The 55,961-nt window shown below is 59.0% G+C and carries 59 protein-coding genes, 2 tRNA genes and 3 pseudogenes (2 of these 64 cut by a window edge); 46 read left to right on the top strand and 18 right to left on the bottom strand.

Features of this window, described 5'->3' with window-relative positions:
• On the bottom strand, positions 1-952 hold the start of the coding sequence (locus QC815_RS11390) for an ATP-binding protein (RefSeq protein WP_310539820.1). The gene continues 2,732 nt to the left of window position 1, outside the view; 952 of the gene's 3,684 nt are visible here — the first part of the coding sequence; the start codon lies at positions 950-952; the stop codon falls past the left edge of the window.
• Positions 953-1,023: 71 nt separating this feature from the next.
• Between QC815_RS11390 and QC815_RS11385 the strand changes: the two genes are divergently transcribed.
• Complete coding sequence (locus QC815_RS11385) at positions 1,024-2,133, top strand: pyridoxal phosphate-dependent aminotransferase (RefSeq protein WP_230447085.1); 1,110 nt, start codon at positions 1,024-1,026, stop codon at positions 2,131-2,133.
• 65 nt (positions 2,134-2,198) lie between these two features.
• Here the strand turns inward: QC815_RS11385 and lhpI are convergent, their stop codons facing one another.
• The 4 genes from lhpI to QC815_RS11365 all read right to left on the bottom strand — a co-directional run bounded on the left by lhpI (position 2,199) and on the right by QC815_RS11365 (position 4,609).
• Positions 2,199-3,134, bottom strand: coding sequence for a bifunctional Delta(1)-pyrroline-2-carboxylate/Delta(1)-piperideine-2-carboxylate reductase (gene lhpI, locus QC815_RS11380; RefSeq protein WP_230447086.1), 936 nt, complete (start codon positions 3,132-3,134; stop codon positions 2,199-2,201).
• Position 3,135: 1 nt separating this feature from the next.
• Entirely contained in the window at positions 3,136-3,492 is a 357-nt protein-coding gene (locus tag QC815_RS11375) for a RidA family protein (protein ID WP_230447087.1), read from the bottom strand.
• A gap of 129 nt (positions 3,493-3,621) precedes the next feature.
• Positions 3,622-4,389 carry a helix-turn-helix transcriptional regulator gene (locus QC815_RS11370; protein WP_066321858.1) on the bottom strand — a complete coding sequence of 256 codons (768 nt, stop codon included), beginning with the start codon at positions 4,387-4,389 and terminating at the stop codon, positions 3,622-3,624.
• A gap of 149 nt (positions 4,390-4,538) precedes the next feature.
• Positions 4,539-4,609: transfer RNA gene (locus QC815_RS11365), tRNA-OTHER, on the bottom strand.
• Positions 4,610-4,753: 144 nt separating this feature from the next.
• Here QC815_RS11365 and QC815_RS11360 point away from each other — a divergent pair.
• Together QC815_RS11360 and QC815_RS11355 are read left to right on the top strand one after the other, a co-directional pair.
• Entirely contained in the window at positions 4,754-5,119 is a 366-nt protein-coding gene (locus tag QC815_RS11360) for a type II toxin-antitoxin system RelE/ParE family toxin (RefSeq protein WP_310539818.1), read from the top strand.
• Positions 5,116-5,433 (top strand): helix-turn-helix domain-containing protein, encoded by a 318-nt coding sequence (locus tag QC815_RS11355; RefSeq protein WP_310539817.1) that lies wholly within the window; start codon positions 5,116-5,118, stop codon positions 5,431-5,433. The genes QC815_RS11360 and QC815_RS11355 overlap by 4 nt, the downstream gene beginning before the upstream one ends.
• Positions 5,434-5,452: 19 nt before the next feature.
• Here QC815_RS11355 and QC815_RS11350 read toward each other — a convergent pair whose 3' ends face one another.
• Positions 5,453-6,103 (bottom strand): DUF2726 domain-containing protein, encoded by a 651-nt coding sequence (locus tag QC815_RS11350; protein WP_310539814.1) that lies wholly within the window; start codon positions 6,101-6,103, stop codon positions 5,453-5,455.
• A 64-nt stretch (positions 6,104-6,167) separates the two neighbouring features.
• Complete coding sequence (locus QC815_RS11345) at positions 6,168-6,452, bottom strand: hypothetical protein (RefSeq protein ID WP_310539812.1); 285 nt, start codon at positions 6,450-6,452, stop codon at positions 6,168-6,170.
• Between the two features lie 117 nt (positions 6,453-6,569).
• Here QC815_RS11345 and QC815_RS11340 point away from each other — a divergent pair, with 117 nt between their 5' ends.
• The 11 genes from QC815_RS11340 (at position 6,570) to QC815_RS11295 (ending at position 15,654) form a co-directional block, all read left to right on the top strand.
• Positions 6,570-6,779 (top strand): MerR family transcriptional regulator, encoded by a 210-nt coding sequence (locus QC815_RS11340; RefSeq protein WP_233337329.1) that lies wholly within the window; start codon positions 6,570-6,572, stop codon positions 6,777-6,779.
• The gene (locus QC815_RS11335) at positions 6,779-7,447 is read left to right on the top strand and encodes a hypothetical protein (RefSeq protein WP_310539809.1); all 669 of its coding nucleotides are present in this window, start codon (positions 6,779-6,781) and stop codon (positions 7,445-7,447) included. The genes QC815_RS11340 and QC815_RS11335 overlap by 1 nt, the downstream gene beginning before the upstream one ends.
• 376 nt (positions 7,448-7,823) lie before the next feature.
• Positions 7,824-8,147: a hypothetical protein gene (locus QC815_RS11330; RefSeq protein WP_310539807.1), complete on the top strand. Its 324-nt coding sequence runs from the start codon at positions 7,824-7,826 to the stop codon at positions 8,145-8,147.
• 11 nt (positions 8,148-8,158) lie between these two features.
• The gene (locus tag QC815_RS17385; RefSeq protein WP_422828716.1) at positions 8,159-8,257 is read left to right on the top strand and encodes a tail virion protein G7P-2; all 99 of its coding nucleotides are present in this window, start codon (positions 8,159-8,161) and stop codon (positions 8,255-8,257) included.
• 109 nt (positions 8,258-8,366) lie between these two features.
• On the top strand, positions 8,367-8,627 hold the full coding sequence (locus QC815_RS11325; protein ID WP_310539805.1) for a major coat protein: 261 nt from the start codon (positions 8,367-8,369) through the stop codon (positions 8,625-8,627).
• Positions 8,628-8,688: 61 nt separating this feature from the next.
• Complete coding sequence (locus QC815_RS11320; RefSeq protein ID WP_310539803.1) at positions 8,689-10,452, top strand: hypothetical protein; 1,764 nt, start codon at positions 8,689-8,691, stop codon at positions 10,450-10,452.
• Entirely contained in the window at positions 10,453-10,803 is a 351-nt protein-coding gene (locus QC815_RS11315) for a DUF5455 family protein (RefSeq protein ID WP_310539801.1), read from the top strand.
• Positions 10,803-11,858, top strand: a complete 1,056-nt coding sequence (locus QC815_RS11310) for a zonular occludens toxin domain-containing protein (RefSeq protein ID WP_310539799.1) — start codon at positions 10,803-10,805, stop codon at positions 11,856-11,858. Before QC815_RS11315 ends, QC815_RS11310 begins: the two co-directional genes overlap by 1 nt.
• On the top strand, positions 11,839-13,233 hold the full coding sequence (locus QC815_RS11305; RefSeq protein WP_310539797.1) for a secretin N-terminal domain-containing protein: 1,395 nt from the start codon (positions 11,839-11,841) through the stop codon (positions 13,231-13,233). Before QC815_RS11310 ends, QC815_RS11305 begins: the two co-directional genes overlap by 20 nt.
• A gap of 67 nt (positions 13,234-13,300) precedes the next feature.
• A complete protein-coding gene (locus tag QC815_RS11300; RefSeq protein ID WP_310539796.1) occupies positions 13,301-14,593 on the top strand; it encodes a hypothetical protein in 1,293 nt (430 codons plus the stop codon).
• The gene (locus QC815_RS11295) at positions 14,593-15,654 is read left to right on the top strand and encodes a phage integrase (protein ID WP_310539795.1); all 1,062 of its coding nucleotides are present in this window, start codon (positions 14,593-14,595) and stop codon (positions 15,652-15,654) included. The genes QC815_RS11300 and QC815_RS11295 overlap by 1 nt, the downstream gene beginning before the upstream one ends.
• 17 nt (positions 15,655-15,671) lie before the next feature.
• Here the strand turns inward: QC815_RS11295 and QC815_RS11290 are convergent.
• Positions 15,672-15,758: transfer RNA gene (locus QC815_RS11290), tRNA-Leu, on the bottom strand.
• A 113-nt stretch (positions 15,759-15,871) separates the two neighbouring features.
• On the opposite strand from QC815_RS11290, the gene queA reads away from it, so the two are divergent.
• From queA to secF, 5 genes are all read left to right on the top strand, one after another.
• Positions 15,872-16,903, top strand: coding sequence for a tRNA preQ1(34) S-adenosylmethionine ribosyltransferase-isomerase QueA (gene queA / locus QC815_RS11285; protein ID WP_310539793.1), 1,032 nt, complete (start codon positions 15,872-15,874; stop codon positions 16,901-16,903).
• A gap of 61 nt (positions 16,904-16,964) precedes the next feature.
• Positions 16,965-18,083 (top strand): tRNA guanosine(34) transglycosylase Tgt, encoded by a 1,119-nt coding sequence (gene tgt / locus QC815_RS11280; RefSeq protein WP_479694313.1) that lies wholly within the window; start codon positions 16,965-16,967, stop codon positions 18,081-18,083.
• A gap of 68 nt (positions 18,084-18,151) precedes the next feature.
• On the top strand, positions 18,152-18,478 hold the full coding sequence (yajC, locus tag QC815_RS11275; RefSeq protein ID WP_230447090.1) for a preprotein translocase subunit YajC: 327 nt from the start codon (positions 18,152-18,154) through the stop codon (positions 18,476-18,478).
• 130 nt (positions 18,479-18,608) lie between these two features.
• Positions 18,609-20,459, top strand: coding sequence for a protein translocase subunit SecD (gene secD / locus QC815_RS11270; protein WP_230447091.1), 1,851 nt, complete (start codon positions 18,609-18,611; stop codon positions 20,457-20,459).
• A gap of 34 nt (positions 20,460-20,493) precedes the next feature.
• Positions 20,494-21,417 (top strand): protein translocase subunit SecF, encoded by a 924-nt coding sequence (gene secF, locus QC815_RS11265; RefSeq protein ID WP_310539788.1) that lies wholly within the window; start codon positions 20,494-20,496, stop codon positions 21,415-21,417.
• A 77-nt stretch (positions 21,418-21,494) separates the two neighbouring features.
• Here the strand turns inward: secF and QC815_RS11260 are convergent, their stop codons facing one another.
• Complete coding sequence (locus QC815_RS11260) at positions 21,495-22,289, bottom strand: inositol monophosphatase family protein (protein WP_310539786.1); 795 nt, start codon at positions 22,287-22,289, stop codon at positions 21,495-21,497.
• Between the two features lie 142 nt (positions 22,290-22,431).
• Between QC815_RS11260 and QC815_RS11255 the strand changes: the two genes are divergently transcribed.
• From QC815_RS11255 to QC815_RS11175, 17 genes and pseudogenes are all read left to right on the top strand, one after another.
• Positions 22,432-23,220 (top strand): RNA methyltransferase, encoded by a 789-nt coding sequence (locus QC815_RS11255; protein ID WP_230447094.1) that lies wholly within the window; start codon positions 22,432-22,434, stop codon positions 23,218-23,220.
• Between the two features lie 125 nt (positions 23,221-23,345).
• Entirely contained in the window at positions 23,346-24,206 is an 861-nt protein-coding gene (gene cysE, locus QC815_RS11250) for a serine O-acetyltransferase (protein WP_230447095.1), read from the top strand.
• Between the two features lie 76 nt (positions 24,207-24,282).
• The gene (gene iscR, locus QC815_RS11245; protein WP_230447096.1) at positions 24,283-24,750 is read left to right on the top strand and encodes a Fe-S cluster assembly transcriptional regulator IscR; all 468 of its coding nucleotides are present in this window, start codon (positions 24,283-24,285) and stop codon (positions 24,748-24,750) included.
• A gap of 45 nt (positions 24,751-24,795) precedes the next feature.
• Positions 24,796-25,953: an aminotransferase class V-fold PLP-dependent enzyme gene (locus tag QC815_RS11240; RefSeq protein WP_310539783.1), complete on the top strand. Its 1,158-nt coding sequence runs from the start codon at positions 24,796-24,798 to the stop codon at positions 25,951-25,953.
• A 40-nt stretch (positions 25,954-25,993) separates the two neighbouring features.
• On the top strand, positions 25,994-26,320 hold the full coding sequence (locus tag QC815_RS11235) for a HesB/IscA family protein (RefSeq protein WP_230447098.1): 327 nt from the start codon (positions 25,994-25,996) through the stop codon (positions 26,318-26,320).
• A 155-nt stretch (positions 26,321-26,475) separates the two neighbouring features.
• Positions 26,476-26,901 carry a nucleoside-diphosphate kinase gene (gene ndk / locus QC815_RS11230; protein WP_230447099.1) on the top strand — a complete coding sequence of 142 codons (426 nt, stop codon included), beginning with the start codon at positions 26,476-26,478 and terminating at the stop codon, positions 26,899-26,901.
• 96 nt (positions 26,902-26,997) lie between these two features.
• Positions 26,998-28,176, top strand: a complete 1,179-nt coding sequence (gene rlmN, locus QC815_RS11225) for a dual-specificity RNA methyltransferase RlmN (RefSeq protein ID WP_230447100.1) — start codon at positions 26,998-27,000, stop codon at positions 28,174-28,176.
• Between the two features lie 94 nt (positions 28,177-28,270).
• The gene (gene pilW / locus QC815_RS11220; RefSeq protein WP_230447101.1) at positions 28,271-29,008 is read left to right on the top strand and encodes a type IV pilus biogenesis/stability protein PilW; all 738 of its coding nucleotides are present in this window, start codon (positions 28,271-28,273) and stop codon (positions 29,006-29,008) included.
• 47 nt (positions 29,009-29,055) lie between these two features.
• Entirely contained in the window at positions 29,056-30,099 is a 1,044-nt protein-coding gene (locus QC815_RS11215) for a RodZ domain-containing protein (RefSeq protein WP_230447102.1), read from the top strand.
• 7 nt (positions 30,100-30,106) lie between these two features.
• Positions 30,107-31,222 carry a flavodoxin-dependent (E)-4-hydroxy-3-methylbut-2-enyl-diphosphate synthase gene (gene ispG / locus QC815_RS11210; protein WP_230447103.1) on the top strand — a complete coding sequence of 372 codons (1,116 nt, stop codon included), beginning with the start codon at positions 30,107-30,109 and terminating at the stop codon, positions 31,220-31,222.
• A 35-nt stretch (positions 31,223-31,257) separates the two neighbouring features.
• Positions 31,258-32,559, top strand: a complete 1,302-nt coding sequence (gene hisS / locus QC815_RS11205) for a histidine--tRNA ligase (RefSeq protein WP_230447104.1) — start codon at positions 31,258-31,260, stop codon at positions 32,557-32,559.
• Between the two features lie 82 nt (positions 32,560-32,641).
• On the top strand, positions 32,642-33,298 hold the full coding sequence (locus tag QC815_RS11200; RefSeq protein WP_310539777.1) for a YfgM family protein: 657 nt from the start codon (positions 32,642-32,644) through the stop codon (positions 33,296-33,298).
• The gene (bamB, locus tag QC815_RS11195; protein ID WP_230447106.1) at positions 33,295-34,461 is read left to right on the top strand and encodes an outer membrane protein assembly factor BamB; all 1,167 of its coding nucleotides are present in this window, start codon (positions 33,295-33,297) and stop codon (positions 34,459-34,461) included. The genes QC815_RS11200 and bamB overlap by 4 nt, the downstream gene beginning before the upstream one ends.
• Entirely contained in the window at positions 34,458-35,861 is a 1,404-nt protein-coding gene (der, locus tag QC815_RS11190) for a ribosome biogenesis GTPase Der (protein ID WP_310539775.1), read from the top strand. The genes bamB and der overlap by 4 nt, the downstream gene beginning before the upstream one ends.
• Before the next feature lie 596 nt (positions 35,862-36,457).
• Positions 36,458-37,228, top strand: a complete 771-nt coding sequence (locus tag QC815_RS11185; protein WP_310539774.1) for a hypothetical protein — start codon at positions 36,458-36,460, stop codon at positions 37,226-37,228.
• Between the two features lie 284 nt (positions 37,229-37,512).
• A pseudogene (locus QC815_RS11180) lies at positions 37,513-38,365 on the top strand (IS5 family transposase).
• A 169-nt stretch (positions 38,366-38,534) separates the two neighbouring features.
• On the top strand, positions 38,535-39,455 hold the full coding sequence (locus tag QC815_RS11175; RefSeq protein ID WP_310539772.1) for a LysR family transcriptional regulator: 921 nt from the start codon (positions 38,535-38,537) through the stop codon (positions 39,453-39,455).
• Here the strand turns inward: QC815_RS11175 and QC815_RS11170 are convergent.
• Positions 39,434-40,582, bottom strand: a complete 1,149-nt coding sequence (locus QC815_RS11170) for a citrate/2-methylcitrate synthase (RefSeq protein ID WP_310539770.1) — start codon at positions 40,580-40,582, stop codon at positions 39,434-39,436. The two genes, QC815_RS11175 and QC815_RS11170, sit on opposite strands and share 22 nt — an antisense overlap.
• A gap of 33 nt (positions 40,583-40,615) precedes the next feature.
• Positions 40,616-41,536: a phosphoenolpyruvate mutase gene (gene aepX / locus QC815_RS11165; protein WP_310539768.1), complete on the bottom strand. Its 921-nt coding sequence runs from the start codon at positions 41,534-41,536 to the stop codon at positions 40,616-40,618.
• 263 nt (positions 41,537-41,799) lie between these two features.
• Between aepX and QC815_RS11160 the strand changes: the two genes are divergently transcribed.
• Positions 41,800-42,585, top strand: coding sequence for a sulfite exporter TauE/SafE family protein (locus QC815_RS11160; RefSeq protein WP_310539767.1), 786 nt, complete (start codon positions 41,800-41,802; stop codon positions 42,583-42,585).
• On the opposite strand, the pseudogene QC815_RS17380 reads toward QC815_RS11160, so the two are convergent.
• Positions 42,557-42,754 (bottom strand): annotated as a pseudogene (locus QC815_RS17380) (DUF4113 domain-containing protein); the annotation flags it as partial. The gene QC815_RS11160 and the pseudogene QC815_RS17380 overlap by 29 nt on opposite strands.
• Positions 42,755-42,792: 38 nt before the next feature.
• Here QC815_RS17380 and QC815_RS11155 point away from each other — a divergent pair.
• Positions 42,793-42,978 (top strand): annotated as a pseudogene (locus QC815_RS11155) (IS1380 family transposase); the annotation flags it as partial.
• Positions 42,979-43,325: 347 nt separating this feature from the next.
• Positions 43,326-43,940, top strand: coding sequence for a hypothetical protein (locus QC815_RS11150; protein WP_310539765.1), 615 nt, complete (start codon positions 43,326-43,328; stop codon positions 43,938-43,940).
• On the opposite strand, the gene QC815_RS11145 is transcribed toward QC815_RS11150, so the two are convergent.
• Positions 43,937-44,809: an ATP-binding protein gene (locus tag QC815_RS11145; RefSeq protein WP_310539763.1), complete on the bottom strand. Its 873-nt coding sequence runs from the start codon at positions 44,807-44,809 to the stop codon at positions 43,937-43,939. The two genes, QC815_RS11150 and QC815_RS11145, sit on opposite strands and share 4 nt — an antisense overlap.
• A 99-nt stretch (positions 44,810-44,908) precedes the next feature.
• On the opposite strand from QC815_RS11145, the gene QC815_RS11140 reads away from it, so the two are divergent.
• Entirely contained in the window at positions 44,909-45,703 is a 795-nt protein-coding gene (locus tag QC815_RS11140; protein WP_310539761.1) for a M48 family metallopeptidase, read from the top strand.
• Between the two features lie 84 nt (positions 45,704-45,787).
• On the opposite strand, the gene aroE is transcribed toward QC815_RS11140, so the two are convergent.
• The 5 genes from aroE to QC815_RS11115 are packed head-to-tail and all read right to left on the bottom strand — an operon-like array spanning position 45,788 to position 50,374.
• Entirely contained in the window at positions 45,788-46,609 is an 822-nt protein-coding gene (gene aroE / locus QC815_RS11135) for a shikimate dehydrogenase (protein ID WP_230447110.1), read from the bottom strand.
• Positions 46,602-47,546, bottom strand: a complete 945-nt coding sequence (gene hemF, locus QC815_RS11130) for an oxygen-dependent coproporphyrinogen oxidase (RefSeq protein ID WP_230447111.1) — start codon at positions 47,544-47,546, stop codon at positions 46,602-46,604. Before hemF ends, aroE begins: the two co-directional genes overlap by 8 nt.
• A gap of 19 nt (positions 47,547-47,565) precedes the next feature.
• Positions 47,566-48,123: an L-threonylcarbamoyladenylate synthase type 1 TsaC gene (gene tsaC, locus QC815_RS11125; protein ID WP_230447112.1), complete on the bottom strand. Its 558-nt coding sequence runs from the start codon at positions 48,121-48,123 to the stop codon at positions 47,566-47,568.
• A gap of 40 nt (positions 48,124-48,163) precedes the next feature.
• Positions 48,164-49,279: a DNA-processing protein DprA gene (gene dprA / locus QC815_RS11120; protein WP_310539758.1), complete on the bottom strand. Its 1,116-nt coding sequence runs from the start codon at positions 49,277-49,279 to the stop codon at positions 48,164-48,166.
• 42 nt (positions 49,280-49,321) lie between these two features.
• Positions 49,322-50,374 carry a LysM peptidoglycan-binding domain-containing protein gene (locus QC815_RS11115; protein ID WP_310539756.1) on the bottom strand — a complete coding sequence of 351 codons (1,053 nt, stop codon included), beginning with the start codon at positions 50,372-50,374 and terminating at the stop codon, positions 49,322-49,324.
• Positions 50,375-50,605: 231 nt separating this feature from the next.
• Between QC815_RS11115 and def the strand changes: the two genes are divergently transcribed.
• The 6 genes from def to QC815_RS11085 all read left to right on the top strand — a co-directional run.
• The gene (def, locus tag QC815_RS11110; protein ID WP_230447115.1) at positions 50,606-51,118 is read left to right on the top strand and encodes a peptide deformylase; all 513 of its coding nucleotides are present in this window, start codon (positions 50,606-50,608) and stop codon (positions 51,116-51,118) included.
• A 61-nt stretch (positions 51,119-51,179) separates the two neighbouring features.
• Entirely contained in the window at positions 51,180-52,163 is a 984-nt protein-coding gene (gene fmt, locus QC815_RS11105) for a methionyl-tRNA formyltransferase (protein ID WP_230447116.1), read from the top strand.
• Entirely contained in the window at positions 52,160-53,494 is a 1,335-nt protein-coding gene (gene rsmB / locus QC815_RS11100; RefSeq protein WP_310539753.1) for a 16S rRNA (cytosine(967)-C(5))-methyltransferase RsmB, read from the top strand. The genes fmt and rsmB overlap by 4 nt, the downstream gene beginning before the upstream one ends.
• Before the next feature lie 52 nt (positions 53,495-53,546).
• Positions 53,547-53,753, top strand: a complete 207-nt coding sequence (locus QC815_RS11095) for a dodecin (protein ID WP_230447118.1) — start codon at positions 53,547-53,549, stop codon at positions 53,751-53,753.
• A 123-nt stretch (positions 53,754-53,876) separates the two neighbouring features.
• A complete protein-coding gene (trkA, locus tag QC815_RS11090; RefSeq protein WP_230447119.1) occupies positions 53,877-55,250 on the top strand; it encodes a Trk system potassium transporter TrkA in 1,374 nt (457 codons plus the stop codon).
• Positions 55,251-55,299: 49 nt separating this feature from the next.
• Positions 55,300-55,961, top strand: partial view of a TrkH family potassium uptake protein gene (locus QC815_RS11085; RefSeq protein WP_230447120.1) — the beginning only. 787 nt of this gene lie beyond the right edge of the window; only the first 662 of its 1,449 coding nucleotides appear in the window; the start codon lies at positions 55,300-55,302; its stop codon lies off the right edge, out of view.

Genomic DNA, 55,961 nt, shown 5'->3' with positions numbered 1-55,961 from the left:
CATCCCGGGCCGCTTCGTAGGCGTTTTTCTCGGCGTCGAATGCTTCTTGGCGCGTATTCATATCGGCTTCGGCATCGGCCAGGGTGCGCTCGACGTGGTGACGGTCGGCTTCCAACTGCGGTTTCAGCTGCCACAGTGAGGCCTCCACATCCGCCAACTCGCGGTCAACGTCGTGCAGCTTGGCAAGCGAACGTTGCAGCGGCTCCAGGCGCATGGACTGGCGCATCTGGTCAATCCACTCCCGCGCCTTGGCGCTGCGGATGCGGGTCACGGGCAGCTCGACACCGTCCTCTTCAAAGATCGCCGCCAGCATGGTCTTTAGGGTATCCATCTTGCCCTCTTTGGCGTGCACCGCCGAGACCAGCTTTTCGATATGGCGGATACGATGCTCGGGCTTGACCAGGCTGAACTGCGCGGCCATCTGGCGCAGCTTGAGGGCATCCTTACGATTGCCGTGGGGCATGATGCCGGGCGTGGGGGTAAAGTCGTTCTGGATCACCGCGCGGTATTCAGAGGTGGCCGTGAGCTTGGACGAAAAAGAGATATTTTCGCGGCGTAAAACACCCAACCACTGGGCGTACTCCAGCGCCACGGCGCCGTCTTCCCCCTCCATCAGATAATCTTCTGGCCGGTAAGGCGCGGCGACGAAGCGATATTCCACCCCGCCTTCCGATTTGCGGGTCAGCACCACCTGGCAGATATTGCCCGCTTCGCGGCGGTATTCGTAGACCAGGTAACTGTTGCGATGGGGCAGGTAAAACGCGTCGAACTTCATGCGCGTCTTGGGGACGACTTTATTGGGTAGCTCGCCGTAAAACACCGGCACCAAGCGCTGAAGCGTGGTTTTACCCGAGGCGTTGGTGCCGCAAATATTAGTGTGGCCGTCCACACTCAGTTCGACCACGCCTTCCAGGTGGCCGTGAATCATCACGATGCGTAGCAGGTGGGCCATGCCGTATCCTTGGACAGGTTTTTTCGTTGCAATGTTAGGCTACATTCTACGTTATCTCATTTGGAGACGTTATGCCCCGCTACCCCGAACACTTAACCGGCGAAGGCCCGCATAACCCCTTCCCGGGCATCAAGGTGCTGGAGCGCAAGCTTGGCCATGCGATTCCCTACCAGATGGGCTCCAACGAGGGCCTGGACATGCCCCACCGCGCCCTGCGTAAGCACTTTGGCGATGCCCTGGCCGCGCACGTTTACAGCTACGGCGATGCCGAGGCGTTGGGTATACGCAAGCGCCTGAGCGCCCAGCAGGGCATGCCCTTGGAGACGCTGCTGGTGGATGCCGGCGCCGACAGCCTGATGGCGCTGGCCCTGCGTACCACCTGCGAACCCGGCGAGACGGTCGTAAGCACCGCCGGCACCTACCCCACTTTTGGCTATTTCGCCAAGGGCCAGGGCTGCCAGCTGATCGAGCCCAGCTATTTTGAGGCCCCGGGCGTGCTGGCCCCGGACCTCGACGCCCTGGCGAAGGCGGCGCAGGATGCCGATGCGCGGCTGGTCTACCTGGCCAACCCGGACAACCCCAGCGGCCACCTGCACAGCGACAGCGCCATTCTCAAGCTGCGCGATGCCCTGCCCGACACCTGCTGGCTATTGCTGGACGAGGCCTATGGGGACTTCCGCGATGACGCGGGGAGCGAGTTCACCACCCGAGCAATTCCGGGGGTGATTCGCCTGCGCACGCTGTCCAAGGCCCACGGCCTGGCGGGGCTGCGCATTGGCTACGCGATTGCCGAGCCCGACGTGCTGGCGATGATGATGAAGGTACGTATTCACTATGCGGTCTCCACCTTCACCCAGGCCGCTGCCGAAGTGGTGCTTGACCATCCTGACGAGGTGAACCAGCACGTTACCGACGTGAAAGCCCGCCGTGAGCAGCTGGCAGAGCACTTCCGCGCGCTGGGGGCGGACGTTCTGCCCAGCGCCACCAACTTTATCGGTATTCGCCTGCCCAGCGCCGAACTCGCCGCTGAGGTGCACCAGCAGCTGCTCGCCGACGGCGTGCTGGTCGCTCGCCTGGCGCATCCGGCGCTTGCCAACGTGATACGCATTACCGCCGTGCAGACCGCGTTGGAAACGGGCAGATTGGCGGCGCTCGAAAACGCCATCCAAGCGCAGGCCTGATTGAGGAGCCTACGCATGGATGACGAGGCGAGCGAACAGATTGACACATGGATAAGCCCGCTAACCTAGTGCGGCAGCGACTCCCATACCTCAATGGCGGCGGCGAGATCCTCGAGCGAGGCGCCGACGGATTTGAACAGGGTAATCGCCTGCGGCGACGAGCGGCCGGGCTTGGCGGCTGTCAGTACTTCGGCAAGCTCGGCCTGAATCTGGTCAAACTGAAACTCACCTTCGTCAATCGCCTGAAGAATATCGCCCGCTTCGCCTTTGGCGCCGGCGTAGGTATCCACAAACACCTCAGCGCGACGCAGGCACAGGGCGTCGGTTTCGCGCATTTGCGGGCGAAACGCACCGATCAGGTCCAGATGCGTGCCAGGGGTAAGCCACTCGCCCTTGATCAGCGGCTCGATGGAGAGCGTCACGCAGCTGATGATATCTGCCTCGGCCACGGCATCCACCAGGCTTTCCACCACCTGGGTCTCGAAGCGCTCGGCGTACTCGTCGGCAATGGCTTCTGCCTTGCTAGGGTTGCGCCCCCAGATCAGCACCCGTTTGATGGGGCGCACGCTGGCGTGGGCTTCGATTACCATGGGGGCGAGCTTGCCGGTGCCGACGACCAGCAGGGTCTCGGCGTCGTCGTTGGCAAGCGCCTGGGCGGCCAGCGCGGAGGCAGCCGCCGTGCGACGCCGGGTGAGCTCGCTGCCGTCGATACACGCCAGCGGCCGGCCATGCTGGCCCTCGCTGAGCAGGTAAAGCCCGGAAATCGCCGGGATACCGTGGTCGGCGTTTTGCGGAAACACGTTGACCATCTTGACGCCGATGTAGCCTGCCGCTTCCCAGGCGGGCATCAGCAGCATGGTGGCTTCGCCATCCGGCCGGTGCATGGCGTGGTGGTGACGCGGCGGCGACTCCACGCCCTTCACAAAGGTGGTCTCCAACCGCTTGATCAGGCCGTCCCAGCCGAGCGTGGCGGCGACGTCTTCAGCAGAAACAACCCGCATCTCAGGCCTCCGGCAACGCGGCGATGACCATGATTTCCACCTTCCACTCGGGCTTGGCAAGTTTGGCCTCGACCGCAGCGCGCACCGGCGGACGCCCCGGCACCACCCAGGCGTCCCAGGCGGCGTTCATCTGGTCGAACTCGTCCATGCTGGTCACCCAGATTTGCGCTGAAAGCAGATGCTCTTTGGAGGTACCGGCCTGGGACAGCAGCTGATCGATGCGTACCAGTACTTGCTCGGTTTGGCCGCGCATATCCGCCGAGGCATCCGAGGGTACCTGGCCCGCAAGGTAAACGGTGCCGTTATGAACCGCTACTTGGCTCATCCGCGCATTGCTGTCTTGGTAGGTAACGTTCACTGGGTCTCTCCATCAAAAAGGCTTCTTCAGAGACTAGAACGCTATTGGGCAAATTACTTGCCCGACACTGCGGTAAGTTTGCCCGTAAGTCATGCAAACCGGTTTAAGGTGGCCGACTCCAGGAAACGCTTACCTGTCAGACGAGGGTGAGATCTCAAAATAGCGCCGATATGCGCGGGAGAAGCTGCCCTGGTCGCGAAAGCCGACCAGCATGGCGACATGCCCCAGGCTAAGCGTGCTGTGCCGCACCAACGTTCGAGCGTGCTCCAGGCGCCGACGCTGGACATACGCCAGCGGCGTCACGCCGGTCAGCTCGCGAAAACAGGTGTGGAAATGCCCCGGGCTCAAGGCGCAAAGTGCGGCTAGCTGCTCCACGCGGATTTCATCGGCAAGGTGCTGATCCAGCCAGGCATCCAGACGGGCGAGATCGAGGCGTTCGCTGATACAGTGCTGTCCCAACTGCTCAACGGCTTCAGGCCTGGCGTCGTGCAGATACATCGTCAGCGCGCGCAGCAGCAGAATGGCGATTTCATTCTGCAGCCCGGGGCACTGCTCGAGCTGACTAGCCAGGGCGTGGGTAAGCTGATTTAACGCCGGGGGGACGCTGAAAAAACGCGGCCTATCGAACAGGCGCTCAATCTCGCTGCCTTTTTCAAGCGTGGCCAGTTGAGCCACGGGAACATCCAGCACCAAGGTCCGGTTACTGCCATCGCCCTGGTACTCGTGGTGGCGCGAAGAGGGAATCAAACAGCCACGCCGGGCTGTCACTCTTTCCCCTCGCCCCTCCATCGAAAGCTCCGTGACACCACAGGTCGCCAGTATCAGCTGATGGAAATCGTGGGTATGGGCCACCTGCTCCTGGGATAAGTTGCGGCTATGCAGCTCAAACAGTGCCATGGCGATACCGTCTTGCGTCGAATACTCGCTTCAATATAAAACGCCAATGCGGCAAAAAGCGAGGGGCCCCATTCCCCATGGATCCGCTGACGCTTTTCACTCGGCATAAAAAAAGGGCCCAGCGATGAACGCTAGGCCCTTAATAAACTTGGTGCCGGTGGCCAGACTCGAACTGGCACGCCTGTTACAGCGGCGGATTTTGAAGCCTTAGCACACCGGCTCACTGTGGCATACTGAACTGATTTTAAAGCTTTTTAACCTCGAAAAATGCTCGTTTTGGCTCGTTAAAGCTGAGTTATGTTGTCGCAATGTGGACACATCGCGATCACTTGCTATTATTATCAAATAGGTATAGATTTCTTACATGGATAGTCAACCACCAAAACCCTTGCGTTGGGTCGCTAGCTCCAAAAAAGACCTCCAGGCAATGCCTGAGGAAGTAAAGGATGTTTTCGGCTTCGCCCTTCACCTTGCCCAGGTAGGCTCCAAACATTCGCAATCCAAGCCACTCAAGGGCTTTGGCTCAGCTGGCGTTATTGAGGTCGTGGAGGACTATCAGGGTGATACTTACCGGGCGGTTTACACGGTTCGCATCCAGGAAGCGGTATACGTACTTCACTGTTTTCAAAAGAAGTCATCCAGTGGGGTCTCTACACCTAAACCCGATATAGAGAAAATCCGTGATCGATTGAAAGCGGCTGAAAAACACGCCAAGGGGGGAATCCAATGATTATTGAAGATAGCACTGGCAACGTTTACGACGATATCCACAGCCATGACGCCGAAGAAATGCTGATTAAGGCACAGCTTGCCGCCAAGATCGGTGAGGTGATCAAGCATCGTCGATTGACGCAAACCAAAGTATCCGAGCTGACTGGTTTGCCGCAGCCTAAAGTTTCAGCCCTTCTCAAAGGTCAGTTTCGCGGGATTAGTGAATCCAAGATGCTCGACTGTCTAGCTCGCTTGGGTCGTGATGTGCGCATTGTGGTGGGCCCAGCTCGCCCTCGGTCGAAACCCGGTCACGTACAGCTTGAGGTGTCTTAAACGGTTAGCCTATTTTATATCAAGAAACAACCTCTACTCTCTTATTTTCATGATTTAACTTAATTCTTTTTAAATCAAGTCCAGCATCTTTACAGACTGCGTTTAAAATGCGGTCTCTTCTAACTCTATCGGCTCGCTCGTGGCTAGCGTCATCAAGCTCTAGCGCACAAAAAATACTAAAATCACTTTTATCACACATCACATAATCAAAGTGCCATTGAGATAACTGTCTAAAAAGCGCTTTGTACTCACCAGTCCAAGTGTAATATTTATTCATATTAGGCTGTATAACATCCACCACTCTCACTTGGGCAAATATATAATACTCGTCTCCGTATCCTTTTTCTAATATTTTATAAACATGGCGCTCGGTCTGAGTCATTAAGAACTCATTTCTCTTATAAGCACCACCTTTTTCTATCAGCTTTTCTGTGAAAGAGCCATCTTCCTTACTAACTTCATCTTTTTTTATTTCTGGCTGTTTTCTATTTGAATGGTAATACCTTTTTTTATTTTTTTCATCACCATTCAAACCTTCAACAAAGGCTTTTATAAAACCTTTTACGGTGCTTTTAAAAAAAAACACCTTAACAGCTTCTAGAGCAACCGCGCCTAACACAAAGGTGAGAATTAAAGGCGTTAGTGCACCTAAGATATTAACATCCTCCACTTTCCCTGCTCCCCTTATCCACAATGCCTTCCTCCCTGGAACCATCTATCCACAACGTTTTGCGCTAGTCGGTATCCGTCCCTGTTTTCTTCAGCGTCCGGCGTGCCCTTTCTAACTCGGGGCTTACCTGGCCACACGTCTCATCCGTCTGCCCTGTCATCAACCAGAGCGTGTACTTGGGCCACTGCTGGCAAATAGCTTGTAATAGGTCACCTTTCGGCACCCTGCCTGTTTGTTCAATGCCTTCTAATGTTTTTTTCGCAATTCCAACAAGTTGCGAAAACTCCCCCCTTCCCGAAGTTTCCACTTCACGAATTTCACGAATTTTTTGGGCAAGTTCGCTTGACATATACTCAACTCTGAGTAACCTTAAATATAGGTATACTTGTTATAGGGTACACCACGCTTATGAACCTCTTATAACGATACCAGAAATCACCAACATGCCACAGCGAGCAGGTACAGCATGGAAACGAGCAATTCGCCCCACGTCCCCGCACCCCAGGTGCCCGTCATGACGGTCGAGCGTTTCTCCGAGCTATCCGGACTTACCCCCGACACCGTGCGGGGTCAGCTCAACCAGGGGAATCTCCCGCTTATTAAAGTGGGTCGCCGTCGTCTCGTTAATGTCGCGCTCTTTACCGCTGAGTGCCTTCAATCGGAGGACTGGCACTAATGACCGCTATTGCTCCTATCGCCACGCTGGCAACGCCATGCACGCTGTTAGACACCGACGACCTCACCATCGCCACACAAAAGCTGTTGCTCGATGGGGAAGCCGTACCGGATAGCGTTGTCCTTCATCACCACAACGCCACCAGCGGCGGCTTTTACTTTCTCTCGGTACCCGCTGCCCACTTGCTCGTTCTCGACCTGGACGACAGCACCATCTTACGCATGGCCGACATTGACCACGGTCAGCGTTACAGCATCGCTTTTAAGCACCTGCAACACGCCCTGGCCTACCTCGCCAAGCACTACGGCCTAGCCCTGGCCGATGACCGCGCGCCCAAACCTGCCGACGCCTCCCCTTGTCCCTCGGCGATTGTGGTACCGGCGCATCTATCCACACCCCCACGGCTAACCCGCCGTCCGTTATCCACAACGGCCTTTAGCCCTATTGGAGTTATTCACATGAGTAAAAAACAGCCCATTCGGGTCTTCCTCGACCAGGAGATACACAGCCGGTATCTCATCCAGGCAGGCACCAACGGCCTCACCCCCTCCGCCCTGGGGGAACGCCTGATTCAAAGCGGCCTTACCCAACTGGAACGCGGCGACAAGGCACCGCTGGATGCACCGGCCGGTGATGCCTCCCCCGCTCCCCACGGCAACGGGGCCTGATCCTGTGTCCCCTGCCCGTCATCCGTCGCCCGTCGGTCGCACGGCTCCTCGAGTCCGCCCCGGCGCGGCTGTCACACCCGAGGCACGAGCGGTTGACAGCCGTGCCGGGGTGGACTGCCGTGCAGAAAGACCAGAGGGCCACGGAGGGCGGGCAGGGGACTCCCCCTGCCTCGATTCCCGAGCTCTGAGGGAGCGGGGCCAGCGGTGCCTGCATGGCCGGGACTATGCACGCGCCGCGACGTACTACGCCCAGGCTGAACACCTGACGTTACTACTGGACGGTGTGACCCCTGACACCACTGAGCTAGCCGTTCTCGCGGACTACTGCCTAACCCAAGCCGCCAGAACCCAACGCTAACGAAAAGGAACCCTAACCATGATCAACACCATTCAAGCCCACGTCATCGGCGCATCACGCTACAGCATGGACAACGGCGTCAAAGGCGCAAAAGTCACCATCATGCAGCCCTCAGCACCCGACAACGAAAACCAGCTGGGCAATCAGGTCAGCACCATGTCCGCGCCCTATGAAATTCTCGACCAGCTGCACGCCTTCGCCCCGCACATGCCGTGCCCGCTGGAACTCGATATCGAATTTCGGTCATCCGCTGGCAAAGCCACCATGCACGTCCTCGCCGCCCGCAAGCCAAGCGCGGCCGGTAGCCAACAGCAACCCGTCGCCAGCGGCGACAAAAAATAGGATTTTGAGCCATGGACACTAACGAAATTTCCAGTCTGTGGCTCCTGGTTTATTGCGTCGGCCTCGTCCTTGCCTTCGGGATCGGCGCGATAAATGGGGGGCAACGATGAACGAGCCAAGCCTGACGTTTGTTGTTAGTTCCCTTTTCACGTCCTACGCCCTCGGGTGGGCGTTTGGGCACATCATTCTATCTGTAAAACGCTTTATGGAGTCTGTCTCATGACCCTTAACACCATCGCACAACACGTAAAACAAGCCGCTACCGACACTCGCGGCAAAGTGGCTGGCGGTGCTGCCCTTCTGGTCGCGTCAGCCGCTGCCCATGCACAAACAGCCCCTACCGGCGCAGAAGCGGCCTTCAATGAGGTGCAATCCGCCGGGGCGGATATGGCCGGTTACGCCTGGCCGGTCGTCGCCTCCATCACCGCCGCATTAATCGGCATCAAGCTGTTCAAGAAGTTTGCTAACCGCGCTTCTTAACACGATGCCTGACGTAATCATTGAGGGGCGGAAACGCCCCTTTTTCAATAGCGAGGGGAACATGATTAAAAAAGCCGTTTTACTACTGCTCTTAGCGCCTTTTTTAATGGTGTTTTCTCCAGACGCCTTGTCTGATGATGAGTTAGCACCTATTGATATCGCTAGTAAATACTACGATGTTAATGTTTCTAGCTGGACTTCTATTGGTCCTTCTTATTTTTGTAGAAATTTTAAAGACCCATCATGCCCCAGCTCAATAACTTCAAAAATGTCATCTCTTACCTCAGAGAGTAAAGCTTACACGTTAAGATGTTCACCTGACGCATTATTTCCCGATGAATTTAGCTGCTATATATATTCAAAGAACATATCTGATCTTACTGATTCTGATTACAACAACCCTCTTCACAATGTTCCTTATAGTGATGATAAGTGTTCAAACTCAGATGGCACCTCATACACTACCACTAACGCTGGCGTTGCTAATTACTTGAGCAATGGTGGTTCAGTCAGAACAAACAACGGTGCTTGTTCTGTAACGGCTGGTGGCGGCGTTACGGCCTGCTCTGGCACCGATGATGATATTACTTGTTCTTTTCCTATTGAGTCAGAATCTACAGGGAAACGTAGCCAATGGGGAGGAACCATAGAAGGCGGACTTGATGGTTCAGGGACTTTTTCCGTTATTGATTTTAATACACCTGAATATTTAGAACCGTTACCGGGGGGATGCTCTGATTCATCCAGTTGCGTCACGATCGGCGACACTGACTACATGGTGGATTGGGAGTCTGCTCCCGATTATTTCTCTTACGTCGATGACAATGGAACTGTCCATTCCAAACCGTCCAGCGGTGGCGGTTCTGGTGGCGGCAATAATGACGATGGCGATACTGGCGGCGCCGATCCAACCGACCCCGATAACCCCGACGACGATAACGGCAGCGGTTCCGGTGGTAATGACTCAGGCGGAGGTGGCGACGGTTCTGACGATGATGACTCTGATAACGGCGGCGGCTCTGGTGGCGGCTCAACCGTTCCCGACTTCGAGTTCGATGAATCTGGGATTATCGAAGCCATTGGCTCCGCTGGCCAATCCAATCAAGACGCTATCAATGCGCTTTCCAACGATGTCACCAGTTCACTGAATAGCCAGACCAATGACCTCAAGGCGGCGACAGAAGCACAAACGGAAACCCTGACCGACGCCATAAAGGGTCAAAGCGATGCCATCTCAGATGACCTCGAAAGCTTAGGCGATACCGTCACTACCGGCATAGACGAGGCAATAGGCGAACAAACCGAAGAGGTTTCCGGTTTATTTGAGGGCCTGGGTAAATCACTGACCAGTGCGTTCGGCCTTAACGTTTGCTACGAAGAGGATGGCCCTACCGAAGAGGGTCACTCGGCGGCCACCGATGACAAAGGTCTTCTCGGGTGCATTCAGCAAATTGGTAAAGGCATGATGAAAAACCTTGCTAACCGACTTACCGAAGACCTGGGCGATGGCAACGACCTGTTCGATTCTTCCAGCATGGACGACACCCTGGACGGTGTCAGCGAGGAAGAAGCCGAGTACGGCGACGAAGTACGCGGTTTGATGGACGAAATTGGCGAAGCCGAATCCTCAAGCATCGCGGAACAAGTCACCTCCCGCCTGCCCTCGCTCCCCTCCGGCGGCTGCACGCCCATGCAGTTTGGCCCCATGGAAATTTCCTGTCTTGCGTTCACCACCATTCAGCAATGGCTGACCTGGATCGTCTATTTCTGGACGGTCGTTAGCGTCGTGGACACCTTCTTCCGCTCCAGTCAGAGGACCGCATAAATGGCACTCCCCGCACTACTCGGCATGGGCGCGATTATCGGCTTTATCTCCCGCGTCCTGGAATGGTTGATCACCCGCATCGCCGCCCGCTTTACCAACCGCCTCGCGGGGATGCTGGTCTGGACAACGCTCTACATCACGCTCCTGGTCGCTCTGGGGGGCACCCTGGCCGCGATTATCAACGGCCTGAGCGCAACCCTTCCATCAGAGCTTGCCCAGGGCATCGGTGCGATTAAACCCAGCAACTTTGAAGCCTGCATGGCGGCGATTTACAGCAGCAAGATCGCCGTGTGGGTCTTCCAGCAGAAAAAACAGCTGATCGACTGGGAGCAAGGGAGGCCCGTTCTCTAATGGCCGTCTACGTCGTCACCGGCAAACTCGGGGCCGGTAAAACCCTGGTCGCCGTCGGCAAGATCAAGGACAAGCTGGTTCAGGGCTGCAAGGTCGCCACCAACCTCGACCTGAACCTGGATCAGCTAATCGGCGAAAAGGCCAAGCAAACCCGCTGCTACCGCATCCCCGATAAACCCGTGCTGGCCGATCTTAAAGCCATCGGCACGGGTACCGACGATTACGACGAAAACACCAACGGCCTCTTGGTGCTGGACGAATGCGGCACCTGGTTCAACGCCCGTTCCTGGAACGATAAAAGCCGCCAGGACGTGATCAATTGGTTTCTCCACGCTCGCAAGCTCGGCTGGGACATCATCTTCCTGATCCAAGACGTCACCATCATGGACAAACAGGCACGCCTGGCCCTGGCCGAACACGTGGTGTACTGCCGTCGCCTGGATCGCGTCACCGTCCCCTTTGTCGGCGCGCTTTATTCCCTGTTCATGGGCAAAAAAATGCCGCTCCCCAAGGTTCACCTGGGGATCGTCAAATACGGCGACTCGCCCCAGAGCCTCACCGTGGAACGTTGGACGTACACCGGCCGCGCCCTCTACCCCGCTTATGACACCAAGCAAGCCTTTTCCGACCACTACCCCCACGGCACCTATTCCGTGTTGCCGCCCTGGTACACCCACGGCATGTTCCGCGTGCCACGGGATGCGAGGTTCTACATGAAGATGACACGCATCTACTGGAAGCGTTTTAACCGTCCGTTTCTCTCCCTGGCATCGTTTGCCCTGGGCGTGTTCCTCACCGTCTCGGTTCTGGTGGCCGACCGCGTGGATGCCCGCTCCCAGGACGACACGCCACCCCCTGCACTACCCGACCTGAGCAACACCCGCATCGCCAGCTTTACCCAGCTCGGCGAGCAAATTACCTACCGCCTCATTGATAGCGACCAGCAGTCCCTAACCACCGACGATCTCGCCCGCCAAGGCTTTCGCATCGTCCCCGTTAGCGCCTGCCTTGTTCGTGTAGAAAATGGAGTCTCCCATGCTGAAATTCGCTGCTAACACCATCGCCGGTATCACCCTGGCCACCCTGTCGATCACCGCCCACGCCACGCCTGTGCAAATGCAGGACACCGATATTCGGGAGTTTGTGCGCTGGTACGTCGAGCAAACCGATACACCGTTGGCCATTCACCCCAAGGCCACCGGTACCTTGACCGTCTACGCGCCCGACGTGGCCGACCATCAACTGGATGAGTTCTTCCAGGGCGTGCTTAACAGCCACGGTTACACCATCCTGCCCGGCAATCCGCCCACGGTAGCCCCCAGTAGCCAGGCGTCCACGGCTCAACGCGCCGACGGCCCGACCGATCCCCGCGACGTGATCGCCTCACCGCCCACGTTAGAAAAGCCACCCGAACCCCAGGCCACCCACCTGTTCCCGTTCGATAACGTGCGCGCCGACGATATCGCCCCCTTGATCACTAGCTTTTTAACGCAGCAATCAGGGGACGCTACCCAGCCGCATGTTCAAGTGCTGCACGCCTCCAACGCGGTACTGGCGAAGGGCCCAGAGAAGCAACTGGCCCAGCTCCAAGACCTAATCCCCGATATCGATGTGTCACACCCGCAAATCTTGATTCAGGCGGTAATTTTCGAAACCACGGACGGCGACACCTTTGATTTAGGCGTGTCGCTTGGCAAGGCCACCGGTGGCGACGTGGCAGGCGGTTTCAACACCGATAACCTCGGCACTTCATTAAGCGGTACCGGCGGCACTTTCGGGATCTTCGACGGCAATGTATTAGCGTTTGCCATTAACGCCTTGCAGCGTGATTCCACCTCCAAGGTGTTATCCACACCCCAAATACTCACGCTCTCCGGCAAGCGCGGCATTATCTCCATCGGCCAGAATGTCCCCTTCGTCACCGGCCGCGTAACGGGCGAATCTGCCGACATCGATAACCCCTTCCAGACCATCGAGCGCCGTGATGTGGGTATCCGCCTGAACGTCCTGCCGGTGGTCACGGCCTCGGGCCTGGTGATCATGGATATCACCACCTCCGCCGACTCGCTTACCGATTCCCTGGTGGCGTCTGATATCATTACCAACCAACGGCAAATCAATACCACCGTTCAAATCCGTTCCGGCCAAACCCTCTTACTAGGCGGCCTCTCGTCACAGGACGACCGTTCCCAGGTCTCCGGCGTGCCAGGCTTATCAGAGATCCCCCTTGCCGGACGGTTGTTCAAGAACGAATCCACCAGCGCCCAACGCACCAACCTCCATGTGCTGTTACAGGCCACGGTGCTCCCTCGTTTTGATGCCAACCAGCGCGTCACTGACCAAAACGCCACCCAATCCGTGGCCGGTCTCGTGGCAACTCGCTGGTATCAAGAGGTCGAGACCCGCCCTGTAACACGTCTCGCAGAGTGACAACCAAACCCGAGTTATTGGCTCACTAGAGCACGTTTCAGCATTTTGAAATTTAAGGAAGAAGCTCATGGAGCGTTGGAACCGTTATTCGATTGCTTCCCTTCAAAAAGGCGAGCAAGACCCGTTTGGAAAATTGTTAATCAGCTCGGCGGGTCAGCGTGAGTTAGACAACCTTCGCTTGCTCAACGCAGGCGTGGACACGGTACGTCAGCTGTACCAGGGGAAGCCTTGCCTGTACCAGTTCGATGAGATCATCAGGGTCTACAACGAAGGCAAAGGGGCCACCATGGACTTGTTCGACGTCACATGGTCAGTCGGGGCCGGCGCAGCCGGTTCAGGCTTCCGCTACCGCCTCCAGAACAACGAGCTTGGCGTGATCGTTTTCTTCCAGGCACGGCATACCAAGGTGGAGAACATCGGCACCCACCTGAAAATTGAGCTTTCCCCGCACTTCATCCAGGAGCGCAGCCCCCAGCAGTGCCAAGACTTCATGTACAACATCGCCGCGCACATGCTCGCTTACGTCGAGCCGGTCGGCTGTGCGATTCACCTGGCGCTTGACGTCCAGGGCTGGGAACCGCCCACCGACTTCATGCAGCGATTCGTGACCCGCTCCAAAAAGATCATGCGCATCGACGGCATCGAAGACCTGGAGTTTGCCCACGGTAGCATTGCCACCACCTACGGCCGCGGCGAAACCTACATGTTCGGAACGGCAGGGGCGCTGCAATGCGCGATTTACAATAAGACCCTCGAAGCCAAACACCGCGACAAGATGCACTTCTGGGAAGGCATCTGGAAACACGCCGTCAAAGATGATCTGAGCCCCGCTTATGACCCTGAGCAAACCGTATGGCGTATCGAGCTACGTTTTCATCAATCCGTGCTGCGGGAGTATGCCCAGGGCGTGCCATGCAACGTTGATACCGGTGAAGTCCTGGACGCCTCCCACGGTTTTAACCGCTTCATTGACGTGGTACCCCACCTCTCCGGTCTCTGGCGAACCGCCATGCAGTCCTACCGCCTGGACACGCGCCGCAACCTAATCGATCCCGCCTGGCAGGTCATGCAGGAAGACGCCCGTTTCTACTGCCACGAACCGTCATTCATGTACAAACGTGCGCGCAAAGCTCCAGGCATCGGCAACGAAAAGAACGTCACCCTGGCCTTTGGCAACCTCATCAGCATTTACGCCCGCCAAGGCTTTCGTACCCACGAAGCCGTCCGCTACCTCCAACGCTCCGGCATGTGGGAAGACCTCGCCGAATACTACCGACGAAGGGGCGTCGACTCCGGCCAATTCCGGCAGATCGTGGAACAGAAGCTGATCGAGCGACGATTGGTAGGGAAGGCAGCGTAATGGCCATCAAGAAAGTCAAAAACGGCTGGCATGTCGATGTTCGTCCCAACGGTGTGGGTGGGAAACGGGTTCGCAAAACCTTGCCCTCACAAGCCAAAGCCAAACGTTTTGAAAGCTATGTGCTTGGCCAAGCGGCTATTGGTGAACCTTACGAACCAAAAAAGCGCGACAAACGCCGCCTGAAGGACTTGATCCAGCTTTGGTATAACTACCATGGGATATCCCTCAAGGATGGTAACCGGCGTTACTCTCAGTTGAATGCCTTGGCCGATATGATGGGCAACCCGCTTGCCACCACGATCACCCCTGCAGACGCGACACAGCTTCGGCAAAAGCGCCTAGAAGCGGGGATTACCCCGAACACCGTCAATCACGATCAGGCGCATTTGAGGGCCGTTTTTAATAAGCTCATCAAGCTGGATGAGTGGAGCGACGGAAACCCCTTCGCCAAAGTCCAACCCCTACGCTTGAATGAAAAGGAACTCTCGTACCTCACCCCTGAGGATATCAGTGCCCTTTTCAAAGCCCTTGACGAGTCAAATAACCCCGATGTACGGCTTATCACTCACTTGTGCCTTGTGACAGGTGCTCGATGGAGTGAAGCCCAATACTTACGCGCTGAAATGCTACGTAATGGCCGTGTCACTTTCACTGGCACCAAAAACGGCAGAAATAGAACCATCCCGCTTCCCCAAGAGCTCTATCAAGCGCTATTAGCACACGGCCCCAGAATAGGAAGGCTATTTCCTAACCCAGCCTACAAAGCGTTTTCCACAGCCATTTTAAAAGCGGGTATCACCTTACCCACAGGCCAACGTACCCACGTTTTACGCCACACCTTTGCGTCTCATTTCATGATGAACGGCGGGGATGTGCTGACGTTACAAAAGATCCTGGGGCATCAGACCATTTCCATGACAATGCGGTATGCCCACCTGTCACCCGACCACCTAGCCGACGCGATTAAGTACGCGCCGAAAATTACTGTGGACAAAAAGTGGACACAAGAGGAATTTCAGGAAGAAAAAACAGGAATTTCAGACATAAAAAAAGGCACCTAAGTGCCTGATTTAAAAGATGGTGCCGGTGGCCAGACTCGAACTGGCACGCCTGTTACAGCGGCGGATTTTGAATCCGCTGCGTCTACCAATTCCGCCACACCGGCAATGGCTGCGCATTATACGTAGATCGCCTTCTAGGTCAATCACATTGACTGACTTTATCCACACAAAGCGCTATCCTATGACGCCCGTTTGACTACCGGAATAGAGCTTTCACATGCAGCGCGCGGATTTTCACTTTGAGCTACCCGACGAGCTTATCGCCCGTTACCCGTCCGAGCAGCGAAGCGACTGCCGTCTGCTGTGCGCGGATGGTAGGAGCGGCGCGCTTGAACACCACCGGTTTACGGATTTGCTCGAGCTCCTCGAGCCCGGCGACCTGCTGGTGTTCAACGACACCCGGGTGATTCCGGCGCGCCTGCACGGCCAGAAGGCCAGCGGTGGCAAGGTGGAAATGCTGCTGGAACGCCCGCTGGATGCCCACCGTGGTCTGGCCCACATCCGCTCGAGCAAGTCGCCCAAGCCGGGCACCGAGCTGATCTTCGAGGGCGATATTCACGCCGTGGTGGAAGGCCGCCGCGACGCCCTGTTCAAGCTGCGCTTTCTGGGCGAGACGCCGATGATTGCGCTGCTCGAAGCCCACGGCCATATGCCGCTGCCGCCCTACATTACCCGCGACGACGAGCTCAGCGACCGCGAACGCTACCAGACCGTGTATGCCAGGCGCGACGGCGCAGTGGCCGCGCCCACCGCAGGCCTGCACTTCGACCAGCCGCTGCTTGATGCGCTGGCGGAGAAAGGCATCAATAGAGCCTTCGTCACGCTGCACGTAGGCGCCGGCACCTTCCAGCCGGTGCGCGTCGACAATATCCTCGAGCACCACATGCATAGCGAGTGGATCGAGGTGTCTGAGGCGACCTGCCGGCAGGTTCGCGAGACACAGGCGGCAGGTAAACGCGTGATTGCCGTGGGCACCACCAGCGTGCGCTGCCTGGAAAGCGCCTGCATGAAAAGCCCGGACGGGCAGATTGCCCCCTTCAGCGGCGACACCGATATCTTCATCTATCCAGGCTATGAGTGGCGCTGTGTGGACGCGCTGATCACCAACTTCCATCTGCCGGAATCGACGCTCTTGATGCTGGTCTCCGCCTTCGCGGGCTACGACACTATTATGCACGCCTATCAAACGGCGGTTGACGAGCGCTATGCGTTTTTCAGCTATGGCGATGCCATGCTGCTGACCCGCTAACCCTTTTTTTGCGTTGCAACCGCTTCCAGAACGAGTAACCACCATGCGAAACGAATGCTTTATGCGCTTTGAGCGCCTCGCCGACGATGGACGCGCACGCCGGGGCCGCCTCCACTTCCCCCGCGGCACGGTGGAAACACCGGCGTTCATGCCGGTGGGCACGTACGGCACGGTCAAAGGCATGACGCCCCAGTCGGTCAAAGACATCGGTGCCGAGATCATCCTCGGCAACACCTTTCACCTGTGGCTGCGTCCCGGCACCGACGTTATCGACGCCCACGGCGACCTGCACGACTTCGCCCAGTGGGACAAGCCGATCCTCACCGACTCCGGCGGTTTCCAGGTATTTTCGCTGGGCGAGATGCGCAAGATCACCGAGCAGGGCGTGCATTTCCGCTCCCCGGTGGACGGCAGCAAGGTGTTCATGGGGCCGGAGGAATCGATGGCGGTGCAGCGCTCGCTGGGCTCTGACGTGGTCATGATCTTCGACGAGTGCACGCCCTACCCGGCCACCTTTGACGAAGCCGAAAAGTCGATGGAGCTCTCGCTGCGCTGGGCCAAGCGCTCGCGGGAGGCTCACGGCGACTCCCCCTCGGCGCTGTTCGGTATCATTCAGGGCGGCATGCACCCCGCGCTGCGCGAGCGCTCGCTGAAGGGACTGATCGACATCGGTTTTGACGGCCTGGCAATCGGCGGGCTGTCGGTGGGCGAACCCAAGGATGAGATGATCAAAGTGCTCGACTATCTGCCCACGTGGATGCCCGACGACACGCCCCGCTACCTGATGGGCGTCGGCAAGCCCGAAGACCTGGTCGAAGGGGTGCGCCGCGGCGTGGACATGTTCGACTGCGTGATGCCCACCCGCAACGCCCGCAACGGCCATCTGTTCACCGCCGACGGCACCATCAAGATCCGTAATGCGGTGCATCGCTATGACACCCGTCCTCTCGAAGAGGCCTGCGACTGTCATACCTGCCAGCATTTCTCGCGCGGCTATCTACACCACCTCGACCGCTGTAACGAGATGCTGGGATCCATGCTCAATACCATCCATAATCTGCGCTACTATCAGCGTGTGATGGCTGATTTGCGCGCGGCAATCGAAGCGGGTACATTGACGACCTTTGTGGAAGGCTTTTACGCTCGACGCGGTCTGCCGGTGCCTCCCCTCGCGAATTAATCAGCGCCCGTTCCGGCGGGTGCTTTAATCTGCTCAATCATTGAGTTTTTAACCAGGAGTTCTCTGCAATGCTGGATTTCTTCATCTCACCAGCCCATGCCCAGGAAGCGGCCGCTGGCGGTGGTATTGCACAAATCGTGATGCTGGTCGGTTTTGTGCTGATTTTCTACTTCCTGCTCTGGCGTCCCCAGGCCAAGCGCGCGAAGCAGCACAAGCAGTTGATCAGCAATCTGGACAAGGGCGATGAAATCGTCATTGGCGGCGGCATGGTCGGCCGCATCACCAAGGTGAGCGACGAATTCCTGACCATGGAGATCGCCGAAGGCACCGAAGTCAACGTGCAGAAAAACGCCGTTGCCACCGTACTGCCCAAGGGCACCATCAAGTCCATCTAATGTAATGTAGTACCCCTGCCTGAATGCCAGCCATCCCGGCAGGGGTGACATGGTATCAACGATGGTGAACCTTGCCGTGCATGGCTGATCCGTGCACGGCATTCCGTTTGTAATTGAAGGCAGGGCTTGCATGCTCAACCGTTACCCCCTGTGGAAGTATCTGTTGATACTGGTCGTTTTAGTGGCCGGCCTTATCTACGCGCTTCCCAACCTGTTCCCTGAAGATCCCGCCGTCCAGATCAGCAGCGCCCAGACCGGCGAAACGCTGAATGAAAGCGAAATAGAGCGTGTCGAAGACGCCCTCGATGACGCTGACATCGACATCAAGGCCATCGAACAGATCAATCAGCAGTGGCTGGTTCGCCTGTCCAGTTCCGACGATCAGCTACGTACCAAGGAAATCGCCAGCGACCTGCTGGGCGACGAGGCGACGGTTGCGCTTAACCTCGCCGAAGCCACGCCCGGCTGGCTCCAGGCGTTTTCCGCCTCGCCCATGACGCTGGGTCTCGACCTGCGGGGCGGCGTTCACTTCCTGCTGGAAGTGGACATGGAAGCCGCCCTGACCCAACGGCTCGAGGTCAACGCCAGCGCCATGCGCGAGCTGCTCCGCGAAGAACGCCTCCGCTATCGGAATACCGAGGTAGACGAACGCAGCCTTTCAATCGACTTCGCCAGCGAAGATGACCGCGACGAAGCGCGCAGCCTGATCAGCCGCGAGTTCCCCGACTTTGAATACACCAGCGAAGAAGACGGCCGGGCCTCCCGTCTGGTGATGTCGCTGACCGATGAGTCGGTGAATGAAATCCAGGACTACGCGATCAACCAGAACCTGACCACGCTGCGCAACCGTGTCAATGAACTAGGGGTAGCCGAACCCCTGGTTCAGCGCCAGGGGCCCGACAAGATCGTGGTCGAACTGCCCGGCGTACAGGATACCGTTGCCGCCAAGCGCGTTGTCGGCGCGACCGCCAACCTGGAATTCCGCCTCGAGGCCCGCCCCGATACGCCGGAAAGCGAAACCGAACGCTTCAGCTTCCGTAACGATGAATCGCGTTCGGCCGAGCTGATGCGTGACGTCATCGTCACCGGCGACAGCGTGTCCAGCGCCAGCCGCAGCTTTGACGAAAACGGCCGTCCCCAGGTGAATATCGACCTAGACGGCACCGGCGGTACGCTGATGAACCGCGCCACGCGCAGCAACATCGGGCGCAACATGGCGGTGCTGTTCATCGAGCACAAGACCGAAGAGCGCACGGTCATTGAAGACGGTGAAGAAGTCACCGTGCGCGAACCCTATGTGGAGCGCGGCCTGATCAGCCTGGCGACCATCCAGAGTGCACTCGGCAACAGCTTCCGCATTACCGGCCTTGAGTCACCCACCGAAGCCGCCGAGCTTGCCCTGCTGCTGCGCTCGGGCTCGCTGGCCGCACCGATCTACTTCGTCCAGGAGCGCACCATCGGGCCAAGCCTGGGCGCGGACAACATCGAACGTGGCCTGCTTTCCGTGCAGATCGGGCTGCTTTTGGTCGCGCTGTTCATGTTGACTCGTTACAAGGTGTTCGGCATCTTCGCCAACATCGCCCTGGTGCTGAACCTCACCCTGCTGGTGGCCGCCATGTCGATGCTGGGGGCCACGCTAACGCTTCCAGGCATCGCCGGTATCGTGCTGACGCTGGGTATGGCCGTCGACGCCAACGTACTGATATTCGAGCGAATACGTGAAGAATTGCGCAACGGCATGTCGATCCAGCAGGCGATCTACTCCGGCTATGAACGCGCCTTCACGTCGATCGTCGACGCCAACATCACCACGCTGCTGGTGGCGGTCATCCTGTTCTCCATTGGTACCGGGCCGGTCAAAGGCTTCGCCGTCACCCTGTCTATCGGTATCTTGACCTCGATGTTTACCGCGCTACTGGTGACCCGCGCCATGGTCAACCTGGCGTACGGCAGCAAACCAGTCAAAAAGCTGTGGATCTAACGCCAACGCTCAGCCCAGATTTCACGAGGTGGTAATGAAACCTTTAACACAACGGCAAATCGACTTCATGGGGCGCCGCAAGCTGGCGTTCATCGTCGCTGCCGTCCTGCTGATCGTGTCGATTGGCGCGATTTTCTTCCAGCAGCTTAATCTAGGCCTGGACTTCACCGGCGGCACGCTCATCGAGGTGCGCTACGCCGAGGCGCCCGCCCTCGACTCGGTGCGCCAGCTGCTTGAAGACAGCGGCTTTGAAGACGTCGCCGTACAGACCTTCGGGGCCTCAAGCGAGGTACTGATTCGTCTGCGCCAGGCCTTTGATTCCGATATCGGCAACCAGGTGGTCAACCTGCTGCAAGATGACGGCGCCAGCGTCGATCTGATCCGCGCCGAGTTCGTCGGCGCCCAGGTGGGCGATCAGCTGCGCGACCAGAGCGGCATGGGCCTGCTGGTCGCCCTGGGCGTGGTCATGCTGTACGTGGCCTTGCGTTTTCAGTACAAGTTCGCCATCGGCGCGCTGCTGGCACTGATGCACGACGTGATCATCGTGGTGGGCTTTTTCGCGGTGTTCCAGCTCGACTTTGACCTGACCGTGCTGGCCGCGATTCTGGCCGTCATCGGCTACTCGCTGAACGACACCATTGTGGTCTACGACCGCATGCGCGAGGAAATCCGCATGTCGCGTATTGACGACATGCCGCAGATCTTCAACGATGCGATCAACGCCACGCTGTCACGGACGCTGGCTACCTCGGGTACCACGCTGCTGGTGCTGCTGGCCCTGCTACTGCTGGGCGGCGACATGATACAGAACTTTGCCATTGCCCTGCTGGTCGGCATCGTGGTGGGTACATTCTCGTCCATCTACGTTTCCGGGGCGCTGCTGCTTCCGCTCAAGCTGTCCCGCGAAGACCTGATCCCCACCCAGAAAGACCCGGAAGAAGAGGAAGAGCTGCCCTGAACCGGCACGCTCGACCGCACACAAAAACGCCCCTGCCGGCATTCCCGACAGGGGCGTTTTGTTTGGCTGGAAGGTGACTAGATATGCGGCGCCAGCTGCTTGATGATGGCTTTATACAGGCGCGGGCCCGCCGCCAGCAGCTGGCCTTCGGCAGTCACGTTAGGCTGACCGTCGGGGCTGCCCATCAGCGCGCCGGCTTCTTTCAGCATCAGAGTGCCGACCTGCATATCCTGCTCTTCCAGGCCCAGCACAAAGGCGCTGTCGACGCGCCCGGTGGCCAGTTCGAGGATATCCAGTAGACCGCTGCCCGTGGCGATCAGGGTATCGACCTGAGGGGCAAGCTGCTGGGTAATGGTCAGATAGGCCGGCAGATGACGGGGGCGCAGCCATGATTCGGGGAGACTCATGGCCAGTCGCGTAGCGCTGATGGCCTTGGCCTGGCTGACCCGCATACGCTTGTCGTTATGCTGGGCGCCGCGGCCACGGCTGGCAATGTACTCGTCGTCACCGAACGGCGAAATCACCACTGCATGCTCGGGACGACCTTTGACGAGACACACCACTGAGAGTGCAAAGCCCTTGCCCGCGACGGCCAGGTTGGAATAGCCGTGCATGGGCTCAATCTTCCAGACGATATCGTCGTTTTCATCCTGGCCGGGCCTGAAGGGCGTGTAGCGCCCCATCACCCCGTGCTGGGGATAGCCACGCTCTAGCTGCTGAACAATGGTGCCTTCGGCTTTACGCGCCGTGTCTTCAAGCAGTTTGTCGAGGTTGAACTCATCGTGCGCGTTTTCAATGCGCTCGCGCACCTTCAGGAAGTGTTCAACAGCGCCGCGCGCCGCGCGCAGCGTAAATTGGACCATCGGATTCATGGTTGGGCCTTGTCACAGTGATGTTAAAGAACGGTAGGCGGACGCTTCGCCTTTGGCGCGCAATTCTAGCAGACCGCTATCGGGCATGCTATCGACTCATGGTAGACTGCCGCTTTTCCGCTTCCTGTGACCGGGTCTTATCATGCTTGAGCGCATTCGCATCGTCCTTATCGGCACCAGCCACCCTGGCAATATCGGCGGCGTTGCCCGTGCCATGCATAACATGGGGCTTGCCGACCTGGCGCTGGTGGCGCCGCGCTGCGAGGTCATTACCCAAGAGAGCATCTCCCGCGCCTCGGGTGCCGACCACCTGCTGCACAGCGCTCAGGTATTGGCGACCATCGAAGACGCCGTGGCGGACTGCACGCTCGCGGTGGGGGCCAGCGCCCGCTCGCGTACCCTGCCGTGGCCGATGCTCTCGCCGCGCGAGCTTGCCGATCGCCTACCCGGTGAATGCCAGGCGGCAACGGCCCGCGTCGCGCTGGTCTTTGGCCGTGAGGACAGCGGCCTGACCAATGCCGAGTTGCAGCGCTGCCATGCTCACGTGCACATTCCCACCAATGCCGACTTCAGCTCGCTCAACCTGGCGGCCGCGGTGCAGGTGCTCGCCTACGAATGCCGCATGGCGTGGCTGGGTCAAGCCGACACTCAGCCACCTGCTGGCCCCCCCGCCGACGCGGCACAACCTGTCCCGGTGGCAGACGCGGATGATGAACTGGCCTCCCACGCCGACCTCGAGCGTTACTTTGAGCATCTGGAGCGCACCCTGGTGGCCATCGACTTCCACGACCCCGACAAGCCCCGCCAGTTGATGGCGCGGCTGCGGCGTCTCTATCTGCGCGCCCGCCCCGAGCAGATGGAAATGAATATTCTGCGCGGCATTCTCTCCGCCACCGAAAAGGCAACGCGGCCCGGGCATCACCGGGAGTGAACCGCTAGACTTGAAGACACCAGCGCGCGCCCCCACCATCATCTGTCAACCGCGCACAATCATTCGGCGATGATGGTCAGCACCGCCCGGTGATGAACCGCACTGCTACCGCCCAAGGGATCCCCATGTTTCAACGCCTGCGTGAAGATATAAACAGCGTCTTTGAGCGCGACCCGGCCGCCCGCAACTTTCTTGAGGTGCTGACCAACTATCCCGGCCTGCACGCACTGCTGTTGCATCGCTGCAGCCACTGGCTATGGCAGAAGAACCTCAAGTGGCTGTCGCGCTCGCTGTCGACGTTTGGCCGCTGGCTGACCGGCATTGAAATTCACCCGGGGGCCACCATCGGCCGGCGCTTTTTCATCGACCACGGCATGGGCGTGGTGATTGGCGAAACCGCCCGGGTCGGCGACAACGTCACCCTTTACCAGGGCGTTACGCTGGGCGGCACCAGCCTCAACAAGGGCAAACGCCACCCGACCCTGGGCGATGGCGTGATTGTTGGCGCCGGCGCCAAGATCCTCGGCCCCTTTACCGTCGGTGCCGGCGCCAAGGTTGGCTCCAACGCCGTGGTGACCAAGGAGGTGCCCGCCGGTGCAACGGTGGTCGGGATTCCCGGCAAGATTGTCAAACGCGCCGAACCCGACGTTGAAGAAGCACTGGACGTGGATCCCGCCCGTCGCGAAGCCATCTGCCAGAAATTCGGCTTTGATGCCTACGGCGTCAGCGAAGACATGCCCGACCCGGTGGCCCGCTCCATGCAAGCCATGCTGGATCACATGCACGCCGTGGACGAGCGCATCGAACGCATGTGCTCGACCCTGCGCAAGCTGGATGCCAGCTACCGCGACGGCCAGCTCCCGGCGTTGCGCGACGAGGATTTCGCCGACATTCTGGAAGAGGCGGACGGCGCCTGCCCGGGGCTCGGCAAGCGTTCGACGCCCACGGCGTCTCACGACCAGGACACGCCAACGGGTAATGGTTGACCAAAGCACTCGGGTTTTCCCATAATGGCAGCACATTTGCCGTTAGCGCTGAGCCATCGGCGTCGAGGTACCTGTCATGCGTTTGACTACCAAAGGGCGTTACGCCGTTACGGCCATGCTGGATTTGGCCCTCAATGCCCAGCACGGGCCGACCAGCCTCAGCGAGATTTCCCAGCGCCAGGAAATCTCGCTGTCGTATCTCGAGCAGCTGTTTGCTCGGCTGCGCCGCTACGGGCTGGTCAATAGCGTACGCGGCCCGGGGGGTGGCTACCTGCTCGCCCATGCGCCGGACAGCATCAGCGTTTCCCAGGTGATCGACGCCGTCAACGAAACCGTCGACGCCACGCGCTGCCAGGGGCTTTCCGACTGTCAGCAGGGCGATACCTGCCTGACGCACCATTTATGGTGCGATCTATCGTCGCAAATTCGCCATTTCCTGGATGACGTCACCCTCGCCCAACTGATGCAGCGGCCGGATGTCATGCGGGTGGCCGAGCGTCAGCAGCAGCGCGTTGCGGCGGGCATTCTGGCGTCATCCCCATAACCCGGGCCGCGCGCCTCGTTTTTCAACACAGGTAACATGACCACGATGACGGCTACTTCGCTTCCCATCTATCTCGATTACGCCGCCACGACGCCGGTGGATCACCGCGTGGCCGAGGTAATGCAGCGCTACCTGACCGTCGATCAGCTGTTTGCCAACCCCGCCTCGCGCAGTCACATGCTCGGCTGGCAGGCGGAACAGGCCGTGGAGCAGGCGCGCCGCCAGGTGGCCGATACCATCGGCGCCGACCCGCGCGAAATCGTCTGGACCAGCGGCGCCACCGAGGCCGACAACCTGGCGTTGATCGGCTACATGCGCGCCAACCGCGAGCGCGGTATGCACCTGGTCACCTCGACCATCGAGCACAAGGCGATCGTCGATACCGCCCGGGCGCTGGAACACGAAGGCTTCGAGGTTAGCTGGCTCGCCCCCGGCGCGGACGGCTGCATTCAGCCCGCGCAGCTACGCGACGCCATGCGCGATGATACCGCGCTGGTCTCGCTGATGGCGGTCAACAACGAGCTGGGCAGCATCAACGACATCGCCGCCCTGGCCGCCGTGGCCCATGAATTTGGCGCGGCCTTCCATTGCGACGCCGCCCAGGCCGTGGGCCGCATCGAGCTGTCGGTGGTCGCCCAGCAGGTGGACTTGATGTCGCTGTCGGGCCACAAGGCCTACGGCCCGAAAGGCGTGGGTGCGCTTTACGTGAAGCGCCACCCGGACATGCGCATCGAACCGCTGATTCACGGTGGTGGCCACGAGCGCGGCATGCGCTCGGGCACGCTGCCCACGCACCAGATCGCCGGCATGGGCGAAGCCTTTAAACTCATTCAGCAGCAGCACGCCGAGGATCAGGCACGCATCATCCAGCTGCAGCAACGCTTTCTCAAAGGGCTCGAGGGGCTCGAAGGCGTCTACGCCAACACGCCGCTCGGGCAGTCGGTACCCAACATCCTGAACCTCGCCTTCGAAGGCGTGGACGGTGAATCATTGCTGATGGGGCTGCGCGATGTCGCGGTCTCCACCGGGTCTGCCTGCAACTCGGCAAGCGTTGACCCGTCCTATGTATTACTGGGCATCGGCGTCCCGCGACGTCTTGCCCTCTCGTCGATTCGGTTCAGCTTCGGCCGCTTTACCACCGAGGCCGATATCGACCATGCGATTACGCTCATCCGCCACGCGGTGAGCGGGCTGCGCGCTTAGCAGCGCTAAGCGGCTGACTACTCAACAGGAGGACGCCTCAATGGCCACACTCAACATTACGCCAGCTGCCGCCCAGCAGATCCAGCACGTGCTGGACGAACGCGGACAGGGCCTGGGTCTGCGCGTTTCCGTCAAGCCCAGCGGCTGCTCCGGCTATAGCTATGTACTGGATTTCGCCGACCAGGTGACCGATGGCGATGTCCATTTTGAAGCCAACGGCGCGAGCGTTTATGTGGCGCCTGACGCGCTTGAAATGCTCGACGGCAGCGAAGTCGATTACGTCAACGAAGGGTTGAATCGCTTTTTCCGTTTCAACAACCCCAACGTAAAAGATGAATGCGGCTGCGGTGAAAGCTTTACCGTCTAGCACACCGGCCTCACATGGCGTGACGGTATTCATCCCCCGGCTTAAGCGCTATAATCGCGCCTCTCGACAGCCGAGCCGGCTGCCGATGCCCTTATCTGTGCCGCCCCGGCCCGCCGGGGCGGCAGTATTTGTTTATCCTTCAAGGAGATTCTGACATGGCAACTGAACGCACGCTGTCCATCATCAAGCCCGATGCCGTCGCCAAGAACGCCATTGGTGACATCATTGCCCGCTTCGAGCACGCCGGGCTGCGCGTTGTCGCCGCCAAGATGCTGCACCTGTCCGAAGACAAGGCCGGTGGCTTCTACGCGGAACACAAAGAGCGTCCGTTCTTCAACGATCTAGTTGGTTTCATGACCTCGGGCCCGGTTGTCGTGCAGGTTCTGGAAGGTGAAGATGCCATCGCCAAAAACCGCGATCTGATGGGCGCGACGAACCCGAAAGAAGCCGCTGCGGGCACCATCCGCGCCGACTTTGCGGAAACAATCGACGCCAACGCTGTCCATGGCTCTGACTCTGCGGAAAGCGCCGAGCGTGAAATTAGCTATTTCTTCGGCAATGACGAAATCTGCCCGCGCTAAGCTCGCCTACCCGGGTAGCGCCGCCGTTTCAACGTCTGTTGCCGGCCATTTACGCGGGGGCAACTGCCCCCGCCACTTCCTAAAACGCTGACCGCCATGACCACCACCGTAGCCCAACATACGCCTAGCTCTGCCCCTCACCATGCACCTACTGCCCAGCCGACGCCCGAACGTCAAAACCTGCTGGGCATGTCGCGGGAGCAAATGGCGGCCTTTTTCGTCTCCATCGGCGAAAAGAAATTCCGTGCCGCCCAGGTGATGAAGTGGATTCACATCGAAGGCTGCGACGACTTCTCGGCAATGACGAACCTGTCAAAGCCGCTGCGGGAAAAGCTCGCTCAGGTGGCAGAGATTCGCGGCCCCGGGGTGATCTACGAAGGCACGTCCAGCGATGGCACCCGCAAGTGGGTGCTGGAAGTGGAAGACGGCAGCTACGTGGAAACCGTGTTGATTCCCGCTGAAAACGGCAAGCGGCGCACCCTTTGCGTCTCTTCCCAGGTGGGTTGCTCGCTGGATTGCAGCTTCTGCTCCACCGGCAAGCAAGGGTTCCAGCGCAACCTGACCGCCGCTGAAATCATCGGCCAGGTATGGGTTGCCCAGCGTAGCGTAGGGCCGCGTCGTGACACCGCCAACCGGCCGGTGACCAACGTGGTGATGATGGGCATGGGTGAGCCGCTGCTCAACTATGACAACGTCGTCCCCGCCATGAAGCTGATGCTCGATGACGACGGCTACGGCCTGTCAAAGCGCCGGGTGACGCTATCCACCTCGGGCGTGGTGCCCATGCTGGACAAGCTCGGCGACGAGCTCGACGTGAGCCTGGCGGTATCGCTTCACGCTGCCAACGACGAGCTGCGCAACGAGCTGGTTCCGCTCAATCGTAAGTACAACATCCGCGCGTTGATGGACGCCTGCCAGCGCTACCTGGCCAAGTGCCCGGAAAATCGCCTGGTCACCATCGAATATACCCTGATCAAGGACGTCAACGATCAACAGGAACACGCCGAACAGCTCGCGGCACTGCTTGACGAACTGCCCTGTAAAATCAATCTGATTCCGTTCAACCCGTTTCCCAATTCGGGCTACGAGACACCGTCGCGCAACCAGACCATGCGTTTTCAGCAGTGGCTGCACGACTTGGGCTACACTGCTCCCATTCGTTCTACCCGTGGCGATGACATCGATGCCGCCTGCGGGCAGCTTGTCGGCCGGGTGAAGGATCGCACCAAACGAAGCGCGCGCTATATTCAGTCGATTCAGCTAGATGCCGACTGACGGGTCGCCGCCTTGACTTCCGGCGAACACAGCGCTTTGATGGACACGGTTTAATTTAGCGATCCATCGTTTACGTAACCTTGCGAGGATTTACATGATGTGTCACCGCAGGCTTCATCACCCATCTCGGGTGCCCTTGCTCGCCGTACTGGTCGGCAGCTTGTGGCTAGCCGGCTGTGCCGCCACATCCTCTGTGCCTTCCTCGTCGTCAACGCCCGAAGCCGCCTCGGCCTATACGCAGCTGGGCGTGGCCTATCTGGAGCGGGATAACCTGCCCCGGGCCCTCAACGCCCTGGATCGGGCCCTCGAGATCGCCCCCGACAACGCCGAAGCCCTTCAGGCCATCGCCCTGGTCTACCAGCGCCAGGGCGAAAGCGAGCTGGCCGATCAGCATTTCCAGCGTGCCATTGACACGGCACCGGACTTTACCCGCGCGCGTAACAACTACGCCGCCTTCCTCTATCAGGAAGGCCGGGTGGAAGCGGCCTGCCAACAGCTCGAAAGGGCTTCCCGGGACGCGCAGTACGATAATCGCACACAACTATTTGCCAACCTGGGGCAGTGCTACATGGCCCTGGGCGAGACCGAACTGGCACGCGAGCGCCTCAAACGGGCGCAACGCATCGATCCGCGCAATCCGCGCGGCTATTTCATGTTAGCTGAACTCGAGTATTCACAGGGCAATTACACCGACGCATGGTCGCCACTGCAAACCTACCTGCAGCTTGCCGGACCGAGTGAAGATGCGCTTTCTCTGGCCGTTGATATTGCCGAGGCCCGCGGCGACGACGCCGCTGCGGCCGAGTATCAACGTCAGCTGGGTGCCGACTGAGCGATGGACACCCTGATCACCGATTATTTAATGAAGGATGCTCAGCCATGAGCGAGACACTGTCACAAGCTAGCGATACCCCAGGCGTCAATGATTCTCCTGGCGAATTGTTGGCGCGCCGCCGCGAACAACTGGACATTCCGCTCAACGACGCCGCCCGCGCGCTGAACCTTCGCCCTGCGGTCGTGGAAGGCCTGGAGCTGGATGATTACAGTGAAATCCCGGTGGTCACCTATCGGCGTGGCTACCTGCGCGCCTATGCCAAGTACCTGGCCATCGACGAGCAGCTTGTCCTGGACGCCTACCGGGCCCGCTTCGGCAACGCCGACGTGGAGCGCAAGGTGACTCCCGTCGCGGTCACCAAGCCGCCCTCGCGACTGGGGGCCTGGCTATTCAAGCTGGTCACGCTGCTGATCATCGTGGCGCTGATTGCCGTCACGGTGATGTGGTGGCAAAGCCGCGGCGGCAGCGAACTGCCGCCGCTGGATTCGTCCTCTTCAATGGACGCACCTGCCGAGCAGGATACCACCGGCGAGCTGTCCAACGAGGCTGACCAGGACGAGTCGGCCGCCTTATCCGCTAGTGGCAGCGCTGGCGACAGCGATTCAGCGCTGGATGATATGGATAGCGCCGATGACGGTGGCACAGCGAACACGGATACCGCCGGCGACAATACTTCCGGCGATGATACCAACGCCGATGCAGCGCCTTCCGCCACGGCTGAGTCGGCCCCGCTGATCGATGAAGACAGCGCCGCCCAGTCGGCCAACCTGACGACCAACGACGAAGACGATAATGCCGACAGCAGCGACGCTGCCGAGGAAGCGTCGGGCAGCAACGACAGCAACCCCAACCAGCTGGCACTCACTTTTAACGAGCAGTCGTGGACGGAAATTATCGACGCTGACAACCAGCGTGTGCTGGTAGGGCTTCAAGAACCCGGCACGTCCGCCAATGTCGAAGGTCAGCCACCGTTTCGGCTCACCGTGGGCAATGTCACCGGCGTCGAACTTCGCTATCTTGGCGAAGACGTCGATCTGACATCCCGCGCGGGCGCCAACAACGTGGCTCGATTCACTCTGGGAGAGTAACCGACTTATGCACGCTCAATCGCCCATCAAGCGCCGAGCTTCGCGCCAGATCCATGTGGGTAACGTCCCGGTCGGGGGCGATGCCCCCATTGCCGTTCAGAGCATGACCAATACGGACACGCTGGATGTCGCCGCCACCGTGGCGCAGATTCAGCAGCTGGAGAAAGCGGGAGCCGACATCGTGCGCGTCTCGGTTCCCGATATGGACGCTGCGGAAGCGTTTGGCAAGATCAAGCGTCTGTCGAACGTCCCGCTGGTCGCCGACATCCACTTCGACTACAAGATCGCCCTGCGCGTCGCCGAGCTCGGCGTCGACTGCCTGCGCATCAATCCCGGCAATATCGGCCGTGAAGATCGCGTCAAGGCCGTGGTCAACGCCGCCCGTGAGCACGGTATTCCTATCCGGATCGGCGTCAACGCCGGTTCGCTCGAGAAAGACCTGCAGAAGAAGTACGGCGAGCCTACCCCGGCAGCGCTGGTCGAGTCGGCCATGCGCCATATCGACTACCTCGACCGCCTGGACTTCCAGGACTTCAAGGTCAGCGTCAAAGCCTCGGACGTGTTCATGGCGGTCGCCGCCTACCGCGACCTGGCCACGCGCATCGAACAGCCGCTGCACCTGGGGATCACCGAAGCCGGCGGCCTGCGTTCGGGCACGGTCAAATCCTCCATTGGGCTTGGCATGCTGTTGATGGACGGTATCGGCGACACCATCCGCGTCTCGCTGGCCGCCGACCCGGTGGAAGAAATCAAGGTCGGCTACGACATGCTCAAGAGCCTCAAGCTACGTGCCAAGGGCATCAACTTCATTGCCTGCCCGAGCTGCTCGCGGCAGAATTTCGATGTCATCGACACCATGAATCAGCTCGAAGAGCGGCTGGACGACGTCATGACCCCGCTCAACGTCTCGGTGATCGGCTGCGTGGTGAACGGCCCAGGTGAAGCCAAGGAAACCGATATCGGTCTGACCGGCGGCAGCCCGGCCAACCTGGTGTATATCGATGGCAAGCCGGCCAGCAAGCTGCGTAACGACCACCTCGTCGATGACTTGGAGCGGCTGATCCGCGACAAAGTACGCGAAAAGCAGCAGCAGGAAGACAACACGATCGCCCGCAGCGTCTAATCGCGCCGCAGGACCGCCGACCCAGGGAGTTTGCCTTGAGCAAGTCTGACGTTAAAAAAATTCAAGCCATTCGAGGCATGAACGATCTATTGCCCAGCGACAGCCCGCGCTGGCAATTTTTTGAGGGCAAGGTACGCCAGTTGATGCAGCGTTACGGCTTTGCGGAAATCCGCATGCCGATCGTCGAGCAGACCGCGCTGTTCGCGCGTTCCATTGGCGAAGTCACCGACATCGTCGAAAAAGAGATGTACACCTTCGAGGACCGCAACGGCGACAGCCTGACCCTGCGCCCGGAAGGTACCGCCAGCTGCGTGCGCGCCGCCATGGAGCACGGCCTGCTGTACAACCAGACCCAACGGCTGTGGTACCAGGGGCCGATGTTTCGTCATGAGCGGCCGCAGAAGGGCCGCTATCGCCAGTTTCACCAGGTAGGCGTCGAGGCCTACGGCTTCGATGGCCCCGACATCGACGCCGAGGTGATCCTGCTGTCCGCCCGGCTGTGGCGGGAACTGGGCCTGTTGGAGCATGTCACCCTGGAGCTCAACTCGCTGGGTTCCAGCGAGGCTCGGGCCGCCTACCGCGACAAGCTAATCGCCTACTTCGAGCAGCACCGCGACGTGCTCGACGAGGACTCCCTGCGGCGACTCACCAGCAACCCGCTGCGCATTCTCGACTCCAAGAATCCGGCCATGGCCGAGATGCTGGACGCCGCGCCGCGCCTGCTGGATAACCTGGACGACGCCTCGCGCGCCCATTTCGAACAGCTCAAGGCGCTGCTCGACGCGGCAGGCATTCCCTTCGTGGTCAATCCGCGCCTGGTCCGCGGGCTGGATTATTATTCGCGCACCGTCTTCGAGTGGACGACCACCGCGCTTGGCAGCCAGGGTACGGTATGCGCCGGCGGTCGTTACGACGGCCTGGTCGAGCAGCTGGGCGGCAAGCCCACCCCGGCGGTCGGCTTCGCCATGGGCATCGAGCGGCTGATCCTGCTGCTCGAGACCCTCGACCTGGTGCCGGATGAAGCCCTCGGTGGCAGCGACGTCTACCTGCTGGCCATGGACGATAGCGCGACCGCCGCCGCCATGGCACTGGCCGAGCAGCTGCGCAGCGAGCTTCCCTGGCTGCGCCTGCAGCTGCATTGCGGGGGCGGCAGTTTCAAGAGCCGAATGAAAAAGGCCGACAAGAGCGGGGCCGCGTTTGCCCTGCTGCTGGGTGAGGACGAAGTCGCCGAGCGGGCCGTCACGCTCAAGGCACTGCGTGACGACCAGGCGCAACAGCGTATCCCTCAGGCAGCGCTGGCCGATACGCTCAGCGAACAGCTAACGCACACACCTTGAACGGGCGGCAGGAATTCCCTGCCACTCACCCCATTATGACCGTGGCCGCAAGCGGCGGTTATTGTTGAATAGGAGGCCGCCCGTGGCGGATAGAAGCGAAGACGAACAGCTAGACGCGATCAAGCGCTGGTGGAAGGAAAACGGCACGTCACTGATAGCCGGTGCTGCCCTTGCCGCTGCTGGCGTGTTCGGCTGGAACGCCTGGCAAGACTACCAGGACGGTAAAGCCGAGGCCGCCTCGATCCGTTACCAGCAGCTGGTCAGCCTGGCCGCCGGTGACGAGCTCGACGGCGACCGGCTTGGTGAAGCCCGCGACATGGTCGACGAGATTGTCAGCGAACACGACGACACCCTGTATGCCGAGCTCGCCCTGCTGCTTGATGCACGCCTTGCCGTCCAGCAGGACGACCTGGACAGCGCCACCGAATCGCTGACACAGGTAGCGGAATCGTCATCGCGGCGCTACGTGCAAAGCCTGGCATGGCTGCGTCTGGCGCGCATTGCCGTTGCCAACGACGACCCCGAGCGCGCCCTCGACTTGCTCGACGAACCGATTACCGAAGCCCTGGCCGCCCAACAGGCGAACGTCCGCGGCGATGCGCACATGGCGCTGGACGACCAGGATGCCGCCCGCGACGCCTGGCAAGACGCCCTTGAGCTGGCTCAGCAGAAAGACCAGCCGCTCTACGGCGTGCAGTTCAAGCTTGACGACCTCGGCGCCAAGGAGACAGCGCAATGACACCGATACGTTCAACCCCGATGATGCGCGCCGCCCTGGGGGCCGCCGCCCTTGTCCTGCTGGCCGGCTGTGCGAACAAGAGCGAACCCGCCTACACGCCCAAGGCGCTCACCAGCATCGAGGAAAGCTCGACCCTTGAAAGCCTCTGGCAGCGCGACGTGGGCGACGGCCTGGGCCGTGCGCGCTACCCCATCGCTCCGGCACGCGAGGGCGATAAGCTGTTTGCCGCCGACGCCAACGGCGTGGTGATCTCCTTTGCCGCCGACGACGGCGAAGAGCGCTGGGAAGTCGACCTTGATACGCCGATCTCCAGCGCCTTGACCGCCATCGCCGGGCAGGTCTACCTGGGTACCCGCGACGGCGAGGTCATTGCCCTGGATCAGCGCGACGGCAGCGTCAGCTGGCGTTCGCGGGTCTCCAGCGAAGTGCTGGCGGCGCCTCAGGCCAACCCGGAACTGCTGGTCGTGCAGAGCATCGACGGCCAGGTAACCGCCCTGGATCGCCAAAGCGGTGACGAGCGCTGGGTGTATACCAGCTCGCAGCCCTCGTTGACCCTGCGCGGCACCGGCACGCCGCTGGTGATCGAACCGGTCAGCTTTGCCGGCTTCGCCAACGGCCGACTGGTGACCATCGACAACCGCAACGGTCAGCCGCTGTGGGACATGCGCATCGCGACGCCCCAGGGCCGCAGCGAAGTCGAGCGCCTGGTCGATCTTACCGGTCAGCCCGTACTCAGCCAGGACGGACGCCTGTTCGTGACCAGCTATAACGGTCAGCTGGTGGCCCTTGAGGCAACGCGCGGCAACGTCATCTGGGAGCGCGACATTTCCAGTCGTCACGCCCCGGTGCTGGTCGGCGACTTCCTGTTCGTGGTCACCGATGACAGCCACGTGGTGGCGATCGACACCAACAACGGCCGGGAAGTATGGCGCAACGAAGCGCTGGAAGACCGCTGGCTCACCGCCCCCGCGTTCGCCGACGGCCGCCTGGTGGTAGGCGATTTCGAAGGCTATGTGCACCTGATCGACGCTCGCGAAGGTGAGCTGGTGGGACGCACCGAGGTCGATGGCTCGGGCATTAGCGTCCCCGCCATCACCGACGGCGATGTAATTCACGTGCTGGCCAATGACGGCCATCTGGAAACGCTGGAAGTCTCTCCATGAACCCGGTCATTGCACTAGTCGGCCGCCCCAATGTGGGCAAGTCGACGCTGTTCAACCGCCTTACTCGCTCGCGGGACGCGCTGGTGGCCGACTTTCCCGGCCTGACCCGCGACCGCAAGTATGGTAACGGCATGCTGGGCAACAAAGCCTACACGGTGATCGATACAGGCGGCATCAGCGGCGACGAACAAGGCATCGACGCGGCCATGGCGGAACAGTCGCTGGCCGCCATCGACGAAGCGGATATCGTGCTGTTCATGGTCGATGCGCGGGCCGGGTTGAACGTGGCCGACGAGGCCATTGCCAACCACCTGCGGGTCAACCAGAAGAAAACCTGGCTGGTGGTCAACAAGACCGACGGCCTGGAAGAACACTCGGCGATGGGCGACTTCTGGTCGCTGGGCCTGGGCGATCCGTGGGCGATTGCCGCGGCGCATGGGCGCAACGTTTCGACCCTGATGGATACGGTGCTTGAGCCCTTCCCCGAGCGCGATGCCGACATACCCGCCGACACCGGCACCAAGGGCATTCGTATCGGCGTGATCGGGCGGCCCAATGTCGGCAAATCGACGCTGGTCAACCGCCTGCTGGGCGAAGAACGCGTTGTCGTCTTCGATGAAGCCGGTACCACGCGGGATGCCATCGAGATCCCTTTCGAGCGCCGCGGCAAGCCGTATGTGCTGATCGATACCGCCGGCGTCAGGCGGCGCAAGAACGTCAGCGAAATCGCCGAGAAGTTCTCGATCATCAAGACCCTGGACGCCATTAAAGAATGCCATGTCGCGGTGATGGTGCTGGATGCACGTAGTGGGCTGGTCGAGCAGGACCTGCACCTGCTCGATTACGTGCTTACCTCCGGCCGCGCCCTGGTGCTGGCCGTCAATAAATGGGACGGGCTGGAAAGCGAAGCCAAGGACAAGATGCGCAATGAAATCAAGCGCCGCCTGGGCTTTGCCGACTACGCCGAGATGCACTTTATTTCGGCGCTGCACGGGACGGCGGTAGGCGATCTTTATCCGTCGATTGACCGCGCTTTCAATGCCGCCAACGCCCATTGGTCCACCAATCGCCTGACCACGCTACTTCAGGATGCTGTCAGCCAGCACCCGCCACCGATGATTCACGGTCGGCGCATCAAGCTGCGCATGGCCCACCAGGGCGGCAGCAATCCACCGATCATCGTCGTTCACGGCAATCAGACCGAGGCACTGCCGGACGCCTACCGCCGCTACCTGACCAACACCTTCCGCAAGGTGTTGAAAGTGCGCGGCACGCCCATGCGCTTCGAGTTTCGCTCCGGCAACAATCCCTTCGATCACATGGCAGGCGCCAGCGACAAGGAAAAAGCCAAAAAGCGCGAGCTCAACCGTACCAAAGAGGCACGCAAAAGCCGTCGTTAATCTATTGCAAAAATTAAAGAATGCCTCCTCAAGCGCCTTCTGAATTATTCAGTAGGCGCTTTTTTACCGCCCTCTCGCCGCACGACCATTCGCTTTTTGGATACAAATGATCAAGCTCGTGTCTCACTCACCTCACTGCAGAGCCGTTAAATGTGGCAGCCCCCTGGCTACTGCTGAGATGGTTCAAAAGGGTGAAAAAAGACACTTTATCATGCTATTCCACTCAATTGACTGAGACTAAGAGGCGAGACCAAACAATAACCTAATGAAAACTAATGAAATATTAGAAATCACTTAAAAAATATTTTTCCACTTCCTCCGAATGTACTTATTCATTTTTTTGACACTGTCACGCCAGGAAGCCAATAATAGCATTAGCTAATTTAATCAACCCACTATGAAAAACCGTATTTAAGTATCAACTTTCACCAAACTTTTAGTTGAAACAAAAAGTCGACAATTATTAGAAACATGGAGTCACAAAGACAAAGAATCAAGCAGCCTTAGTGACGAGGGCTCCAACTTGGTGCCTTATACCCATTTTTCTCAATAGCGGTTATGCATAAGAACGGAAGGATCAATCAAAGGGAAAAATCATGATCAATGTGAACAGCTATTTACAACAGCCCCCGACTCAGTCAACAGAAGCGAACGCTAGTCGTACCCGCTCAGCAACCAAGCAAGTTGATAATGCAGGTAGCGACAAGACTCCCGAGCCTAACCTTTCCCCCCTAGCCCGGCAGCTTAACGAGGCCCAAGCGCGAGCTGATGTTCGAGACGCTAGCATGGATCGAGATGCGTTGGCTAGCAAGGCGAAAACCATCACCGACCAACTGATCGGTCGCTCCTATCATAACAATAAGGCACGTCATGATGCAGAGGTGCCAGATACAGATAACCCAGTACTGCTTGAACGCGCCAAACAGGCAACTGATTTCGTCAATGGTAAAGGCAGCAACCCTTTCATAGGGATGGCACCAGATCAACTGACGCTGATTATATACGATGAAAGCGATGCCTTTACTGTTAATGAAAGACGTGCAGCCTGGAAAGAGCAGTATGATCAAAGACAAGAATGGAAGAAGCAAATCGTTGCTGAAATAATGCGCGAATCGAAGGAGAAAGGCACCATAATAGGTGGTTTAACAAAGGTGTTAGAGCATTACGAAAACTTACCACCTATCGAGCAGGCACAATATCCAGACTTTTGGTTAGCCAGTCTTAACTCCCAAATTGCACACTACGGTAATCAAGATTCCCTTTCTGGCGAGGGGCGCAAAAGCCTGCTGGAATTGATGGAACCGGCTGGATTGAGAGATAACCTCGAAGGCTTTCTACAACAGGTTAACGAAGAACAGCAAGGATAAATATAATAGCCAGCTGAGCCTTCCACTAAGGCTCTTAACTTGCACTGGAAGCGTTTTGACAGGGATCGCAATACGTCATGATTGTTATCATTACTGAATTGAAGAAAGATTTTACAGAATGGCTAAAATCAATGTCGTAACGTGTCACATTCGAGAAAATACGTAATACTTATTTATCATAAACAGACTTTAGGGAAACGCTGCACAAATTTCCACCGCAAATACCTGATCGCTACCGACGGGGTAGAATATGACCATCCTCCACCGTCTGACAGAACCATCAGATGAACCTGATCTCATTCGCCCAGGCAGAGCATCTGAACAAGAAGAAGGCTACCCGTTGCGAGCGGGGCCGATTGGCTTGGAGCGCCGTACTGCGGATCTACTTCCTTCAACAATGGTATGCGCTGCCGACGAGGCGCTGGAAGATGCCATCTACGACAGTCAGACCATGCGCGACTTCATCGGTATCGACCAGTTCATCGAAAGCGTGCCGAACGCCACCACACTGCTGCGTTTCAGTCATCTGCCGGAGAACCGTGCGTTGCCCCTGGAGCGGATCTTCTCGATGAGATCAAGGCCTGTTCATGCACGAGGGCACCATCGTGGCCGCCGCACCCTACACCAAGAATCAGACCAAGCAACGCGATCCGGAGATGAAGCAGAGCAAGAAGGGCAACCAGTGGTTTTTCGGTATAAAGTCGCATATCGGCGTCGATGCGGTCACAGGGCTTACTCACAGTGTCGCCGCGATGTCGGCCAACGTTGTCGATGTCTCACCATGGCGGGCCAATTGGTCTGGGACGATGACAAGAAGATATACGGTGACGCGCTCTACACCGAGATATGGAAACATCTGGATGAGGAGAAGGATGATCCTAACTCCCGCTGCTGTGTGGCTGCCAAGCGCGGCGCCATCAAGTCGATGGGAGACAGTGTTGAGAAGGCCAAGACCAGCATCCGTGCCAAAGTTGAGCCCCTGTTTCATGTCATCAAGAACCTCTTCGACTACCGGAAGGTGCGTTACAAGGGACTGGCCAAGAACCAGGCGCAGCTGTTCTCCCTGTTTGCCCTCGGCCAATTTGATGCTGGCGGGCCGATGCCACAGGGCCATGTGATGGGGCCAGTGTGGCTTGATTCTGGCCTGTCAGCCGGATAACCCGGCTGACAGGGAAAAAAGGCCACCTCCAGTGGTCATAAAAGTGACCGTTGATGCGGTGGTTGCACCGCTCTGAGCGCTACTGCCGCTCAGAAGCGAACAGATCAGCTGCTCCCTGACTTTTTATGATTTTCATGGAGGCTTTCGATGTCTATATTACGTGACCAGAGACTTAGGATTTTTTACACAGTCGCTGTATGCGAAAATTTCACAAAAGCAGCAGAGAGGCTGTGCCTTACCCAACAGGCAGTTTCATTTCAAATAAAGTCCCTTGAGGACTCAGTAGGGATAGTCCTCTTCTCAAGAACGTCGCGTAGAGTATTGCTAACTCCAGCTGGTGAAATTGTTTTCGCGCACGCAAAAAAAATACTATTATTATATGAAGAAGCTGAGCGGCAGCTGGATTTTGAAAGAAACAAAAATTCCGATACACTTAGAATTGCTGCAACCCACTCAATTGCCAAGTACAAGCTTCCTGAGGTCATAAGTAAGTTCAAAGAAACGTCACCCAACGTCAAAATTGATCTTTTGGTAGGAAATAGCTCCCGTGTTATGGAGTACGTTTCTGCAGGTCTAGTGGAGGTCGGGTTCACTAGCGACGGAGCACTAAATATAGAGAATTTCAGAATCACGCCCTTCTTTAGGGATGAGGTTACCTTTGTAGTATCACACAATCACCCATGGGCTACCATTAAGAGCGTTAGTATACAAGACTTCGTGAAGTCACCATTAATCTCACGTGAAGAAGGATCTGGAACTCGGGCTTTACTCCAGCGACACCTAGCTGCCCTCTCCTTAAGCCTGGACATGCTGAATATCGTTCTAGTTGTCGGTAGCCCTGAGGCAGCAAAAGAATCGGCTGAGGCTGGGTTAGGTATCGGCATGATATCTAAACTTTGTTCTCAGCCTGAGTTGGATAGTAATAAATTGGTGCAAATTGAAATAGCAGGCCTCAGAATAATTAGAGATTTTTATGTAGTTCGGCTTGTAAATGGGATGAGCCCACCTGCCGTGGATGAGTTCCTGACTTTAGCGAGAGGAAAAGTTCATAACGGTATTGGGCGGTAAGCATGACCAACATATTTTGCTTTAGGCCTAATAATCAGGTTATCCGACAGCTGCTCTAATACATGGGCGCTCCAACCGACAACTCGACTGCAGGCAAATAAAGGCGTAAACAGGTCTTTCTCTATTCCGATATCATGAAGAACAGATACTGAATAGAAATCAACATTAGGCCACAGGTTACGATGTTGGCGCATGGCTTCATTCATTGAATATAAAATGGGAAGTATTTTACTTCCTCCACGACCTTTAGAAACCTGCTCAGCCAGGAGCCGTAGTTGAATTGCACGGGGATCCTCGGCTTTACAACCACGCTGCCCAAAACCATGAACCTTTCGTTTTTCTCGAAGTGCAGAATCAATATACTCCTCCGCTCCTTCTGGAGTGGCTATTTCTTCCACAGCTTCAAGAACCTTCTCATTAGCTCCTCCATGTAAACTACCTGCTAATGTGCTTATTGCCGAAGTGACTGCAGCAACTAGGTCAGTAATAGCAGATGCTGTGACGCGTGCTGAAAAGCAGGATGCATTTAGTTCGTGCTCCGCATGGATCGTAAGCACTTGATCCATTATCTCAATGTCTTTTGGGTCTAGGTCAGAAAGCTCTGTCCCTGTGAACTGAGATAGAACATTAGCTGCATGGCTAAACCCTGGACAATATTTTGGTGCTATTCCCCCATCTCGTCGAGCTTTTAAATATCCAATGATTAAAGGCATCTGAGCAATAAGCTGATCAGCTTGCTCTCTAATGGATATCAAGTCATCGTCAGATATAGAGCATCCTATTGTCGAAACAGATGTTCTAAGAACATCCATTGGCTGAGATGCTAATGGAAGAGCATCAATTACAGAAACAACCGAATCAGACAACACTCGCTTCTGATCGAGAAGCTCTTCAATTCTAGGATATTGATGCTCACTTGGCAGCTCCCCATCCAGTAATAATGAAATTGTGCATTCAAAATTGCAGGAACTTGCTAATTCTATAACATCGTATCCTCGATACCGTAGTTTATTTTCATTGTTATCTATTTCACATATTTCCGAAAAGTCCAGGACCACATCTTTCAAACCGCGACTCACATCCTTGTACATTGCATCACTAATGCTTTTAACTATATCACTTCTCATTTCACCGCCTCCTGTATGATGTGCATCACAATACTATGAGAGATATATTCCCTCAGAAATATCCAGTTCGTCGTAATCAAGCAATGAAAAAACTTCGCTAAGGTCAGCTATTCCATCTTCAACATTCTTCACTCCTTCCTCTTTCAACACTACTTGGCAGATCGATCTCATGGCATTGACAGCCGCACGCATATTATGGTTTGCCCATATAGCAGCTGATATACCTGCATTTTTGTATTCTGAGGCCGGAGTTGTATAGTATTTTGTAGGAACAATCACCAACGGCAAACGGTTCTTCCAAGCATCAGAAAAAGCGAAAACCTCATTCGGTTCATGTCTTCGCGAATGAATTAAAATTCCATCGACACCAGCATTTGCATATGCATATGCATGAGCTCGATCTAATGCTTCATCAATACCCTGCCCTGCAATAAAAGCTTCGGTTCTGGCAATTAACACAAACTCATCCTTTGGAACAGTATCTCTAATAGCTTTTAACCGCCCACAAAACTCACCGATATCTGCTAATGGATGTCGATTCCCCACAAAAGAGTTCATCTTTGGGAACACTTTATCTTCTATACATATTCCGGCCGCACCACGCTCGAATAACTTCTTGGAGAAGATACGCGCATTATTAAAGTTTCCAAAACCACTATCGCCATCTACGAGAATAGGTTTACAGGAAGCATCCACCATGCGTTCAACAACATCAACAACCTGTGTCCATGAGCATTCGTTTACATCACGATATCCCAGACTTGTTGAGATCGAGAATCCAGAGGCCCATATGGCGGGAAATCCCGCTTCCGCCACTATAGCCGCCGACAAAGCATCATGAGCTTCCATCAAGAATGTCAACTCCTCACTTTTGATAAGCTTTAACAATTGATAACCAAGGGACAACTTGGATGATTTTCCTTCAAATTCATTTAATTCATCATATGCAGTCATTTGCAACACCTCCGTAACATGGTGGTATTAAAATATTACGCCACAATGCTACTCTGCAAACAAAAAAATTAGTCTCATAACTTGTTGAACATACACCCTTCGGATATCAACTGGATGTCTCACTCTTTTATAATCATACCTCTTCCTTTTTTACATACCGAACATCACAATTTTCTTTTGGGGATTTACAAATTCCTCTTGTTTTAACAACCACCTTTCTCGCGTTAAACTACTACTGACTATAGTTAGCTGAGCGAAACACTATGGAGATCTTGGATATAATGGCTTTCGGCCAACCTTTAGGCGAGGTGTCAATAAGCCAGTATGTAATTCCCTCGTTGGCTGCATTCATTGCCGCCGTAATTGGAGGAATGTCAGGATACGGAACAGGTCTCTTACTACCCCCTGTTCTGATTCCAATTCTGGGGGCGGAGGCTGTTGTTCCCGTTGTCAGTTTGTCCGCTCTGATTACCAATGCGACTCGAGTCGTGACATTTTGGAACAGCTTCGATTTCAATAAGATTAAGAAGGTAACAATCTATGCGTCTCCGGCATGTGTCGTTGGGGCTTATGGCTATACGCTGTTATCCGGGCCTATTGTTAGCATCATAATTGGACTTACTCTTATTCTTATTGCTCCCGCCAGAAGATATCTTTTACGAAAGCATGGGAACCTAGGCACTCGGTCCTTGAATGCAGCCTCAGTTGGGTATGGCATTTTAGCTGGTGGCACCTCCGGTTCTGGTGTTGTACTTATTTCAATTTTGTTATCTACAGGGTTGAGTGGCGTTTCCGTAATTGCAACAGATGCTGGAATCTCGTTTCTTTTGGGGGTATTAAAGGTTATTGTTTTCCAATCGGCAGGGAGTCTACCATTCCACCTCTGGGCAATGGCGGCTGTGATCGGTATATCTGCAATCCCTGGGACGCTTCTTGCCAAATGTTTAATAAATATGCTTTCAGGGCAGATGCATATTACCATTATTAATGCCGTAGTTTTACTTGGCGGCGGAGCCTTGATTATAGAAGGGGTGAGAGGCGTGATTTAGACAAAGCACCTCCTGGTAAGTCGACTTGTATCGCTAATTTTTCAATTCCCAGAATTTCAAGGCCGAGCAATAGAGGGCCCCCCCAAAGCGTGGTGTACTCAGGCGCCCCGAAGTTCTGCCGCATGTACCATAGTTGACTCACTCCTGGGGCAGCGAGAAACACCGCGTTTTTCCCGTGTTGCTTTTAATAGCGTCCAACATCTCCACATGGAGTGGGGACATTTAAGCGATACCGACTTACTGGGTAACGATCCGCTTTGGCAACTTGCATGTAGCGATGCACGAAGCCTGGTGCCGCTGGAAGAAGCACGCCCGACAGAAGCCACCCCCTCTCGCTTGATCATCTGCTTGAGTCATCCAGACAACCTCAACACGGTGCACAAAGGCTTATTGCATAAGTGGTGACCCCACTTACTCCCTGGCATCCGACGACTGCAGCCGCTTCCTGACTGCTACCCCATGAGTGAGCTCAACAGCGTACGCATTCCCCCATCAGCCAAAGTCTGAGAGCATACCGTGGGCAAGTGACGGCCGTTTATGCGAAAACGTGATAAAACGGGCATTAGAAGACGATTTTAAATTGTTGTTACGCCAATGAGGGCATCAGATAGCCCCAAAGCGCTCCTCAAGTAGTCAAAAGGCGCTGAATAGGGGTGCTACCGCCGGTGTGATAAATAAGGCGCGCTTACACTTGGCATCGTAATATCCCACTACCTTACATCCTACTTAAGGGGAGTCTTATGTTTTATATTGCTCGCTACTGGCGTTGGCTGACCGTTTTTGGCCTGGCCAGCCTGCTCACGGGCTGTCTCGCCCTGCCCCAAACCGGCCTGTTTGCGTTTCGTTTGGCGGTCACCTCACTGGGGGTCGAGGATGTTCGCATTGGTCCTTACCGTATCAAGGCAGGCCTGGACACCAGCGATTTAACCAGCCTGATCGCTTCCAGCCTTGGCGCTGGTAGTCTGCCCGTTCAGGCGACCATTGCCATGGGGCTGGGCCTGCCTGCGGGCATGCCCCCGGTGGAGATGTCGGGCTTTCGCTGGATGCTCGACATGCCTGGCGTTGATCCTGTACAGGGAAACTATGAGCAGGACGTCAAGCTAACCTCTGGCGACGATGCCAATTTACGCCTGCCGGTTGCCTTTGATGTCCTCGCCACCGACACCCAACGCATGGCGCCCATGCTGGAGCTTGCCAGCCAGTTGGCCACCCAGGGAGAACTACCGCCCGGCAGTCAACTGGCCATCACGCCAGGGGATCTGCGCGGTTTAGGCATGCGGCTTCCTGCTGGTTTGCTGACACCCACCATTCGCCTCAACGTGGGCGCCGATGGGCAGTTGGTACCACAAGGCTAAGTGCCGTCAGCCAACCCTTTGCGGCCTACCCAGTGGGCCGCAAACTGCCAGGCGGTGCGACCGCTGCGCCCGCCACGCAGGGTCGCAAAGCGCAGCGCTTCGGCACGCGCCTCATCATCCCAGCTGACGTTCTCGCTGCTCACCCGCGCGACCCAATGAGCGCACACGTCCAGGTAGGTTGCCTGGTTAAAGGGATGAAAGCTCAGCCATAGCCCAAACCGGTCCGACAGAGAGATTTTCTCCTCCACCGCATCGCCATGGTGCAATTCCTCACCTACCAGCTGCGAGCCGCTGTTGTCGTCCATCGATTCGGGCAGCAAATGACGACGGTTCGAGGTGGCATACAGCAATACGTTTTCCGGCGGGCCGGTGAGCGCCCCATCGAGTACGCTCTTGAGCGCCTTGTAGGCATCGTCGTTGCCCTCGAAAGAAAGGTCGTCACAGTACACGACAAAGCGCTGGGGCTGATGACGCAGCTGCTCCACCAGTATCGGCAGGCTAGCCAGCTCTTGGCGGTCGATCTGCACCAGCCGCAGCCCTTCACCCGCCAAGGCGTTGAGCAGCGCGCGCACGATCGAGGATTTACCGCTGCCCCGCGCGCCCCACAGCAGGGCGTGATTGGCGGGCAGTCCGCGCAAAAACGCCCGGGTATTATCCACCAGCGCGGTCTTTTGGCGCTCGATGCCCATCAGGTCGTCAAGGGTCAGCGCGTCCCTGGGCGGCACCGCCACCAGCCGCCCGCCCAGCGGATGCCGCTGCCACAGTGCGGCGACCTCGGTCTGCCAGTCGACCGGTGCGGGGGCGGGCGGCAGCCAGTGATCAAGCTGGTCGAGCAAACGGGTCAAGCGCTGGCTTAACTCGGCATCCATAAAGCCTCTCCTGGTGAATTATGCGGGTAAGGATTGATTTACCCTGTACAGTGGTTATCTTGTGGCTAGGAATTCACTTGTTGAAAAGGAAATACGCTCATGCGTTGGCTTCGCCCTCTCGCCATCACCGCCTTATGCGCCACCGTCGCTGCCTGTTCCACCTCGCCCACCGGCCGTTCGCAGCTGCTGTTGTTATCCGATGACGAACTCAACAACATGGGCAGCCAAGCCTTTAACCAGTACCAGCAGGAGCTGCCCGCCGCCGGGCAATCAAGCCAGCGTTACGTGCAATGTATCGCGGATGCCATCGTCGCGGAACTCCCCCAGGAGCAGCAACGGCTTGACTGGCAGATTCGCGTCTTTGAAGAAGACTCCCCCAATGCCTTTGCCCTGCCCGGGGGCTACATGGGCGTGCATACCGGCATGCTGGATATCGCCACCACCCAGGATCAGCTTGCCTCGGTGGTCGCCCATGAAATCGGCCACGTGCTGGCCAAGCATTCCAACGAGCGGGCGTCTACCGAAAGCGCGACGCAGCTGGGCCTGTCGGTTCTCTCCAGTACCGCCGGCATCCAGAGCGACCAGCTCATGGGGGTGCTGGGGATGGGCGCGCAGTACGGCATCATGCTGCCCTTCTCGCGCCGCCATGAAAGCGAAGCGGATACCATTGGCCTTGACCTGATGGCTCGCGCCGGCTTCGATCCGCGCGAAAGCGTGACCCTGTGGCAGAACATGCAGCAAGCCTCCGGCGGCGGCCAGCCACCGGCCTGGATGTCGACCCACCCGAGTCAGGGCCAGCGGATCGAAGGGCTGCAAGCCAACATGAGTGGCGCCATGAACGCCTACGAACAGGCCCGCAACAACGGGCGTACGCCCAACTGCCCGCGTCCGTGATGCAAGACCGCCGTTGCCTCACGGCAACGGCGGTTGTATAGCGCGCCCTGTGATAACCGCGCAGAACGATAACGGCGCGAGTAACTAGCGGTAGTTCAACGACTGGCGTAGCCGCGAGCGCACCGGTGCGGTGTCGGGGCGTACATTGCGCCACATGAAGAACGACTCGGCCGCCTGCTCGACCAGCATGCCCAATCCATCCAGAAGTTTCGCCCCGCGCGGGCCGGCCCATTGCAGGAACACCGTGGGGTCGGCGCCGTACATCATGTCGTAGGCCCAGGCGTCAGGGGAAAACAGCGTCTCGGGCAGCGGCGGCAGATCCCCGGCAAGGCTTGCGCTGGTACCGTTGATCACCAGGTCGAACCTGCCTTCCAGGGTGTCAAAGCCACCGCCTTGAATATTGCCCAGATCGGCAAAGTCGCCTGCCAGCTGCGCGGCCTTGGCGGCCGTACGGTTGACCACCATCAGGGCGGCGGGCTGTTCGGCCAGCAGCGGCTCGAGGATACCGCGCACCGCGCCACCGGCCCCCACCACCAGCACGCGCTTCTGACGAAGCGACACGCGATGGTAGGCCAGGTCGCGCACCAGGCCGATACCATCGGTGGTGTCGCCATAGGTCAAGCCGTTGCCGCCCAGCATCAGGGTATTCACGGCGCCCGCCCGGCGGGCACGATGGCTGAGCGTATCGCACAGCGCAAACGCATCTGCCTTGAATGGCACGGTCACGTTGGCGCCCCGCCCGCCTTCTGCGCAGAACGCCCGCCACGCCTCGGCCAGCGCATCGACCGGCGGCTCACTGGCGGTATAGTCGATATCCTGCCCGGTCTGCCGGGCAAAATCGGCGTGAATCATGGGCGACTTGGAGTGGCCCACGGGGTGGCCAAAAACGCAGTAGCGATCAGTCATGGAGAGCCTCACGGTGTGGCTGAGCCGCTTCGTTGAGCCAGTCACGCGGTACCAGATAGTCGTTCAGCCGCGCTTCTGGCGTGCCTGCCTCGGGAGTGAAGGCATATTCCCAGCGGGCAAGCGGCGGCATCGACATCAAGATGGACTCGGTCCGCCCGCCGCTTTGCAGGCCGAACAGCGTGCCCCGGTCCCACACCAGGTTGAACTCCACGTAACGGCCACGCCGGTAAAGCTGGAAGTCGCGCTCGCGCTCGCCCCAGGCATCGCCCCGGCGGCGCTCGACAATCGGCACATAGGCGTCGAGAAAGCTATCGCCGACGGCGCGCTGAAACGCAAAGCACTCCTCGAAGCTGCCTTCATTGAGATCATCGAAAAACAGCCCGCCGACGCCGCGGGTCTCATCCCGGTGCTTGAGGTAGAAGTACTCGTCGCACCAGGCCTTGTAACGCGCGTAAACGTCGTCGCCAAAGGGCGCGCAGGCCGTGCTGGCTACCTTGTGCCAGTGCACCACATCGTCGAACACCGGGTAGAACGGCGTTAGGTCATAGCCGCCACCAAACCACCAGACTGGCGGCTCGCCCTCTTTTTCGGCGATAAAGAACCGTACGTTGCCGTGGCTGGTGGGCACATGGGGATTTTCCGGATGCAGCACCCAGGAAACCCCGACCGCGTGAAAACTGCGCCCGGCCAGTTCTGGACGGGCGGCGGTGGCTGAAGGCGGCAGCGTGGTGCCGAAGACATGCGAGAAGTTCACGCCGCCCTTTTCAAACACGCCGCCGTGCTCGATAACCCGGGAGCGCCCACCTCCACCTTCTGCGCGGTCCCATTCGTCCTGCCTGAAGCTTGCCTGACCGTCGGCGCGTGCCAGGCCGTCGCAAAGGCGCTCCTGTAGATCCAGCAGATAGGTTTTAACGGTATCCAGATGTTCGTGCGCCACATCGTCTCCTGAGGGTCGGTTAACTGCGTATCACGTGTCCGCTGGCGAGATCACGGATGGTGCTGGGACGGGGATTGCCACCCAGCTCGCCAGAAACGATCGCGGCCAGCTGGTCACCGAAGACCGTCCTGACCTCGTCCTCGCGGGTTGCCGGCGGGTCGCCGGCGACGTTGGCCGAGGTCGACACCAGCGGGCCGCCGAACGCCTCGCAAAGCGCCTGCATCAGCGGGTGATCGGTCACCCGCAGGGCCACTTTTGAATGCGCGCCGCGCACCATGCCGTGACTGCGGCCGTTATCCGGCACCAGCCAGGTGTTGGGGCCTGGCCAGCTGGCGACCAGCGGCGCATGCAGTGCCAGGGGTAGCTGCGTCAGCCAGGGCTGAAACTGGCTGATCGAAGCAGCCACGAGAATCACCCCCTTGGCAGGGTCGCGATCCTTGAGACGCATGAGATGCGCCAGCGCTTCGTCATTGTCAGGGTCGCAGCTCAGCCCCCATACGGCTTCCGTCGGGCAGGCAATCACGCCGCCCTCGCGCAGCGCGCGAACCGCAATATCCACTTCAGCAGCCGTTGTCATGAAGTCTCCACCGATGATGACAAAGGAAGCCTCAATCCTATCATGGGCGCGGTAAACGCACCCAGCCTCCTGCCCGCGACGCCACCCAGCCGTCGATTTCCAGCATCAGCAGGCGCTGCTGGCACTCGCTCACCGTACTGCCGCTTTGTTGCACCAAGGCGTCAATCGGCGTCGGTGTGGCGCTCAACAAGCCAAGCAGCGCATCCGGCAAAGGTTCGTCCGCCGGTGTCTCAGGCGCAGACGGCGAGACCGGGGGTTCCAAAGCAGGTGGCAGAAACTCGCTCGCCCAGTGATGCAGCTCGTTGACGATGTCTTGGGGGTCGCAGGCCATCGCCGCGCCCTGGCGCAACAGCTGCAGGCAGCCACGGGCCTGCTGATTGTGCAGCGAGCTGGGCAGCGCAAAGACGTCGCGGCCCTGTTCCATGGCCAGGCGCGCGCTTACCAGGGAGCCGCTTTTCTCGGCGGCTTCCACCACCAGCGTGCCCAGCGACAGGCCGGTCACGATGCGGTTGCGGCGTGGAAAAAACGCCGGATGGGCCACCGTACCCGGCGGATGCTCGGCCAGCACCAGGCCGCCCGGCGCATCGCTGAGCTGCTGGTAAAGCCCGCGATGGCGGGCGGGGTAGATCACATCGATCCCGCAGCCGAGTACCGCCACGCTACTGCCCCCGGCATCCAGAGCGGCCTGCTGGGCTACCCCATCGATGCCCAGGGCCATGCCGCTGACAATACACCAGCCGCGGCGGGCCAGCTCACGGGCGAAGGTTTGGGCGTTATGCGTGCCTTCGGCGGTGGGGCGGCGCGTGCCCACCATGGCAAGCGTGGGTCGCTCGAGCGTACCGAGATCGCCCTGCGCCCACAGCACCGGCGGGGGATCGGGCAGCTGGTTAAGCAACGCCGGCCAGGCCGGATGGTCGCGGTGCAGGATCGTCCGCCCCGGCGCGCCCGACTGCCAGTCAAGGCTGGTCGCCACTGCCGACTGCAAGGGGCTTTTAGACGGATGGTCGCACCACAGCCGCAGCGCACTGGCCGCCTTGCCGGGTAGCCCTGCCAGCCAGCCTTGCGGCCACGCGGGTTGCTGCGCCACCAACTGGGCGATGCGCTGCGGCCCCACGCCGGGTAATGCATTGACCGCCAACCACTCCCTGGTATCCATTCAACCTCCTTGTCCCGTATATCAATGTCGGCACGCCGGTTTTCAGCGCGGCGGTGAACGCACGAGGTCGCCCACTTCCAGCACCGTTGACGCTTCCATCACCAACGCATAGCTGACGCGATCATAAGGTCTGAAGACCATCAAGGTGCCGGCGGCCTCGCTGGGTAGCGTGAGCGCCTCCTGGCTGCGTGGATCGCTGATCACCTCGCCCTGCTGGGCAATCTGGAAAACATGCCCGGGCTGGACGCCATCCAGCGTCCCCAGATCGATCGTTACCACCTGCAGGCGGCCGATAAACCGCACGCCGCCCGGTACGCCAACAATCGCCCCGGAAAGCTCATTGCGGGGCGCTCGTGGCACCATCGTATCGAGCTGTCGCGACGTTTCCAGCGGCACCGCCAGATCATTATTGCGTATTTCCTGGTCGGCGCTGAGCACCTGCAGCTGCACGATGTCATCCTCGGCGCGCAGGGCGCGGGCCTCACCGATCTTGATCAACTCGGTGCCCAGCGGCGTGCCATCGCCCCCGACATAGCGCTCGGCAGGGCGATAAATGCCAATCCGGGTATCCCGTGGCACCTGCCCCCTGACATACAGCGAATCCCCCGCGCCGCTGATCAGGCGGCCCTGGTGGCCCGCCACCACGTACGCCAGAGCGTCCTCCGCCGGGTCGCCGTCGACGATCCGGTGGCCGCGCAGGAACGGCCCGATGACGCTCGGGTCGATCGGCGCAATCGCTTCACGACGTGGCACCGTGCGCATCTCGGGGGACAGCTTGACCACGCGCTGCTCCCGCGCCAGCGACAGGCACGGCACGCCCTGGCAGTCGTCGAGCGTCAGCACATCCCCGGGATAAATCAGGTGGGGGTTATCGATCGCGGGATTGGCCTGCCACAGTTCTGGCCACTGCCAGGGGGCGTGCAGGAACCGGGCGGCAATATCCCATAGCGTATCTCCCGTCACTACGGTGTAGCGCTCGGGCGCCGACTCGCGGACGCGCTCCCACGCTGCCGCGTCCAGCGCGGCCAAGAGCGTCAACGCGCCGATCAGCCAGCCCCCGACCCCGGCTCGCCAGCGGTATTGTCTCGCTGCCATCCTGCCTCCCTGTTTTGTTATCGCTTTTTCAGCGTGGAGATCCGCGCTGCGCCGCCGGGCAGGCATGCCCAGGAGCATTGACAGCATGATATAGTGGTTGATCATAAACTACATTGATCACAACGTTCGGCGCCAGCCACGTATGGCGATCATAAAGCACTTGGGCAGGCGACCCTACCGGCGCGTGGCCCAAGCGATTACTCAGCTCAGCATAACGGTGGTAGTCACGCCATGGCCAAACTCGCCATTCTCGAATTTCCTGACGAGCGCCTGCGCACCAAGGCCCAAGCAGTTCAGACCGTCGACGATGAGGTGCGCCAACTCGTCGACGACATGCTCGACACCATGTACGACGCCAAGGGGATCGGCCTTGCCGCCACCCAGGTGGACGTCCACCGTCGCGTGGTGGTGATGGATGTCAGCGACGACCAGTCGCAACCGCTGGTGATGATCAACCCTCAGTACACACCGCTGGGTGACACCCAGGAACCGCTTTCCGAAGGCTGCCTGTCGATCCCGGAACATTATGCCGAGGTGCCCCGCTACCTGAGCGTGGAGCTGAAAGCGCTGGACCGCAACGGCGAGCCCTTTACGCTTGAAGCCGACGGTTTGCTGGCGCACTGCATTCAGCACGAATACGACCACCTGGAAGGCGTGCTGTTTGTCGACTATCTATCGCCGCTCAAGCGTGACCGGATTCGCAAGAAAATGGAAAAACGCCACAAGCTGATGCAGGACGCCTGACAGCGACTGCATTGCCCGAGGTTACTGCCACATTTACTTTTGCCGCCAGGTCGCTGTCTCCATGTCATCATTGCGCGTTGTTTTCGCGGGTACGCCTGAATTTGCTGCCTCAAGCCTGGCCGCCCTGCTGGCAAGCCAGCATCAGGTGGTCGCTGTGTATACCCAGCCCGACCGTCCCGCCGGGCGTGGTCGAAAGCTCACCCCGAGTCCGGTCAAGCAGTTGGCGCTCGACCATGCGCTGCCGGTTCATCAGCCCGCAAGCCTGAAAACGGCCGAGGCCCAGGCGACGCTTGCCGCGCTGGATGCCGACGTCATGGTGGTGGTGGCCTACGGGCTACTGCTGCCGCAGGCCGTTCTGGATATCCCGCGCCTGGGCTGCCTCAACGTGCACGCCTCGCTGCTACCCCGCTGGCGGGGCGCCGCGCCGATTCAGCGCGCCATCGAGGCGGGCGACCGCGTGTCGGGCGTCACCATCATGCAGATGGATGCAGGGCTGGACACCGGCGACATGCTCCATGAGGTTCGCACCCCGATCACTGCCCAGACCACCGGTGGCGACTTGCACGACCGTCTCGGGATTCAAGGGGCCAGTGCCCTGATCAATACCCTCGATGAACTCGCCACGGGCGCCGTCAGCGCGACGCCACAACCCGACGAAGGCGTGACCTACGCTGCCAAGCTCACCAAGGCCGAGGCCGAGCTGGATTTTCATCAGCCTGCCGAACAGCTGGTACGCACCATTCACGCCTTCAACCCCTGGCCTGTTGCCTGGTGCGCCCTGGGCGATGACCGCCTGCGCCTGCTGGCGGCCAGCGCCGAGCCCGGCGAACAGCCCGCATCGGCCCCCGGTACGCTATTACCCCACGGCGAGGATCACCTGCGTATCGCCTGCGGCCAGGACGGCCGCGAGGTGCTCTGCGTGAGCCGCGCCCAGCTGCCGGGGGGCAAGGCCCTGCCGGTTCGCGAACTGCTCAACGCCCGCCAGACACGCCTCACTCCGGGCACCCGCCTGGGGCCCAGCCCGCAAGAAGGAGCACCGTCATGAATCAGCCTCGCGCACCCAAGGAAGGCAGCGGCCTGGAAGTACGCGCCGCCGCCGCCCGGGGGCTCGTCCCGGTGCTCACCGACAAGGGGTCTCTCGCCGGCCTGGATGAGCATAGCGTGATTGCCCGGGATCGTAGCCTGCTCAAAGAGCTCTGCTACGGCACCTGCCGGCGCTTGCCGCGCCTGGAAGCGCTGGCCGGTCAACTGCTCAAGCAGCCGTTCAAAAAACGCGACAGCGACGTTCAGGCCTTGCTCCTGATCGGCATCTACCAGCTGCTGTACATGCGCATTCCGGCCCATGCGGCCGTGGGGGAAACGGCTGGCGCCGCGCGGTTGCTCGGCAAGGACTGGGCAACCCGGGTACTCAACGGCTGCCTGCGTCGCTTGCAGCGTGAAGCCGCCGCTCTAGAGGCGACGGTCGACCGCGATGCCCACGTCGCCCTCGAGCATCCCGCCTGGCTGTTGAAAACGCTGCGTCAGGCATGGCCGGATCAGTGGCAGGCCATCGCCGAAGCCAATAACCAGCCCGGCCCCATGACGCTGCGCGTAAACCAGCGCCATCAGGATCGCGAAACCTACCTGTCGCTGCTCACTGAAACCGGGTTGAGCGGCCAGCTCTGCGTTCACGCGCCGGACGGCATCACCCTGGAGCAGCCCTGCGACGTCTCCACGCTGCCCGGTTTCGAGCGCGGCCTGGTCAGCGTGCAGGATGAGGCCGCCCAGCTGAGCGCGGCGCTGCTCGGCCCGGCGCTTGCGCCGCGCCCGGGGGCACGGGTGCTGGACGCCTGCTGCGCGCCCGGCGGCAAGACCGCCCATCTGCTGGAGCAGTTCGATATCACGCTCACCGCCATCGATAGCGACAACCAGCGGCTGGGACGGGTCGACGACAGTCTGAGCCGGCTGGGCCTGACCGCCGACCTGCAGCACGCCGACGCCACTCAGCGCGACTGGTGGAACGCCACGCCGTATGACGCCATCTTGCTGGACGCGCCCTGCTCCGGCACCGGGGTCATTCGCCGCCACCCGGATATCAAGAAATTGCGGCGCCCCGACGACATTGGCAAGCTCGCTACCCTGCAACGCCAGCTGCTGGATAACCTCTGGGCGATGCTGCGCCCCGGCGGCACGCTGCTGTACGCGACCTGCTCGGTACTGCCGGAAGAAAATGCCGAGCAGGTCGAGGCATTTCTTGCCCGCACCCCCGATGCCATCGTCACCACCCCGGACGACGTCGCCTGGGGCATGCCCAGCGGCCAAGGACGACAACTGTTCCCCGAAGCGAGCAGTCACGATGGCTTTTTTTATGCCAGACTAGAGAAGCGGGCTGCCTAAGAGGCACTCGCCTTGCACGCGGCAGTGCATTCATGACACGGACGGAGGTAACATGAGTCACCATACCTACAAGCACATCGAGCTAACCGGTTCTTCTGAAACAGGCATTGAAGATGCCGTGCAGAGCGCGCTGGCCAAGGCGTCTGAAACCGTCAAGCACATGCGCTGGATGCAGGTGATCGACACCCGGGGCCATATCGAAGACGGCCGCGTGGCGCACTGGCAGGTCACGATCAAGGTCGGCTTCACCCTGGAATAATCCCACCTGCTTTTCGGCGGCGGCTGGTTTACACTGGCCGCCGTCTTTATTGCAGCGCACGATAGGCCGCCTCGCGCAGTTGGCGAGGATCCCTGGCGCTTTTAACGGAACCGATGCTCAGCAATGAAAATTATCATTCTCGGCGCCGGCCAGGTCGGCGGCACCCTTGCGGAATACCTCGCCGGTGAGGAAAACGACATCACCGTCGTTGATACCGATGCCAAGAAACTGCGCGAGCTGCATACCAAACTCGATATCCGCACGGTCACCGGCGCCGGCTCTTACCCTATCGTGCTGCGCCAGGCGGGCGGCGAAGACGCCGACATGCTGATCGCCGTCACCAGCAGCGACGAAATCAACATGATCGCCTGCCAGGTCGCGCATACCCTGTTCCGCACTCCGACCAAGATCGCCCGGGTACGCTCCTCGGCGTACCTGACCCGCAAGGGGCTGTTTGCCCACGAGGCAATTCCCATCGACGTGCTGATCAGCCCCGAGCAGGTGGTCACCGACCACGTGCGTCGCCTGATCGAACACCCCGGCGCGCTGCAGGTGCTGGAGTTTGCCGGCGGGCTCGTTCAGTTGGTGGCGGTGAAAGCTTTCTACGGCGGCCCGCTGGTCGGCCAGGATCTGGCCTTTTTGCGCCGCCATATGCCCAACGTGGACACCCGGGTGGCGGCGATCTATCGCCGCAACCGGCCGATCATCCCCCGTGGCGATACCGTCATCGAGGCCGACGACGAGGTATTCTTCCTCGCCGCCCGGCGCGATATTCGCGCGGTGATGAGCGAGCTGCGCCGGGTCGAACGGGATTTTCGCCGGGTGGTGATTGCCGGGGGTGGCAACATCGGCGAGCGGCTGGCCGAGCACCTGGAGCACAGCCAGCAGGTCAAGATCATCGAACACAGTCTCGAGCGCTGCACCACGCTGTCCGAGCGGCTCGACCGCACCGTGGTGCTCCACGGCAGCGCCACCAGCAAGCGGCTGCTGGAAGAAGAGAACATCGAGGACTGCGATATTTTCTGCGCGCTGACCAACGACGACGAGGTCAACATCATGTCGTCGCTGCTGGCCAAGCGCCTGGGCGCCAAGAAGGTGCTGACGCTGATCAACAACGCCGCCTACGTGGATCTGGTTCAGGGCGGCGAGATCGACATTGCCATTTCGCCCCAGCAGGCGACCATCGGCAGCCTGCTGACCCACGTGCGGCGCGGCGATATCGTCAACGTCCACTCGCTGCGCCGGGGCGCGGCGGAGGCCATCGAGGCCATCGCCCACGGCGACAAGCAGTCGTCCAAGGTGGTCGGCCGTACGATTCGCGAGATCGACCTGCCCGACGGCACCACCATCGGGGCGATCGTGCGCGGCAAGGAGGTCATGATCGCCCACGATCACATCGTCATCGAAAGCGGCGACCACGTGATTCTGTTCGTCATCGACAAGCGGCGCATCCGCGACGTGGAGCGCCTCTTCCAGGTGGGGCTGACGTTCTTCTGATGGGTTTGCACCGCCAACGACGTACCGGCCAGGGGAGCACACGGCAGCCATGAGTCTGCGGGTCATCTTGCGCATTTTGGGGCTGCTGCTGATGCTGTTCAGCCTCACCATGCTTCCCCCCATGCTGATATCCGCGTGGTTTCGCGACGGCGTCTGGGAAGCCTTCCTGATCGCCATGGGGATTTCCGTGGCAACCGGCCTGGTGCTTTACCTGCCCAACCGCCACGCCCAGAAAGAGCTGCGCGTGCGCGACGGGTTCATCATCGCCGCGATGTTCTGGACGGTGCTGGCGCTGTTCGGCTCGCTGCCGCTGATGCTGTTTGGCGATGAATCGCTGAGCCTCACCGATGCGGTCTTCGAGTCCTTCTCGGGTCTGACCACCACCGGCGCCACCGTGATTACCGGCATCGACTTTTTGCCCGAGTCCATCCTCTACTACCGCCAGCAACTGCAGTGGCTGGGCGGCATGGGGATCGTGGTTCTGGCGGTCGCCATCCTGCCCACCCTGGGCGTAGGCGGCATGGCGCTTTACCGCACCGAAATTCCCGGGCCGCTGAAGGATTCCAAGCTGACGCCGCGCATCACCGAAACCGCCAAGGCGCTGTGGTACATCTACGCCACGCTGACGGTGGCCTGCATGCTGGCCTACATGGCCGCCGGCATGGACTGGTTCGATGCCCTGGGGCACAGTTTTTCAACCGTGGCGATTGG

It is taken from the genome of Vreelandella gomseomensis, assembly GCF_031451645.1.
In the GTDB taxonomy this organism is placed as follows: domain Bacteria; phylum Pseudomonadota; class Gammaproteobacteria; order Pseudomonadales; family Halomonadaceae; genus Vreelandella; species Vreelandella gomseomensis.
This window is presented reverse-complemented; position numbering and strand designations above follow the sequence as displayed.

What these genes read in the sequence shown, in the direction of transcription:
- QC815_RS11345 (WP_310539812.1), bottom strand. Translation starts at nt 6,452, where the DNA reads ATGTCAAGCGAACTTGCCCAAAAAATTCGTGAAATTCGTGAAGTGGAA.
- secF (WP_310539788.1), top strand. Translation starts at nt 20,494, where the DNA reads ATGAAACCTTTAACACAACGGCAAATCGACTTCATGGGGCGCCGCAAG.
- QC815_RS11385 (WP_230447085.1), top strand. Translation starts at nt 1,024, where the DNA reads ATGCCCCGCTACCCCGAACACTTAACCGGCGAAGGCCCGCATAACCCC.
- QC815_RS11330 (WP_310539807.1), top strand. Translation starts at nt 7,824, where the DNA reads ATGATCAACACCATTCAAGCCCACGTCATCGGCGCATCACGCTACAGC.
- QC815_RS11095 (WP_230447118.1), top strand. Translation starts at nt 53,547, where the DNA reads ATGAGTCACCATACCTACAAGCACATCGAGCTAACCGGTTCTTCTGAA.
- tgt (WP_479694313.1), top strand. Translation starts at nt 16,965, where the DNA reads ATGCGCTTTGAGCGCCTCGCCGACGATGGACGCGCACGCCGGGGCCGC.
- iscR (WP_230447096.1), top strand. Translation starts at nt 24,283, where the DNA reads ATGCGTTTGACTACCAAAGGGCGTTACGCCGTTACGGCCATGCTGGAT.
- rsmB (WP_310539753.1), top strand. Translation starts at nt 52,160, where the DNA reads ATGAATCAGCCTCGCGCACCCAAGGAAGGCAGCGGCCTGGAAGTACGC.
- cysE (WP_230447095.1), top strand. Translation starts at nt 23,346, where the DNA reads ATGTTTCAACGCCTGCGTGAAGATATAAACAGCGTCTTTGAGCGCGAC.
- QC815_RS11320 (WP_310539803.1), top strand. Translation starts at nt 8,689, where the DNA reads ATGATTAAAAAAGCCGTTTTACTACTGCTCTTAGCGCCTTTTTTAATG.
- dprA (WP_310539758.1), bottom strand. Translation starts at nt 49,279, where the DNA reads ATGGATACCAGGGAGTGGTTGGCGGTCAATGCATTACCCGGCGTGGGG.
- QC815_RS11315 (WP_310539801.1), top strand. Translation starts at nt 10,453, where the DNA reads ATGGCACTCCCCGCACTACTCGGCATGGGCGCGATTATCGGCTTTATC.
- fmt (WP_230447116.1), top strand. Translation starts at nt 51,180, where the DNA reads ATGTCATCATTGCGCGTTGTTTTCGCGGGTACGCCTGAATTTGCTGCC.
- QC815_RS11185 (WP_310539774.1), top strand. Translation starts at nt 36,458, where the DNA reads ATGATCAATGTGAACAGCTATTTACAACAGCCCCCGACTCAGTCAACA.
- queA (WP_310539793.1), top strand. Translation starts at nt 15,872, where the DNA reads ATGCAGCGCGCGGATTTTCACTTTGAGCTACCCGACGAGCTTATCGCC.
- QC815_RS11150 (WP_310539765.1), top strand. Translation starts at nt 43,326, where the DNA reads ATGTTTTATATTGCTCGCTACTGGCGTTGGCTGACCGTTTTTGGCCTG.
- QC815_RS11295 (WP_310539795.1), top strand. Translation starts at nt 14,593, where the DNA reads ATGGCCATCAAGAAAGTCAAAAACGGCTGGCATGTCGATGTTCGTCCC.
- der (WP_310539775.1), top strand. Translation starts at nt 34,458, where the DNA reads ATGAACCCGGTCATTGCACTAGTCGGCCGCCCCAATGTGGGCAAGTCG.
- aroE (WP_230447110.1), bottom strand. Translation starts at nt 46,609, where the DNA reads ATGACTGATCGCTACTGCGTTTTTGGCCACCCCGTGGGCCACTCCAAG.
- lhpI (WP_230447086.1), bottom strand. Translation starts at nt 3,134, where the DNA reads ATGCGGGTTGTTTCTGCTGAAGACGTCGCCGCCACGCTCGGCTGGGAC.
- QC815_RS11340 (WP_233337329.1), top strand. Translation starts at nt 6,570, where the DNA reads ATGGAAACGAGCAATTCGCCCCACGTCCCCGCACCCCAGGTGCCCGTC.
- ndk (WP_230447099.1), top strand. Translation starts at nt 26,476, where the DNA reads ATGGCAACTGAACGCACGCTGTCCATCATCAAGCCCGATGCCGTCGCC.
- QC815_RS11370 (WP_066321858.1), bottom strand. Translation starts at nt 4,389, where the DNA reads ATGGCACTGTTTGAGCTGCATAGCCGCAACTTATCCCAGGAGCAGGTG.
- QC815_RS11235 (WP_230447098.1), top strand. Translation starts at nt 25,994, where the DNA reads ATGGCCACACTCAACATTACGCCAGCTGCCGCCCAGCAGATCCAGCAC.
- def (WP_230447115.1), top strand. Translation starts at nt 50,606, where the DNA reads ATGGCCAAACTCGCCATTCTCGAATTTCCTGACGAGCGCCTGCGCACC.
- QC815_RS11310 (WP_310539799.1), top strand. Translation starts at nt 10,803, where the DNA reads ATGGCCGTCTACGTCGTCACCGGCAAACTCGGGGCCGGTAAAACCCTG.
- trkA (WP_230447119.1), top strand. Translation starts at nt 53,877, where the DNA reads ATGAAAATTATCATTCTCGGCGCCGGCCAGGTCGGCGGCACCCTTGCG.
- ispG (WP_230447103.1), top strand. Translation starts at nt 30,107, where the DNA reads ATGCACGCTCAATCGCCCATCAAGCGCCGAGCTTCGCGCCAGATCCAT.
- yajC (WP_230447090.1), top strand. Translation starts at nt 18,152, where the DNA reads ATGCTGGATTTCTTCATCTCACCAGCCCATGCCCAGGAAGCGGCCGCT.
- QC815_RS11160 (WP_310539767.1), top strand. Translation starts at nt 41,800, where the DNA reads ATGGAGATCTTGGATATAATGGCTTTCGGCCAACCTTTAGGCGAGGTG.
- QC815_RS11140 (WP_310539761.1), top strand. Translation starts at nt 44,909, where the DNA reads ATGCGTTGGCTTCGCCCTCTCGCCATCACCGCCTTATGCGCCACCGTC.
- QC815_RS11305 (WP_310539797.1), top strand. Translation starts at nt 11,839, where the DNA reads ATGCTGAAATTCGCTGCTAACACCATCGCCGGTATCACCCTGGCCACC.
- QC815_RS11300 (WP_310539796.1), top strand. Translation starts at nt 13,301, where the DNA reads ATGGAGCGTTGGAACCGTTATTCGATTGCTTCCCTTCAAAAAGGCGAG.
- QC815_RS11355 (WP_310539817.1), top strand. Translation starts at nt 5,116, where the DNA reads ATGATTATTGAAGATAGCACTGGCAACGTTTACGACGATATCCACAGC.
- QC815_RS11240 (WP_310539783.1), top strand. Translation starts at nt 24,796, where the DNA reads ATGACGGCTACTTCGCTTCCCATCTATCTCGATTACGCCGCCACGACG.
- bamB (WP_230447106.1), top strand. Translation starts at nt 33,295, where the DNA reads ATGACACCGATACGTTCAACCCCGATGATGCGCGCCGCCCTGGGGGCC.
- QC815_RS11325 (WP_310539805.1), top strand. Translation starts at nt 8,367, where the DNA reads ATGACCCTTAACACCATCGCACAACACGTAAAACAAGCCGCTACCGAC.
- aepX (WP_310539768.1), bottom strand. Translation starts at nt 41,536, where the DNA reads ATGACTGCATATGATGAATTAAATGAATTTGAAGGAAAATCATCCAAG.
- QC815_RS11255 (WP_230447094.1), top strand. Translation starts at nt 22,432, where the DNA reads ATGCTTGAGCGCATTCGCATCGTCCTTATCGGCACCAGCCACCCTGGC.
- QC815_RS11260 (WP_310539786.1), bottom strand. Translation starts at nt 22,289, where the DNA reads ATGAATCCGATGGTCCAATTTACGCTGCGCGCGGCGCGCGGCGCTGTT.
- QC815_RS17385 (WP_422828716.1), top strand. Translation starts at nt 8,159, where the DNA reads ATGGACACTAACGAAATTTCCAGTCTGTGGCTCCTGGTTTATTGCGTC.
- rlmN (WP_230447100.1), top strand. Translation starts at nt 26,998, where the DNA reads ATGACCACCACCGTAGCCCAACATACGCCTAGCTCTGCCCCTCACCAT.
- QC815_RS11215 (WP_230447102.1), top strand. Translation starts at nt 29,056, where the DNA reads ATGAGCGAGACACTGTCACAAGCTAGCGATACCCCAGGCGTCAATGAT.
- QC815_RS11115 (WP_310539756.1), bottom strand. Translation starts at nt 50,374, where the DNA reads ATGGCAGCGAGACAATACCGCTGGCGAGCCGGGGTCGGGGGCTGGCTG.
- secD (WP_230447091.1), top strand. Translation starts at nt 18,609, where the DNA reads ATGCTCAACCGTTACCCCCTGTGGAAGTATCTGTTGATACTGGTCGTT.
- QC815_RS11145 (WP_310539763.1), bottom strand. Translation starts at nt 44,809, where the DNA reads ATGGATGCCGAGTTAAGCCAGCGCTTGACCCGTTTGCTCGACCAGCTT.
- QC815_RS11360 (WP_310539818.1), top strand. Translation starts at nt 4,754, where the DNA reads ATGGATAGTCAACCACCAAAACCCTTGCGTTGGGTCGCTAGCTCCAAA.
- QC815_RS11175 (WP_310539772.1), top strand. Translation starts at nt 38,535, where the DNA reads ATGTCTATATTACGTGACCAGAGACTTAGGATTTTTTACACAGTCGCT.
- pilW (WP_230447101.1), top strand. Translation starts at nt 28,271, where the DNA reads ATGATGTGTCACCGCAGGCTTCATCACCCATCTCGGGTGCCCTTGCTC.
- QC815_RS11335 (WP_310539809.1), top strand. Translation starts at nt 6,779, where the DNA reads ATGACCGCTATTGCTCCTATCGCCACGCTGGCAACGCCATGCACGCTG.
- tsaC (WP_230447112.1), bottom strand. Translation starts at nt 48,123, where the DNA reads ATGACAACGGCTGCTGAAGTGGATATTGCGGTTCGCGCGCTGCGCGAG.
- QC815_RS11170 (WP_310539770.1), bottom strand. Translation starts at nt 40,582, where the DNA reads ATGAGAAGTGATATAGTTAAAAGCATTAGTGATGCAATGTACAAGGAT.